The organism is Flavobacterium gawalongense (assembly GCF_007097265.1).
Taxonomy (GTDB): Bacteria; Bacteroidota; Bacteroidia; order Flavobacteriales; family Flavobacteriaceae; genus Flavobacterium; species Flavobacterium gawalongense.
On record NZ_VJZP01000027.1, the window covers coordinates 1 to 57,567 of the forward strand.

Annotated in this window: 51 protein-coding genes; 30 read left to right on the forward strand and 21 right to left on the reverse strand. The window is 33.3% G+C overall.

Annotation, left to right across the window (positions count from 1 at the left end):
- Nucleotides 1–82: 82 nt before the first annotated feature.
- Both FNW38_RS13215 and FNW38_RS17790 read right to left on the reverse strand, forming a co-directional pair.
- Complete coding sequence (locus FNW38_RS13215; protein ID WP_143388254.1) at nt 83–787, reverse strand: YoaK family protein; 705 nt, start codon at nt 785–787, stop codon at nt 83–85.
- Nucleotides 788–867: 80 nt separating this feature from the next.
- Nucleotides 868–1,119, reverse strand: coding sequence for a hypothetical protein (locus tag FNW38_RS17790; RefSeq protein ID WP_235890205.1), 252 nt, complete (start codon nt 1,117–1,119; stop codon nt 868–870).
- Between FNW38_RS17790 and FNW38_RS13220 the strand changes: the two genes are divergently transcribed.
- The gene (locus FNW38_RS13220) at nt 1,090–1,881 is read left to right on the forward strand and encodes a zinc dependent phospholipase C family protein (RefSeq protein WP_235890204.1); all 792 of its coding nucleotides are present in this window, start codon (nt 1,090–1,092) and stop codon (nt 1,879–1,881) included. The genes FNW38_RS17790 and FNW38_RS13220 overlap by 30 nt on opposite strands.
- A 57-nt stretch (nt 1,882–1,938) precedes the next feature.
- On the opposite strand, the gene FNW38_RS13225 is transcribed toward FNW38_RS13220, so the two are convergent.
- On the reverse strand, nt 1,939–4,038 hold the full coding sequence (locus tag FNW38_RS13225) for an LTA synthase family protein (RefSeq protein ID WP_143388255.1): 2,100 nt from the start codon (nt 4,036–4,038) through the stop codon (nt 1,939–1,941).
- 163 nt (nt 4,039–4,201) lie between these two features.
- On the opposite strand from FNW38_RS13225, the gene FNW38_RS13230 reads away from it, so the two are divergent.
- The 23 genes from FNW38_RS13230 (at nt 4,202) to FNW38_RS13340 (ending at nt 31,590) form a co-directional block, all read left to right on the forward strand.
- Nucleotides 4,202–4,663, forward strand: coding sequence for a thioredoxin family protein (locus FNW38_RS13230; protein WP_143388256.1), 462 nt, complete (start codon nt 4,202–4,204; stop codon nt 4,661–4,663).
- 317 nt (nt 4,664–4,980) lie between these two features.
- A complete protein-coding gene (locus FNW38_RS13235) occupies nt 4,981–5,649 on the forward strand; it encodes a response regulator transcription factor (RefSeq protein ID WP_143388257.1) in 669 nt (222 codons plus the stop codon).
- Nucleotides 5,650–5,652: 3 nt separating this feature from the next.
- Nucleotides 5,653–7,032, forward strand: coding sequence for a HAMP domain-containing sensor histidine kinase (locus tag FNW38_RS13240; RefSeq protein ID WP_143388258.1), 1,380 nt, complete (start codon nt 5,653–5,655; stop codon nt 7,030–7,032).
- Between the two features lie 199 nt (nt 7,033–7,231).
- Complete coding sequence (locus tag FNW38_RS13245; RefSeq protein ID WP_143388259.1) at nt 7,232–7,621, forward strand: hypothetical protein; 390 nt, start codon at nt 7,232–7,234, stop codon at nt 7,619–7,621.
- A 97-nt stretch (nt 7,622–7,718) separates the two neighbouring features.
- Entirely contained in the window at nt 7,719–12,059 is a 4,341-nt protein-coding gene (locus FNW38_RS13250; protein WP_144064947.1) for a CusA/CzcA family heavy metal efflux RND transporter, read from the forward strand.
- A 12-nt stretch (nt 12,060–12,071) separates the two neighbouring features.
- A complete protein-coding gene (locus tag FNW38_RS13255) occupies nt 12,072–13,916 on the forward strand; it encodes a heavy metal translocating P-type ATPase (protein ID WP_143388261.1) in 1,845 nt (614 codons plus the stop codon).
- 106 nt (nt 13,917–14,022) lie between these two features.
- Nucleotides 14,023–15,150, forward strand: a complete 1,128-nt coding sequence (locus FNW38_RS13260; protein ID WP_143388262.1) for an efflux RND transporter periplasmic adaptor subunit — start codon at nt 14,023–14,025, stop codon at nt 15,148–15,150.
- 71 nt (nt 15,151–15,221) lie between these two features.
- Nucleotides 15,222–15,431 (forward strand): chromate transporter, encoded by a 210-nt coding sequence (locus FNW38_RS17795; RefSeq protein ID WP_235890203.1) that lies wholly within the window; start codon nt 15,222–15,224, stop codon nt 15,429–15,431.
- 11 nt (nt 15,432–15,442) lie between these two features.
- On the forward strand, nt 15,443–16,171 hold the full coding sequence (locus FNW38_RS13270; protein ID WP_143388263.1) for a superoxide dismutase: 729 nt from the start codon (nt 15,443–15,445) through the stop codon (nt 16,169–16,171).
- Nucleotides 16,172–16,283: 112 nt separating this feature from the next.
- Nucleotides 16,284–17,402, forward strand: coding sequence for a VIT1/CCC1 transporter family protein (locus FNW38_RS13275; protein ID WP_143388264.1), 1,119 nt, complete (start codon nt 16,284–16,286; stop codon nt 17,400–17,402).
- Nucleotides 17,403–17,441: 39 nt separating this feature from the next.
- Nucleotides 17,442–17,972: a hypothetical protein gene (locus FNW38_RS13280; RefSeq protein WP_235890202.1), complete on the forward strand. Its 531-nt coding sequence runs from the start codon at nt 17,442–17,444 to the stop codon at nt 17,970–17,972.
- A gap of 425 nt (nt 17,973–18,397) precedes the next feature.
- A complete protein-coding gene (gene hisG / locus FNW38_RS13285) occupies nt 18,398–19,255 on the forward strand; it encodes an ATP phosphoribosyltransferase (protein WP_143388265.1) in 858 nt (285 codons plus the stop codon).
- Between the two features lie 102 nt (nt 19,256–19,357).
- Nucleotides 19,358–20,650 carry a histidinol dehydrogenase gene (gene hisD, locus FNW38_RS13290; RefSeq protein ID WP_143388266.1) on the forward strand — a complete coding sequence of 431 codons (1,293 nt, stop codon included), beginning with the start codon at nt 19,358–19,360 and terminating at the stop codon, nt 20,648–20,650.
- A complete protein-coding gene (hisC, locus tag FNW38_RS13295) occupies nt 20,640–21,695 on the forward strand; it encodes a histidinol-phosphate transaminase (protein WP_143388267.1) in 1,056 nt (351 codons plus the stop codon). The genes hisD and hisC overlap by 11 nt, the downstream gene beginning before the upstream one ends.
- Nucleotides 21,696–21,711: 16 nt before the next feature.
- A complete protein-coding gene (hisB, locus tag FNW38_RS13300; protein ID WP_143388268.1) occupies nt 21,712–22,848 on the forward strand; it encodes a bifunctional histidinol-phosphatase/imidazoleglycerol-phosphate dehydratase HisB in 1,137 nt (378 codons plus the stop codon).
- Between the two features lie 99 nt (nt 22,849–22,947).
- A complete protein-coding gene (hisH, locus tag FNW38_RS13305) occupies nt 22,948–23,535 on the forward strand; it encodes an imidazole glycerol phosphate synthase subunit HisH (RefSeq protein WP_143388269.1) in 588 nt (195 codons plus the stop codon).
- A 113-nt stretch (nt 23,536–23,648) separates the two neighbouring features.
- Nucleotides 23,649–24,371 carry a 1-(5-phosphoribosyl)-5-[(5-phosphoribosylamino)methylideneamino]imidazole-4-carboxamide isomerase gene (hisA, locus tag FNW38_RS13310; RefSeq protein ID WP_143388270.1) on the forward strand — a complete coding sequence of 241 codons (723 nt, stop codon included), beginning with the start codon at nt 23,649–23,651 and terminating at the stop codon, nt 24,369–24,371.
- Nucleotides 24,372–24,417: 46 nt separating this feature from the next.
- Nucleotides 24,418–25,173, forward strand: coding sequence for an imidazole glycerol phosphate synthase subunit HisF (gene hisF, locus FNW38_RS13315; RefSeq protein WP_143388271.1), 756 nt, complete (start codon nt 24,418–24,420; stop codon nt 25,171–25,173).
- 97 nt (nt 25,174–25,270) lie between these two features.
- Nucleotides 25,271–25,870, forward strand: coding sequence for a bifunctional phosphoribosyl-AMP cyclohydrolase/phosphoribosyl-ATP diphosphatase HisIE (gene hisIE / locus FNW38_RS13320; protein WP_143388272.1), 600 nt, complete (start codon nt 25,271–25,273; stop codon nt 25,868–25,870).
- Nucleotides 25,871–26,010: 140 nt separating this feature from the next.
- Complete coding sequence (locus FNW38_RS13325; RefSeq protein ID WP_143388273.1) at nt 26,011–27,141, forward strand: alpha/beta hydrolase; 1,131 nt, start codon at nt 26,011–26,013, stop codon at nt 27,139–27,141.
- Nucleotides 27,142–27,235: 94 nt separating this feature from the next.
- Nucleotides 27,236–28,663 carry a leucyl aminopeptidase family protein gene (locus FNW38_RS13330; protein WP_143388274.1) on the forward strand — a complete coding sequence of 476 codons (1,428 nt, stop codon included), beginning with the start codon at nt 27,236–27,238 and terminating at the stop codon, nt 28,661–28,663.
- Between the two features lie 3 nt (nt 28,664–28,666).
- Nucleotides 28,667–29,881, forward strand: coding sequence for an ATP-grasp domain-containing protein (locus FNW38_RS13335; protein ID WP_143388275.1), 1,215 nt, complete (start codon nt 28,667–28,669; stop codon nt 29,879–29,881).
- A gap of 53 nt (nt 29,882–29,934) precedes the next feature.
- On the forward strand, nt 29,935–31,590 hold the full coding sequence (locus FNW38_RS13340) for a M1 family metallopeptidase (RefSeq protein ID WP_143388276.1): 1,656 nt from the start codon (nt 29,935–29,937) through the stop codon (nt 31,588–31,590).
- A 51-nt stretch (nt 31,591–31,641) separates the two neighbouring features.
- On the opposite strand, the gene FNW38_RS13345 is transcribed toward FNW38_RS13340, so the two are convergent.
- Nucleotides 31,642–32,478: an AraC family transcriptional regulator gene (locus tag FNW38_RS13345; RefSeq protein ID WP_143388277.1), complete on the reverse strand. Its 837-nt coding sequence runs from the start codon at nt 32,476–32,478 to the stop codon at nt 31,642–31,644.
- 155 nt (nt 32,479–32,633) lie between these two features.
- On the opposite strand from FNW38_RS13345, the gene FNW38_RS13350 reads away from it, so the two are divergent.
- Nucleotides 32,634–33,629, forward strand: coding sequence for a phytanoyl-CoA dioxygenase family protein (locus tag FNW38_RS13350; RefSeq protein ID WP_143388278.1), 996 nt, complete (start codon nt 32,634–32,636; stop codon nt 33,627–33,629).
- A 55-nt stretch (nt 33,630–33,684) separates the two neighbouring features.
- Here FNW38_RS13350 and FNW38_RS13355 read toward each other — a convergent pair whose 3' ends face one another.
- The 15 genes from FNW38_RS13355 to FNW38_RS13425 form a co-directional block, all read right to left on the reverse strand.
- A complete protein-coding gene (locus tag FNW38_RS13355; protein ID WP_143388279.1) occupies nt 33,685–34,560 on the reverse strand; it encodes a sugar phosphate isomerase/epimerase family protein in 876 nt (291 codons plus the stop codon).
- A 20-nt stretch (nt 34,561–34,580) separates the two neighbouring features.
- On the reverse strand, nt 34,581–35,474 hold the full coding sequence (locus FNW38_RS13360; protein WP_143388280.1) for a hydroxypyruvate isomerase family protein: 894 nt from the start codon (nt 35,472–35,474) through the stop codon (nt 34,581–34,583).
- Between the two features lie 10 nt (nt 35,475–35,484).
- On the reverse strand, nt 35,485–36,735 hold the full coding sequence (locus FNW38_RS13365; protein ID WP_143388281.1) for a nucleoside permease: 1,251 nt from the start codon (nt 36,733–36,735) through the stop codon (nt 35,485–35,487).
- A 77-nt stretch (nt 36,736–36,812) separates the two neighbouring features.
- The gene (locus FNW38_RS13370; RefSeq protein WP_143388282.1) at nt 36,813–37,496 is read right to left on the reverse strand and encodes a 3-keto-disaccharide hydrolase; all 684 of its coding nucleotides are present in this window, start codon (nt 37,494–37,496) and stop codon (nt 36,813–36,815) included.
- A 16-nt stretch (nt 37,497–37,512) separates the two neighbouring features.
- Nucleotides 37,513–38,973, reverse strand: a complete 1,461-nt coding sequence (locus FNW38_RS13375) for a Gfo/Idh/MocA family protein (protein WP_143388283.1) — start codon at nt 38,971–38,973, stop codon at nt 37,513–37,515.
- Between the two features lie 96 nt (nt 38,974–39,069).
- Nucleotides 39,070–40,122 carry a sugar phosphate isomerase/epimerase family protein gene (locus FNW38_RS13380; protein WP_143388284.1) on the reverse strand — a complete coding sequence of 351 codons (1,053 nt, stop codon included), beginning with the start codon at nt 40,120–40,122 and terminating at the stop codon, nt 39,070–39,072.
- Nucleotides 40,123–40,157: 35 nt separating this feature from the next.
- Nucleotides 40,158–41,324, reverse strand: coding sequence for a Gfo/Idh/MocA family protein (locus tag FNW38_RS13385; protein ID WP_143388285.1), 1,167 nt, complete (start codon nt 41,322–41,324; stop codon nt 40,158–40,160).
- Nucleotides 41,325–41,333: 9 nt separating this feature from the next.
- A complete protein-coding gene (locus tag FNW38_RS13390) occupies nt 41,334–43,037 on the reverse strand; it encodes a GMC oxidoreductase (protein ID WP_143388286.1) in 1,704 nt (567 codons plus the stop codon).
- Between the two features lie 112 nt (nt 43,038–43,149).
- A complete protein-coding gene (locus FNW38_RS13395; protein ID WP_143388287.1) occupies nt 43,150–43,710 on the reverse strand; it encodes a gluconate 2-dehydrogenase subunit 3 family protein in 561 nt (186 codons plus the stop codon).
- 514 nt (nt 43,711–44,224) lie between these two features.
- Nucleotides 44,225–45,415, reverse strand: a complete 1,191-nt coding sequence (locus FNW38_RS13400) for a hypothetical protein (protein WP_143388288.1) — start codon at nt 45,413–45,415, stop codon at nt 44,225–44,227.
- Nucleotides 45,416–45,430: 15 nt separating this feature from the next.
- Entirely contained in the window at nt 45,431–46,261 is an 831-nt protein-coding gene (locus FNW38_RS13405; RefSeq protein ID WP_143388289.1) for a type 1 glutamine amidotransferase, read from the reverse strand.
- 41 nt (nt 46,262–46,302) lie between these two features.
- Nucleotides 46,303–47,409, reverse strand: a complete 1,107-nt coding sequence (locus tag FNW38_RS13410) for a carboxylate-amine ligase (RefSeq protein ID WP_035672581.1) — start codon at nt 47,407–47,409, stop codon at nt 46,303–46,305.
- A gap of 168 nt (nt 47,410–47,577) precedes the next feature.
- Complete coding sequence (locus FNW38_RS13415; protein WP_143388290.1) at nt 47,578–48,525, reverse strand: ATP-grasp domain-containing protein; 948 nt, start codon at nt 48,523–48,525, stop codon at nt 47,578–47,580.
- Between the two features lie 57 nt (nt 48,526–48,582).
- Entirely contained in the window at nt 48,583–49,296 is a 714-nt protein-coding gene (locus FNW38_RS13420; RefSeq protein ID WP_143388291.1) for an esterase family protein, read from the reverse strand.
- Between the two features lie 231 nt (nt 49,297–49,527).
- On the reverse strand, nt 49,528–49,932 hold the full coding sequence (locus FNW38_RS13425) for a glyoxalase (protein WP_143388292.1): 405 nt from the start codon (nt 49,930–49,932) through the stop codon (nt 49,528–49,530).
- 70 nt (nt 49,933–50,002) lie between these two features.
- On the opposite strand from FNW38_RS13425, the gene FNW38_RS13430 reads away from it, so the two are divergent.
- On the forward strand, nt 50,003–50,386 hold the full coding sequence (locus tag FNW38_RS13430; RefSeq protein ID WP_143388293.1) for an acyl-CoA thioesterase: 384 nt from the start codon (nt 50,003–50,005) through the stop codon (nt 50,384–50,386).
- Nucleotides 50,387–50,686: 300 nt separating this feature from the next.
- Here the strand turns inward: FNW38_RS13430 and FNW38_RS13435 are convergent, their stop codons facing one another.
- Both FNW38_RS13435 and FNW38_RS13440 read right to left on the reverse strand, forming a co-directional pair.
- Nucleotides 50,687–51,943, reverse strand: coding sequence for a mechanosensitive ion channel family protein (locus FNW38_RS13435; protein ID WP_143388294.1), 1,257 nt, complete (start codon nt 51,941–51,943; stop codon nt 50,687–50,689).
- Entirely contained in the window at nt 51,936–52,220 is a 285-nt protein-coding gene (locus tag FNW38_RS13440) for a DUF3817 domain-containing protein (protein WP_143388295.1), read from the reverse strand. The genes FNW38_RS13435 and FNW38_RS13440 overlap by 8 nt, the downstream gene beginning before the upstream one ends.
- A 146-nt stretch (nt 52,221–52,366) precedes the next feature.
- Here FNW38_RS13440 and FNW38_RS13445 point away from each other — a divergent pair, with 146 nt between their 5' ends.
- The 4 genes from FNW38_RS13445 (at nt 52,367) to FNW38_RS13460 (ending at nt 57,434) form a co-directional block, all read left to right on the forward strand.
- Nucleotides 52,367–52,891, forward strand: coding sequence for a DUF6155 family protein (locus tag FNW38_RS13445; protein WP_143388296.1), 525 nt, complete (start codon nt 52,367–52,369; stop codon nt 52,889–52,891).
- A gap of 111 nt (nt 52,892–53,002) precedes the next feature.
- Nucleotides 53,003–54,547 carry a DEAD/DEAH box helicase gene (locus FNW38_RS13450; protein WP_144064946.1) on the forward strand — a complete coding sequence of 515 codons (1,545 nt, stop codon included), beginning with the start codon at nt 53,003–53,005 and terminating at the stop codon, nt 54,545–54,547.
- Between the two features lie 175 nt (nt 54,548–54,722).
- On the forward strand, nt 54,723–56,060 hold the full coding sequence (locus FNW38_RS13455) for a DEAD/DEAH box helicase (RefSeq protein WP_144064945.1): 1,338 nt from the start codon (nt 54,723–54,725) through the stop codon (nt 56,058–56,060).
- Nucleotides 56,061–56,156: 96 nt separating this feature from the next.
- Complete coding sequence (locus FNW38_RS13460) at nt 56,157–57,434, forward strand: NAD(P)/FAD-dependent oxidoreductase (RefSeq protein WP_143388299.1); 1,278 nt, start codon at nt 56,157–56,159, stop codon at nt 57,432–57,434.
- Nucleotides 57,435–57,567 lie beyond the last annotated feature (133 nt).

A 57,567-nucleotide genomic window follows, 5' to 3' on the forward strand; every position in this document is an offset into this window, starting at 1 on the left:
TGTGCAAAATCCGTTCAATCCGTGTTATCTGTGTGCCATATTTTATCCTTTGGAACATATTGCGGACTGTCATAAAATACTATTAATGATGGAATTTTTTTCTCTTGATAGCATAATAAGTGAGCCTCATATAATCATAAAAAAGAGCAACAAACAGAAAAAAGGAAGCAATTAAAAGTGTTTTTAATTCAATTTCCCGATATATAAATCCTCCTAAAACACAGCCAATAAAAAAGAAAGAAATAATTGAAAAGCGTAAATAAATACTCGTTTTCAATTTTTTAACTTCCTCATCTCTTTTATAAAAAAACAATTGAGATAATTCTATTCCTAAATCGGTAAACAGACCGGTAAGATGGGTTGTTCGGACTGTTGCCTGTGATATTTTTGTTACCAATGAATTTTGAATCCCCATAGCAAAGAGCATAAAAAAGGCAATCATTTTACCTCCAAAAATGCCAACGCCAGTTAAAACTAAAATCTCTAAAGAAATTGGTACAACATGGGATAAATCGGGATGTTTTCCTGATACTAATTCCGATAAAAAATTAGAAGTAAAGGCACCAATCAGAAAGAAAATTGTAAAAATAAAAAAGGTTATTGCTGCGGAATAGTTATTGAGCATCAATTCTTCGGCAAAATAGGCAAAGTGTCCCGTAACATTGGTTGTCAAAGTTTTTACAGCCAAAACTCCTGTAATATTAACAATTCCAGCCACGAAAGAAAGTAAAGTTGCTAAACGCAGATTGTGAATAAAAGTTCTATTTTTTCCTTTGTGACGAAACATTTTTATTTAATTTTTTTAAATTAACATAATCTTAAATTAGATTTCTTTGAATTATATTTAAAAAAAATACATTTGCAGTTCTAATAAATAAATATAATGAAAATTTTTAAAATTAGACCTACACTTATTGGGTTATCTACAATTGGAATTGCTTTTTTGCTGTTGTCATGGGGCATTATTGGACATGAACGAATCAATAGGGCGGCAGTAATGGCACTTCCTAAACCATTACAGGCTTTTTTTACAATCATATTGATTTCATCACACAAGAATCTACTGTTCCAGATTTGAGAAGAAATGTTTTGAACGACAAAGCTGAAGGTCCACGCCATTATTTTGACATGGAAAATTTTGGTACTGTCGAAAGTTTTCCTAAAACTATGGACGAAGCGAAGTTAAAGTATGATGAGAAATTTTTGACTAAAAACGGAATATTACCTTGGTACATTCAGGATATGATGGCAAAATTAACCAAGGCTTTCAAAGATAAAAGAAAAAACGAAATATTATTCATTGCAGGTGATTTAGGTCATTACATTGCAGATGCACACATGCCTTTGCATACTTCAGACAATCATGATGGACAAAATACCAATCAAAAAGGAATTCATTCTTTGTGGGAAAGCCGTTTGCCTGAATTGTTTGTTAAGAACTATAAATTAAATGTTGAAGAAGGAAAATATATTGAGAATGTAGCCAACGCAACTTGGGATATTATTTTTGATACGCACAGTTTAGTAGAACCGTTATTAGCTGCTGATAAAAAACTAAGAATTGCAACCGCTGAAAATAAAATGTATGTTGTAGACGATGCAGGAAATATTGTAAAAAACAAATACAATGGAATGCTATATTCGGATGAATACGCAGGTAAATTCCACACGGAATTGAACGGAATGGTTGAAAAACAAATGAAAAAAGCGATTATCGCAATGGCAAGTTTTTGGTACACGGCTTGGGTAAATGCAGGTAAACCGGATTTGAGTAATCTGGATGCTAATGAACTTACAAAGCGCAATAATAAGAGTTTGAAAAAGGATTTAAGAACTTTTGAAAAAGGAAATCTTTTTGGTTTAATAAATGAAAAAGAATAACCAACAAATTCCTAATTAAAAAACGGGTGGGATATGAATCTTGCCCGTTTTTTTACGCTAATTAATTTTCTGGTATTTCTTTTTCTTCAACATATCCGAAGCGGTTTGGTAATACGAAATGGTTTGATTTACTAAATCGGTTCTTTCTTTTATCAGAGGATTTTGGTTGTAATAAATTTGAAAATTTGGTGCTATTTTTTGGTTTGATTTTAATGTCAATTGAAATTGTTTCACTTGCTGTTTTGGTGAAATAATAGTTAGAACATTGTCTTTTATCAATCCTAAATCTTGATACGTTGCAATTAATGCTCTCGGTTTATAGTCTGTTTTTAAAACATCCTGACCATAGAATTTACTTTGATAATTGAAATTCAACAATCCAAATAACGTGGGCATAATATCTATTTGAGACATCAAATTAGTAAAATGTTGTGGTTGAACATAACCGGGACTGTAAATCATTGCCGGTATTCTATATTTATCGACTGGAAGCTCCATTTTTCCTGCACTCGAAGCACAATGATCCGCCAGAATTACAAAAACGGTATTAGCAAACCAAGGTTGTTTGCTCGCCATTTCAAAGAATTTTTTCATGGCAAAATCAGTATATTTTACTCCTCCATCACGAGATTTTGCATCTCCGGGAATATCAATTTTATTATTAGGATACGTAAATGGCCTGTGATTGCTAACTGTCATAATATGATTAAAAAACGGTTTGTTTTCCTTTGCTTCGTCATCCATTACCTTGATTGCTTTACTGTACATATCCTCATCGCAAACGCCCCATACATTCGAAAAAGTGATTTCTTCAGGAGTGAATGCTTTTTTATCTACAATTCCATAACCGTTTCCTGTAAAAAAATCTTCCATATTGTCAAAAAAGGCATCACCTCCGTAAAGATATTTTACAGTATACCCTTTCTGTTTGAAGATGTTTCCAGTCGAAAATTTGTTTTTATTATCTTCTCTTTTAACCACACTTTCCCCCGCAGTTGGAGGGAAACATAAAGTAACGGCTTCAAGACCACGAACGGTTCGATTCCCAACAGCGTAAAGATTAGTAAATAATAAACTTTTTGTTGCTAAACTATCTAGGAAGGGAGTGAGGTTTTGCTCGTTTCCATACATCTTCATAAAATCAGCACTATAACTTTCGATCGTTATTAATACTACATTCTTATGGTTTTCAGTTGCATCACTTTGAATTTGTCTTAAAGAAGTTTCTCCTGAAATTCCAGGAATTTGCTCTTGTAATAAGGTATAAGCTTCTTTTTCTGGAAGTGTTTTGTAGAATTTAAAATAGTCCAATTCACTATTTTTAAATGCTAAAAAGAACTTATAAATCCCATTAGCTTCTAATTCGTTGGTAAAAATATTCGGAGAGTTTTCCTGAGCAGATAAAAATGGTATTGCCACTAACGAGAGTCCAAAGAGAGCAAAATAAATTCCAGAAAGCTGTACTTTTTGTACAAACGTTGGAATGCTGTCAATGTAATTTTTTGAACGTCTTATAATCAAATAAGTTATTAAACCTGCTACAATAAACAATACTGTAAATATTGGAATAACAGGATACGATTGCATGATATTGCCGATTACTTCATTGGTGTAAACCAAATAATTTACGGCTATAAAATTGTATTTTACGCCAAATTCATTCCAAAAAAAGTATTCACTAATTCCATTTTGCAAAATCAAAACGACATATAAGAAAATGACAAAAGTGAACAACCAGAATCTAATCTGACTTCGGTATTTTGGCAGAAAAAGTAATAACCCAAATAAAATAGTTTTTATAGCGATAAAAATTATTCCAATTGCGGGTAATGCTCCGCCATATTCATTAAGAATGGTATTGCCAAATGACACATACAGCAACAAGGTAACTAACAACCCAAAAAAGAGGTAACCATAAGGTTTTAAGTATTTTGAATTGGATATGAAAATAAGGTATAGCCATAAAAAACCGCTGACCAATACAAAAATGAAAAAATCAGAGATTAATCCAAATCCAAATATTTTAACAATATCAATAAAATCAAATGAACTTTGGGTTATGGGATGAAATAATAATACTATTCTTAAAACGATGCTTACAATAATATAAAAAAGCATAAGATTGTAAAATGGAGAAATTTTTCTTAACAATTGCATAACGGTATATTTACATACAAATGTAAGTCCTATTTATTATAGTTTTTTTAAGACTTACTTAATATTTTATCAAAATTAATATTCGCTTAAAATCTTTTACAAAGTGAGGAGTTTAATTATAAATGAATAATTTTACTTCGTAATTTACAAATACAGAATGCAAATGAAAAAATCGTTATTGCTACTGTTTCTTTTGATAGGAACGTTAGGTTATTCCCAAAACTGGAAAGTCAATTTTGAAGAAGCTAAAGCAGAAGCTGCAAAAGAAAACAAAAACATACTTTTGGTCTTTTCTGGCTCAGATTGGTGTGCACCATGTATGAAATTAGAAAAAGTAGTATGGAAATCAGAAGATTTTCAAATGGAAGCCGAAAAAAAATGGGTTTTATACAAAGCCGATTTTCCTAAGAAAAAAGCAAACCAATTATCCCCTGAATTATCGGAAAGCAATAAAAAACTGGCTGAAAAATACAATAAAAACGGAAGCTTCCCATTAGTCGTTCTTTTAGACAAAACAGGGAAAGTTATTGGGATAACCGGTTTTAAAAACGTTAGTGCTTCAGATTATATCAAACTTATTCATTCTTTGGAGGTATTGGTCAAGGATATATTGCCGATAAAGTAAAGAATTATTGGCGTCCAAAGGATGTAAATCAGGAATTGTGAATGTTTCTGGAGATATTTCTGGGGAAAACGACCTGATGGTTCCCAATGTATCGCTATTGCACTCAAACTGCATCCAAGTATTATGCACCTTACGAAACCCATTTATGAACAGAAGAATTTTACACTTGGCGTAAATTACACGGATATTTTTAAGGGTGCAAAAATCTGGAAATTCGGTTTAAAAAATATTGATTTGAGATTTTATCACCACAAAAGAAGTGATAATTTAACTGCAAATATTGCTACCATTGGTTTTAAATTTATATGCAATAAATAATGAAAATTCTAATAGTTGAAGACGAAATAGGAATCGCTAATTTTCTAAAACAAGGTTTAGAAGAGGAAGGCTATGACGTTTTGGTTGCTAACGATGGAAAAACTGGTTATGATTTGGCTTTAAGCCAAAAAGTAAATGTGATTCTTCTGGATTGGATTTTACCTCAAATGACAGGGATTGAAGTTTGTAAATCGATCCGAAAAACAGATTCAAAAACTCCAATTATATTTCTTACTGCAAAAGATACTGTTCAAGAAACTATTGAAGGACTGAAAGCCGGAGCCAATGATTATATCAAAAAACCATTCAGTTTTGATGAATTGGTGGAACGCATTAAAATTCATTTCAGAAATGAAAATGAAAACGATGAAATGAGTCTTGGAAACATTAAAATCATTAAGTCGAAACACCAAATTCTTGTTGACAATCAAGAAATCGCATTTACGCAAAGGGAATTTGAACTTTTGGGATACCTCATAAAAAACAAAGGGAAAGTATGCACCCGAAACCAAATCATAGAAGATGTTTGGGACATCCATTTTGAATATGACACTGGTGTAATTGATGTTTTTATGAACGCCATCCGAAAAAAACTCAATCTCAATAAGGATGAAGAACTTATCAAAACCATTCGAGGTGTTGGTTATATTGCTAATGATTTAAATTAAAATATGTTTTCATTTTCATACAAAAATAGAATCGCTTTCAATTACATCCTCAGTACGGGATTATTGATTTCAGTGGTCTTTTTTGTCATTTATCAAATTATTGATTTCAGTGTGAACACACACATCAATGATGATATTCAAATGGAAGTGGAGAAACATCTTGAAGAAATTGAAATTGACAGAAACAATACGTATTTAATTCAGGTGGATCAATGGCGAGCCAGAGAACATAATACAGTAAATGTAAATCCTGTTTTCGTACAGTTTTTTGACATTAATGACAAACTGATTGATAAGTCCCCGAATCTTAAAGGGCTTCAACTCAAATTGTATGTTTATAAATTAGACAATAAATTCATTGATACGTATTTAAACAATAAGCCAATACGACAAATACAAGTCCCTCTTTTTGACAATAAAAAAGTTGTTGGGCATCTTTTTGTAGCCATGTCCCTTGACGATGCTACGATGATTTTGACCAATTTAAGAAATACTCTTTTCATTGCGTTTCCGTTAATTTTAATAGTATTATTTCTCATAGCACGATTAATTGCCGGAAGAAGCATTAAACCGGTAACCATGATTACCGAAACTTCGAGCAGAATTACAAAAGACAATCTTAAAGATCGAATTGAATTACCTCATAATAAGGACGAATTGTATGTGCTTTCAAAAACAATAAACGATTTATTGGACCGAATTGAAAGCGCCGTAGAACGCGAAAAACAATTTACATCGGACGCTTCCCATGAACTGAGAACACCTCTTACTGTACTAAAAGGAACACTTGAAGTATTGATTAGAAAACCCAGAAGTCAATCGGAATATGAAGAAAAAATAAACTATAGTATCTCGGAAGTAAACCGATTGAATAATTTAGTCGATCAATTGCTGTTATTGGCTCGATTCGAAAATCAAAAACAAAGTCTAAAAATTGAAAAAGTCTATTTGAATGCTCTAATACTAGACACCTTAACACTGTATTCAGAAAAGATTAACAATGAAAAAATTAATATAAAATATTCTTTTTCAACTGATTATTTCATTAAATCAGATAATTATCTAGTTTCTATTATCATTAGTAATATCATTTCCAATGCTATAAAGTATTCTTATGAAAATGGAGAAATTTCAATTTTACTTTCAAAAGAGAACAATAAAACCATTTGTTCCATATCCGATAATGGAATTGGTATTGCTAAAGACGATTTAGATAAAATTTTTAATCCATTCTATCGCTCCAATCCAACAAATCATCCTGAGATTAAGGGTTCCGGTTTAGGTTTATCTATAGTAAAAAGAATAACACAGTTGCTTCATATTGGATTTGAAATTCATAGCGAAATCAATCAGGGAACAACCGTTATTTTAAGAATTTCTTAAGTTAATACTTAAATTTATGCTTTACATTTATACTTTCTTTAACAGCATTTGCACAATGATAAATTAATGGATTAAATATTTCACAAGAGGTTATTCGCTTATTTAATCTCCTTTAAAACAAGGAATTTAATTAACTAAAACTTAAGTAAGTATGGTATTTCATTTAAAATAAAATCTAAAAAGTACTTATATTTGTTTAGTGAAATTTTTAAAAAACATAATAGCTTTAATTATTTGCCTACAACTAACGGTTCCTTTTGTTGTTGAGGATAGTTTACGTTTACCTATTTTGGTTTCACATTTTATTCAACACACTTATAATCACAAAGATGTAACTCTCATCCATTTTTTGACAGATCATTATTTTGACAAACATCATGATGAGAAGCAAGATGACCATGGAGATTTACCTTTTCATAGTCATTCGGATTTTTCTTCTAATCAAAATTTAGCAATAAATTTTGAAATAAAATTATTCAAATTTATTCCTAACTACTATTTTAAAGAACCACAAAAAATAGCTTTCTTGCAAAACTATTTTTCTTCAAGTGTTCTATTATCTATTTGGAGACCACCAAAATATTGTTAATTATTTTAATGTTTTTTTACAATTCATCTTCGTATATACATTGATGACGATTTGTATTACAGCATATTCTTAGAAAAATAATTAATAATTATAAATTATGTTGAATAAAATAATTGAATTTTCAATCAAAAATAAACTTATCGTTGGTCTTTTCATTGTCGCTCTTGTAGCATATGGGAGTTACCAATTTACCAAATTACCAATCGATGCAGTTCCTGATATTACGAATAATCAGGTACAAGTAATCACTTCCGCACCATCACTGGGCGCAACTGATATAGAACGACTGATTACTTTTCCAATTGAACAAGCCAACAGTAATATTCCCGGGCTGAAAGAAATTCGTAGTTTTTCTCGTTTCGGTTTATCTGTAGTAACTATTGTTTTTGATGATGCAATTGATGTCTATTGGGCCAGACAACAAGTAACAGAACGATTAAGTGCTGTTAAAGACCAAATTCCAAGAGGTATTGGAGATCCATTTCTTGCACCCGTAACTACAGGTTTGGGCGAAATTTACCAATATGCTGTTCGAACAAAACCCGGTTATGAAAAAAAGTATGATGTAACTGAGTTGAGAACCATTCAGGATTGGATTGTTCGCCGTCAATTATTAAGTGTTGAAGGAGTGGCGGAAGTAAGTAGTTTTGGTGGAAAATTGAAGCAATTTGAAATTGCCATTGACCCAAATAAATTACAATCTTATAATATTACGATTACTGATGTTTTTACTGCTTTAGAAAAAAATAATCAAAATACAGGCGGTGCTTATATCGAAAAAGGACCTAAAGTTTTATACATCCGAAGCGAAGGATTAATTAATACTATCGAAAATATAAAAGATATTTCCATTACAAACACCAATAGCGGAAGTCCTTTATTTATTCGTGATGTGGCCGATGTTCGAATTGGGAGTGCTATTCGTTACGGAGCAATGACTTTTAATAAAAAAGGAGTTCAATCTGGCGAAGTTTCGGGTGCAATAGTGATGATGCTAAAAGGTGCCAACAGCAATGTGGTTATCAAGAAAATTAAAGAACGTATTGAGCAAATACAAAAAACATTACCTGAAGGCGTTATTGTAGAACCATTTTTAGACCGAACAAAAATGGTGAATAATTCTATTTCAACAGTAGAAAAAAACTTATTAGAAGGGGCGCTAATTGTGCTTTTTGTTCTTATTTTCTTTTTAGGAAATGTAAGGGCTGGATTAATCGTAGCATCAGTTATTCCAATGGCGATGCTGATAGCAGTCATATTGATGAATTTATTTGGCGTTAGCGGAAATTTAATGAGTTTAGGAGCATTGGATTTTGGATTAATTGTAGATGGAGCCGTTATTATTGTTGAAGCCTGTTTGTTTAGTTTACACAGTAGGAAAACGTCTCAAATATCACAACAAGAAATGGACAATACCGTATTAAAAACGTCAATAAAAATGCGTAATGTATCTGTTTTTGGGGAGTTAATTATATTGATAGTGTACATTCCTATTTTTACTTTGCGCGGTATTGAAGGCAAAATGTTTCTGCCAATGGCACAAACTATTGCATTTGCATTATTTGGTGCTTTCATACTGTCGTTAACTTATGTTCCCATGATGACCGCTTTGTTTTTGAATAAAAACATATCCCACAAAAAAACTTTTTCAGATAGAATGATGGAGAAACTAGAAAATTTTTATCAACCACTTTTAAACAAAGCACTCGAAATTCCGCGAGCAATTATCGGAACAACTTTGGGTTTATTTGTTTTAGCGCTGATTACGCTTTCGTTTATGGGTGGCGAATTTATGCCCTCATTGGAAGAAGGTGATTTTGCAGTAGAAACAAGGGTTTTGCCAGGAAGTAATCTACAAACTTCTATGACTGCCATTTCACAAGGTGCAAAAATAATATTAGAAAAATTTCCCGAAGTCGAAAAAATTGTAGGTAAAACAGGAAGCAGCGAAGTGCCAACTGATCCGATGCCTATTGATGCCAGCGATATGATGATTATTTTAAAGGACAAAAGCGAATGGACTTCTGCCAAAACTTTTGATGAATTATCAGAAAAAATGGCAAAGGAATTAGAAGCTGTTCCAGGTGTTTCTTACGGTTTTCAATATCCGGTACAAATGCGTTTTAATGAATTAATGACTGGTGCAAGACAAGATGTAGTCTGTAAAATATTTGGAGAAAATTTAGACACACTGGCTTTGTACGCCAATAAATTGGGCAAAATTGTAAATACAGTGGAAGGAACTTCCGACCTTTATGTAGAAACCGTCACCGGAATGCCTCAAGTAGTAATTGACTATAACAGAGCATCAATTGCACAATACGGATTGAATATTCAGGATATCAATCGAATAGTAAACACCGCATTTGCAGGACAAAGCACTGGGGTTGTTTACGAAGGTGAAAAACGATTTGATTTAGTCGTTCGTTTAACAGGCGAAAAACGTCAGGATTTGGCGGATGTTCAAAATTTATTAATACCAACGTCCACTGGTTCGCAAATTCCTTTATCTCAATTGGCCAAAGTTGAAATTACCGAAGGCCCAAATCAAATACAAAGAGAAGATGCCAAACGTAGAATTGTAGTTGGTTTTAATGTTCGTGGTCGTGATGTGCAAAGTATTGTGAAAGAATTGCAAGGTAAAGTTGAAACCCAAATCAAATTTCCTGCGGGTTACTATCCAACGTATGGTGGTGCTTTTGAAAACTTAAACGAAGCCAAAAACCGTTTGATGATTGCTGTTCCGGTTTCATTATTATTAATATTCATTTTGCTCTATTTTGCATTTAATTCAGTAAAACAAGGACTATTGATTTATTCTGCAATTCCACTTTCGGCAATTGGAGGTATTTTCTTTTTAGCATTGCGGGGAATGCCTTTTAGCATCAGTGCCGGAGTTGGTTTTATTGCTTTATTTGGTGTAGCCGTTCTGAATGGCTTAGTATTAATTGCTGAATTTAACAGCATTCGAAAATCGGGTGAAGCCGATTTAAAAGCGATTGTTTTGCAAGGAACTAAAATACGTTTACGCCCTGTTTTAATGACTGCATTTGTAGCATCATTAGGATTTTTACCCATGGCATTAAGCAACGGTTCAGGTGCCGAAGTACAAAAACCATTGGCAACAGTTGTTATTGGTGGATTGTTGATTGCCACATTTTTGACCTTATTTGTTTTACCAATTTTATACATTATGTTCGAAAAAGGAATTAAATTAAAACTCAAAAAGATAAAATCAATTACAACAATCATTGTATTGGGACTATTTTTTTCTTTTCAAAATGCAAATGCTCAGGAAAAAATTTCAATTGAGAAAGCTATTCAAACGGCTATTTCAAATAATATCAAAATTAAAAACGAAAAACTAAATTCAGAATATTTACAAAAAATGACCAAGACAGGATATGACATTCCCAATACTGGAATTATTGGCGAGTTTGGTCAGTTTAACAGTAATGTGAATGATGTGAAAATTGGTATTTCACAAAGCATAAAATTTCCAACGGTTTACAAAAGGAAGAAACAACTTTTAATAGAAGAAGCCAAAAAAGGCCAATGGAACGAAGCATTGCAGAGAAAGGAATTGACCAGACAGGTAACAACCGTGTTTTACGAAATGATGTATCTAAAAGAAAAGGAAAGGTTGTTGCTAAAAAGCGATAGTATTTATTCCGAATTTTTAAGGAAATCAACGCTTCGTTTTGACAAAGGCGAAAGCAATATATTAGAAAAAACAACCGCTGAAAACCAATCTGGGCAAATAAAAATTCAACTTCTGGAATTACAAAGTGATTATAAAATAATACAATCGCAATTCAAGTATTTACTTAATTCTGATAAAGACTTTATCCCAGTTTCAGATAAATTCAAAATGGATTTTATCGAAAATTCAGATAAAAGTGCTATTGGCAATCAACCCAGTATAAAATTATTTGAGCAAGAAGTAAATAGCAGCAAAGCGGAAATTTCACTTGAAAAATCTAAAAAATTACCGGAATTAATCGGTGGTGTTTATTACCAGACTTTCAAAACAAACACTACATTTCAAGACAGTTATAATGGTGTTTACGGACAATTTGGAGTGGCAATTCCGTTATTCAATGCGGCAATAAATAATAAGAAAAAAGCATTAGAGATAAACACCCAAATTGCCGAAAATAATTTAAATAATGAAAAACTAAAACTGGAAAGCAAGAATCAGGAATTAGTCCAAGAATATAAAAAACACAAAGAAACTATCGCCTATTACGAAAGTCAAGCCTTGAAAAATGTTGATTTGGTAACCAAAGCTGCTAATGATAAATTTATCAATGGTGACATCAATTATCTGGAATGGGTAATGCTTATTAATCAAAGCACTGAAATTCAAAGTTATTATATTGAGGCCGTTAGAAAATTGAATATAAGTGTGATTGAAATCAATGCATTAACTAATTAAAATAGTTTAATTATGAATTATACGCAAACCTTTTTTTCGCGACAGTTCCTTTGGGAAATTGTACGGATAATAATAGTGGGAATAGCCTGTTTATTGTTTTATTTCGATGTTATTCCATTACCTATTTTGATAGCCGCAATGGCTTTCGGTCTTTATTCATTAGTAAAAACTGCGGTACTGGATATCATAAAAGAAAGAAAGATAGGTACCGAATTGTTTATAACCATAGCGGTAATTATTTCAGTTGTTGGTAAGGAATATTTGGCTGGTGCTGTTGTACTGATGATCATCCTTATTGCAGAATATATCGCAAGTGCAAGTACCGAAAAAGCGAGAGCATCTATAAAAGAGTTGATTGGTTCAGTTCCAAAGACTGCGATAGTAAAAAAGAACAGCTCTGAATTAATAGTGCAAATAAGCGATTTAAAAATCGGTGATATTGTTCTGGTAAAAGCCGGAGAAAAAATCCCTGTTGATGGTAAAGTGATTGGCGGATCAGGTTCTGTGAACCAGGCCCCCATAACCGGCGAAAGTGTACCTCAGGAAAAAACAGCGGGAAGTGAAGCATTTGCCGGAACCATACTGGAATTAGGTGCGCTCGATATAGAAATGGCAAAAGCAGGATTAGACACCGTTTTTTCGCGTATTATAGCCTTGGTGGAAGAGGCAGAAAGCCAGCAAGCACCTATTGAAAAATTTACTGATAAAGTAGCGGCGTGGCTTATTCCGGTGGTATTTATTTTTGTTGGTACCGTTTACTTTTTTACCCGGGATGTCAAACTGGTGATTGCATTGCTGATTTTTACTTCTCCTGCCGAATTAGGTTTGGCAACACCGCTTGTGACCATTGCTGCAATTGCACGTGCTGCGAGAGAAGGTATTTTGATAAAAGGAGGTTTGTTTTTAGAAGAGCTTGCTAAAGTAACTACCATTGTTTTTGATAAAACAGGCACATTAACCGTTGGAAGTCCTATAGTGAATACCGTTGATATAATAGATCCTGCTTATAGTGAAAACCAATTGGTTCAATTCGCTGCTACTGTAGACCGACGTTCCAGCCATCCATTAGCAAAAGCAATCTTAAGCTATGCGGATCAATTAAAACTTACCTATGGCGAGCCTGAAAATTTCGAGGTGGTAAAAGGACGGGGTGTTTCCGCAAAAATAGATGGCAAATCGGTTTTATTAGGGAACAAGCTCTTTATGGAAGAAAGTAAAGTACCTGTGTCGAAATCCTCAGAAAGTATTACCGATACTGCTATTTATCTTTCAGTTGATAATAAATTGGCGGGTATCTTTTATATATCCGATGCGATACGTGAAGGTGCAAAAGAAATGATTGAAGGTTTAAGAAAAAGTGGAATTCAAAACATAATTATGCTTACCGGTGATAATCCTGAAACTGCCAAGCACGTTGCCAATCAGATAGGAATTACCGATTTTAGAGCCAATTTATTGCCCGAAGACAAAATCAATATCATAAAAGAATTGCAAAAAGACGGTTCTAAGATTGCAATGGTGGGCGACGGCATTAATGATGCGCCTGCTTTAGTCCAGGCAAATATAGGTATAGCAATGGGTGCTATGGGAACCGAAGCAGCAATGGAAGCGGCTGATATCGTCCTGATGCAGGATAATTTGGAAAAAATCGCCAAGGCTCGTGCTATTAGTAAAAGAGCCTATCGTACCATTCGTGAAAATATTTTTGTAGGGGTTGGTGTTGTTCATGTGATTGGAATTACCCTTGTCTTGCTTAAAATAATTGGACCGATTGAAGCAGCAGCTATTCATTTGCTTCCTGACACTTTAGTCTTTATTAATTCCATAAAACTCCTTCGCGTTAAGATTGATGCCTAACCGATTATCAATTGCAATGAGATTTTAAATAACAAACACTATCTTAATATTCAAAATAAATAAAATGAAATCGCAGAGTCACAAACACCAAAATAAAAATACAATCATGAGTAAAAATACAATCATTACAATAATGGCAATAGTATTCCTTTCTTCGTGTGGAGATAAGAAAACAGAAAACGAAACAGAAGCCACTCCAACTATCGAAAACACGACAACACTTACCGATGTACAAATTAAAAATGCAGGTATTGAAACGGGGAAAATTGAGCAAAAAAAAATTTCATCTACATTAAAATTAAATGGCAAAATAGATGTGCCTCCTCAAAATTTAATTTCCATTAGTGTGCCAATGGGAGGTTATTTAAAATATACCAAACTTTTAGAAGGAATGCATGTAACCAAAGGACAAGTTTTGTGCGTTGTAGAAGATCAACGATACATTCAACTGCAAGAAGATTATCTTTTGGCGAAAGCAAAAATAGGATACGCAAAAGCCGAATTCGAAAGACAAAAAGAACTCAACCAAAGCAAAGCCAGTAGCGACAAAGTGTATCAACAAGCACAATCCGAATACAATTCACTTTTAATAATGGTGCAATCCTATGGTGAAAAATTAAAATTTGCAGGGATAAATCCAAATAATGTTTCGACAAAAAACATTTCAAAAAGCATCAATATTTATTCACCTATAAATGGTTATGTTTCAAAAGTAAATGTGAATATTGGTAAGTATGTAAACCCAAGCGACATTTTATTCGAGATTGTAAATCCTTCGGATATTCATTTGGCATTGACCGTTTTTGAAAAAGACATCAATAAATTAGCTATTGGCCAATCTTTATTGGCATACACTAACACCAATCCAGAAAAAAAATATCCTTGCGAAATTATTTTAATTGGTAAAGATTTTACAGAAAATCGAAGTACAGAAATGCACTGTCATTTTACAAAATACGATAAAGCACTTTTACCGGGAATGTACATGAATGCCGAAATCGAATTAAACAGTAAGCAATCTAATGTCTTGCCATCAAATGCCATAGTAAATTATGAAAACAAGAATTATGTTTTCGTAGCAAAAGGAAGTAAGCTCTTTGAAATGAAAGAAGTTACAACTGGAACATCCGAAAACGGGTTTACCGAAATTATTTCAAATGATGATTTAAAAGATGCTACAATCGTTATTAAAGGTGCTTATGCACTTTTAATGAAAATGAAGAATATGGAGTAATAAAAAAATGTAAATTAGTTCTAACGTTAAAACCAATTGAAAATAAGAGTTAAACTTTGTAAATAAACATAATGCAAAATTATACTTTAAAAGAATTTGTACTTTATTTCCTAAAATTAGGGACAATTGGTTTTGGTGGTCCTGTTGCATTAGTTGGTTATACACATAAAAATTTAGTTGAAAATTACAAATGGATTTCTGAAGCAGGCAGAGTTGATTTTTGGACAAAAGCCAATGTACAATCTTATTTTGATGGTTTAACAATTAAACCAATAAACTAAAATATTTTACAATGAACAGAAAAGAGTTTTTGAAATCGAGTACTTTATTTGGAGTAGCTTCACTAATACTTCCTACTACTAATGCGTTTGCTAAAAATTTAGCTGACAATCCTATTGATAAATTAGTAGATGCAAATGGTAATTACATTCAGCAGATTTTACCATATAGCGAAAGCTTTTTAGAGCCTTATATGGATACAGAAACCTTGCATTTGCATTATACTTTTCACCATGGAAGTGCGGTAAAAGGCGCAAACAAAGATTTGCAAATGATAAAAAAAGCATTGGACGATAACAATTTGGAGACCATTGATTTTTGGACAAAAAAACTATCCTATCATTTTTCATCACATATCTTGCATTCCATTTTTTGGACAAATCTTACTAATAAAAGCACCTTGCCACAAGGCGATTTACTAAAACGAATTGAAAAAAGTTTTGGTAGTTACGACAGGTTGAAAGTTTTAATTGCTGCCACTTCAAAAAATGTAGATGGCAATGGTTGGGGTATTTTAGCGTATCAGCCTTACAGCGATAGTTTAGTGATCTTGCAATGCGAAAACCACGAAAAACTAACACAATGGGGAGCAATTCCATTATTGGTTATTGATGTTTGGGAACACGCCTATTATTTAAAATACAAAAATAAGCGAACTGATTTTGTAGATGCACTATTCAATATCATCAATTGGGATAACGTGGCGATGCGATTGAACGATGCCTTAAAGCTGACCCGATAATAAATTGGATTAGCATTAGCATCAAATAAAAAATGCTACTTTAGTTGAAATAATAAATGATTCTTCAAAAATTCTTGTAAAAGGCATTTTTGATATCGTAAATTAGATAAATATGGATTTAAACAAACTAAAAGATCAATTACAGACTGAAGTAGATACTTCCTTTTTGTATGATAGCATTGCCGCAATTCAATCGGATGATAATCTTACAAGAGTCTTACGAGGTTTATCGGAAATAGAAAAAGGACATGCTAAACACATGCTGGATAAAGTATTAACGACTGAAAAGGATTATAAAATGCCTTTGCCTTCAGGAAGAGCTAAATTTCAACTGAAATTGGGTAAAATTTTTGGCTACAATTCTATTATCAGCAGTCTTTCGAGTATAGAAAAACAATTTGCTGTAAATGCAATAAAAAACAAAATTGAAAGCGGGGAGAAGCCAACTGGTTTTGAACACAATCATCTTAAAATTATTGAAGCCGTAAATAATAATGCAGCACTGAATGTTTCAGGTGGTTTTTTATCTAAATTTGAAAGTAGACACAAGACTGTTGGAGGTAATGCATTACGAGCAGCTGTTTTAGGCTCTAATGACGGATTAGTTTCTAATATGAGTTTGGTAATGGGAGTTGCCGGCGCTGCAGTTTCTAATAATACAATATTATTAACCGGTATTGCAGGACTTTTGGCTGGAGCAATTTCAATGGCTTTGGGCGAATGGCTTTCGGTGCAAAGTTCCAGAGAATTAAACCAACGCCAAATTGACTTGGAAACAGAAGAACTGGAAGCTTCGCCCGAAGAAGAAAAAAAAGAGCTTGTATTGTTGTATCAGGCTAAAGGAATGAATATTGAAGAAGCTAAAAAATTAGCTGAAAAAGCATTTGAAAATCCTCAAACGGCAATAGATGCAATCATTACTGAGGAATTAGGTATTGATAAAGAAGAATTAGGAGGTTCAGCATGGGAAGCTGCCACTGCATCATTTGTTCTTTTTTCCATTGGAGCAATTATTCCGTTATATCCTTTTATATTTTTAGACGGAAAAAACGCAATTTTATTGAGTCTTGGAAGCAGTGTTATTGGTCTTTTTGGAATAGGGGCCGCAATAACCTTATTAACAGGAAAAAGTGTTGTGTTCTCTGGACTTAGACAAGTATCTTTCGGATTGGTTGCTGCTGCGGTAACCTATGGAATTGGCTCTTTAATTGGTGTTTCATTGGCTGGATAATCGTAAACCTTAACTTTTAAACCTTAAACAAATTATATTATGAATGACGCACATTTACACATGGTGGTAAACCATTTTCCAATTATCGGGACGATTTTAGGACTTGGAATTTTAATAACTGGAATAATTTTAAAGAACAATTCGGTAAAAAATACCGCTTATGTTTTATTCATTGTTGCGGCTGTTTTTGCCGCATTTAGTATAGGAACTGGTGAAGGAGCTGAGAAAATGGTTGAAGATATGCCTAATATCGGCAAAAGAATAATTCATGAACACGAAGAAATAGCAGAAAAGCTAGCAATTGTATTGTATTTACTTGGAGCCATTTCACTTTTAGGTATAGTTTTAAATATAAAAAATCATTCTAAAGCTAAATTTATATCTTTTGTAGCAGTTATTGTAGCAATTATAGGTGTTTATTTAACAACTTTAGTGGGTACTTCCGGAGGTGAAATTCGTCACACAGAAATAAGAGAAGACAGCGCTGATTCAACTATTAAAAACAGTGTTGATTCAGAAAAAGGAGCTCCTGTTTCAAAAAATTCAGAGCCAAAAGAATACGACAGATAGTATTAATTTAACCCGTTGGGTGAATTAGTTTTTAATACTAATTTTCTAGTTCTCGATACATTTTTTGTTCCGTTTTACTGCACAAAATCCCGAAGCGTCGGGACGAACTGACGTTTTGAATAATTACACCCGACGGGTTAATTTAACAATAAGGTATCTTTAAGTTAAATTAAAAATTGGATTATAAATGTTTTATCTCTTATATTTGCAAAAGAATTTAAGATCAATACAATTACACAAAACATGTTAACAAATAAATTACATCATCACCATTTTCATTATTGCTCTCAAGCGATGTGTTAATGTTATGTGTGTAAATCATCATAATCTAAAAACCCGTTTGAGTACATCAAGCGGGTTTTTTATTGCCTAATATTTGTACTCAATCATAATATTCTAAACAAAAACAAAAACTAAACAAAAAAATGAGTACACTAAAAATTGCAATTCAAAAATCAGGACGTTTAAACGAAGACAGTATCCAAATTCTAAAAGATTGTGGAATTTCCATAAACAATGGGAATGACCAACTTAAAGCGGAAGCAACCAATTTTCCATTAGAGGTTTTATACCTTAGAAACTCAGATATTCCTCAATATTTAATTGATGGAGTTGTAGATGTTGCCATTGTAGGAGACAATCTTTTGGTAGAGAAAGGAAAAAATATTAAAATTGCTCAAAAACTGGGTTTTTCAAAATGCAAAGTTTCTGTTGCTGTTCCAAAAACATTTGAATATACATCAATCAAAGACTTAGATGGTTTGCGTATTGCCACTTCTTATCCCAATACGGTTAACGAATACTTTAATTCATTTGGATTGACAGTGGATATTCACCAAATTTCCGGATCTGTAGAAATTGCACCAAATATAGGTTTAGCAGATGCTATAGTAGATATTGTTTCAAGTGGAAGTACTTTATTTAAAAATAATCTTAAAGAAGTAGAGGTAATTTTGAAAAGTGAGGCTGTTTTGGCCGTTTCTCCAAAAGTTACTCCAGAAATTCAAAAAATAATTGACATCCTTCGGTTTAGAATTGAATCGGTTTTGAGAGCCAGAAAATCAAAATATATTTTGATGAATGTTCCTAACGATAAAATAGAAGCGATAGGTAACATATTACCGGTATTAAAAAGCCTTACCGTTTTGCCGTTGGCAGAAGAAGGTTGGAGCAGCGTACACTCAGTAATAGATAAAGATACTTTTTGGGATGTTATCGATCAATTGAAAGAAGCTGGAGCCGAAGGTATTTTGGTTTGCCCAATTGAGAAAATGGTTTTGTAAAGCTTTAGGCCATAAGCTAAAAGCTATAAGCCAAGACTGAAAGTAAATATTAATTCTGAAATAGCCTAAAGCATATAACTTAAGGCTTAAAGTATAAATAAAATGAATAAAATATACAATCCAAAACCAGAAACTTGGTCTTCCATTTTAGAGAGACCTACTAAGACTGTTGATGATATTGAAGCAACAGTAAAAGAAATTTTCAAGGAAGTACAAAAGAAAGGTGATATTGCTGTTGCAAAATATACTTCACTTTTTGACGGTGCATCAATCGAAAAATTAGAGGTTTCTAAAGCTGAAATTGACGAGGCTATTGCATCTATTTCTTCTGAATTAAAAGAGGCTATTCAACTAGCAAAGACAAATATAAAACGATTTCATTCTGCTCAAAAAACTGAAAGAGTAGTAGTAGAAACTATTGAAGGAGTAAATTGTTGGCAGGAAAAAAGACCAATCCAAAAAATTGGGTTATACATTCCTGGAGGAACTGCTCCATTATTTTCTACTGTTTTAATGCTTGCTGTTCCTGCAAAAATTGCAGGTTGTAACGAGATTGTTTTGTGTTCACCTCCGGATAAAAACGGAACTATAAATCCAGCTATCTTATATGCTGCAAATTTGTGTGGTGTAACCAAAATTTTAAAAGTAGGAGGTATTCAGGCTATTGCCGGAATGACTTTTGGAACGGAAACGATTCCTAAAGTGTATAAAATTTTCGGTCCCGGAAATCAATTTGTAACCGTGGCTAAACAATTGGCAACACAATTTGGCGTAGCAATTGACATGCCTGCCGGACCATCGGAATTATTGATTGTGGCTGATGATACTGCAGTTCCCGCTTTTGTAGCATCTGATTTATTATCTCAAGCAGAACATGGAGCAGACAGTCAAGTTATTTTGGTTTCAACCTCAAAGAAATTAATTGATGCTGTTGAAAATGAAATACAAATACAAATGGATGTACTTCCAAGAAAAACCATTGCTGAAAAAGCCATTGCCAATTCTAAATTGATTTATGTTGAAAATGATACTATTGCATTAGAATTAATCAATGAATATGGACCGGAACATTTTATCATTTGTTCTCAATACGATGATTTTTACAGTAATGGAATTCATAATGCAGGTTCTGTTTTTATAGGGAATTATACTCCCGAAAGTGCTGGTGATTACGCGTCAGGAACCAATCATACCTTGCCTACAAACGGTTATGCAAAGAATTATAGCGGTGTAAATCTGGATAGTTTTACTAAAGCAATGACTTTTCAAAAGATAACTGAAATAGGAATACAAAATATAGGTAAAGCCATAGAAATCATGGCCGAAACAGAAGGTTTACAAGCACACAAAAATGCTGTTACATTACGATTAAAAGCGATTGAAGATGGAAAATAATTTCGATATAAATAATTTAGTTAGAGAAAACGTAAAGCAATTGAAACCCTATTCTTCGGCACGCGATGAATTTGAGGATTTTGATACTGCAGATATGATTTTTTTGGATGCCAATGAAAATCCGTTTGAAAATGGGGTAAATCGGTACCCAGATCCACAACAAATGAGTGTAAAAGGAATTTTGGCAAAACAAAGAAATGTCAAAACGAATCAAATTTTACTTGGAAATGGAAGTGATGAAGTATTGGATTTATTATTCAGAGCTTTTTGTGAACCAAAAACGGACAATGTAATCACTTTGCCTCCAACATATGGAATGTATGGCGTTTTGGCTAATATCAATGCAGTTGAAAATAAAGAAATTTTACTTTCAGAAGATTTTCAACCGCAAATTGAGAAAATCATGGAAGCTGTTGATGAAAACACTAAAATCATCTTTTTGTGTTCACCAAATAATCCAACTGGAAATTCATTTTCAGATGAAAGCGTGGCCTATTTGTTGAAAAACTTCAATGGTTTGGTTGTAATTGATGAAGCGTATATCGATTTTTCAAAAAAGGAAAGTTGGATTAATAAACTAGAAGAATATCCAAATTTGGTCATTACCCAAACACTATCTAAAGCGTATGGTTTGGCAGGAATTAGATTAGGAATTTGTTATGCATCTGCAGCAGTAATTTCGGTTTTGAATAAAATAAAACCACCTTATAATGTGAATGAATTGACTCAAAAAAGAGCTTTGGACAGATTAGATGATTCAGAAAAAATAAAATCTGAAATTGAATCGATAATAGCGCAAAGAGAAAAGTTACTTAAAATATTACTTAATGTAAAATTCACCAAAAAAATCTATCCTACAGAAGCCAATTTTATTTTGATAAAAGTTGATGATGCCAATAAAAGGTATGATGAATTGATTGCAAAAGGAATCGTAATTAGAAACCGAACAACCCAACCTTTATGCGATAATTGTTTGCGTTTAACAGTTGGAACCGAATTGGAAAATAAAAAATTAATAGCAGCATTGCAAAGCCTAAACGCTTAGTTTAAATAATTATATAATGAAAAAAATACTTTTTATAGATCGTGATGGAACAATGGTTTTGGAACCAAATGATTATCAATTAGACAGTTTCGAAAAATTAGAATTTTATCCAAAAGCCTTTCAATATCTTGGAAAAATTGCTTTGGAACTTGATTTTGAACTCGTAATGGTTACGAATCAAGATGGTTTGGGAACTGATTCTCATCCGGAAATTAACTTTTGGCCAGTTCATAATTTAATTATGAAAGCTTTTGAAAATGAAGGAGTTGTTTTCAAAGAAGTATTAATTGACAAAACATTTCCGCACGAAAATGCACCAACTCGCAAACCTGCAATCGGAATGTTGGCAAAATACATTGATAATCCGGATTATGATTTAGAAAATTCATTCGTAATAGGAGACAGAATAACTGATGTGGAATTGGCAAAAAACTTGGGTTCAAAAGCGATTTTTATCAACACGGACGAAGCTTTGGGAAGTGCCGAAATTGCTTCAAAAAGAGAAGAACTTGACTCGGTTGTTGCTTTACAAACTACAGATTGGAAAGTAATTTATGAGTTTTTGAAATTAGAAGAGCGTTCTGCTTCAATAGAAAGAAAAACCAACGAAACGGATATTTATATTAATTTAAACCTTGACGGAACCGGAAAAAGCAAAATTGAAACAGGAATTGCCTTTTTTGACCACATGTTGGACCAAATTGCGCGTCACGGACAAATGGATTTAGAAATCCTTGTAAAAGGAGATTTAGAAGTGGACGAACATCATACGATTGAAGATACAGCAATTGCGCTTGGTGAAGTTTTTGCAAAAGCATTAGGAAATAAATTAGGTATCGAACGTTACGGTTTTTGTTTACCAATGGATGATTGTTTAGCGCAAGTGGCTATTGATTTTGGAGGTAGAAACTGGTTGGTTTGGGAAACCGAATTTAAACGTGAAATGGTAGGAAAAATGCCGACGGAGATGTTTTATCATTTCTTCAAATCTTTCTCGGATGGTGCCAAAGCCAACATCAACATCAAAGCGGAAGGAACGAATGAGCATCACAAGATAGAAGCCATTTTTAAAGCTTTTGCGAAAGCAATAAAAGTAGCCGTAAAACGTGATACGGAGAAAATGATCTTGCCAAGCACGAAGGGAATGCTTTAGTTTAAGGTGTAAGTTTTAAGTATGAGTTATTACGTTTAATAATAAAATCAAAATGCTTAAAACTTCATCCTTACAACTTAATATTTAATACTTATAAAAGTGAAAATAGTAATCATAAATTACGGAGCAGGAAACATTCAAAGCATTATGTTTGCAATAGAAAGATTGGGATTCAAAGCGGTTTTGAGTAACAATCCTGAGGAAATTAAGGCAGCCGATAAAGTTATTTTCCCAGGTGTTGGTGAAGCAAGTTATGCTATGCGAATGCTTCAGGAAAGTGGATTGGAGACTTTGATTCCAACCTTGAAACAACCTGTTTTGGGCATTTGTTTAGGCATGCAATTGATGTGCAACAAATCGGAGGAAGGAAATACAAAAGGCTTGGGGATTTTTGATGTTGATGTGATCAAATTTACGCCAAAAGTAAAAGTGCCACAAATGGGCTGGAACCAGATATATAATTTGAAATCGCCTTTATTTGAAGGGATTAATGAAAACGAATACATGTATTTGGTACACAGTTTTTATGCTCCTCTTTGTGCCGAAACGATTGCGACAACAAATTATGAAGTAGAATACGCCTCAGCTTTGCAAAAGGATAATTTCTACGGAACACAATTTCACCCTGAGAAAAGTGGCGATATTGGAGAACAAATTTTGGCTAATTTTTTAAAATTAAATGATTGAAAAATTCAAAGATTGAAAAATTAAAAAACTGAAGACATCTATTTTTTGTTTAATATAATTTTAGTAAATCTTTTAATATTTCAATTTTTAAATCTTTAATAATAATAAAAAAAATGAGAATAATACCTGCAATAGATATCATAGACGGAAAATGTGTTCGCTTATCAAAAGGCGATTACAATACCAAAATTATATATAATGAAAATCCGCTTGAAGTGGCGAAATCATTTGAAGCACACGGAATAGAATATTTACACTTGGTTGATTTAGACGGTGCAAAGTCAAGCCAAATTGTTAATTATAAAATACTGGAGCAAATTGCTACACAAACCAAATTGAAGATTGATTTTGGTGGTGGATTAAAATCGGATTCCGATTTAAAAATCGCTTTTGAAAGTGGTGCCAACCAAATTACCGGCGGAAGTATTGCCGTTAAAAACAGAAAGTTATTCGAAAAATGGATTGCAGAATATGGTTCTGATAAAATCATTTTAGGAGCCGATGCCAATAACGAAAAAGTAGCAGTTTCGGGTTGGTTAGAAGATTCAAATGAAGACTTAATTCCTTTCATACAAGACTACCAAAGCAAAGGAATTCAGTATGTAATTTGTACCGATATTGCTAAAGACGGTATGCTTGAAGGACCTTCTTTTGATTTATACGCTAAAATTTTGGCGCAAGCCAGCGGCATAAAATTGATTGCTTCAGGAGGAATTTCTACTTTTGATGAATTACCAAAACTAGCCGAATTGGGTTGTGAAGGAACCATAATCGGAAAAGCAATTTACGAAGGACGAATTTCGTTGAAACAATTGGAAAAATATATCATAATGTAGATTGTAAAGACGCACCGCAGTGCGTCTCTACATAAAAATAAATAAAATGCTTACAAAAAGAATTATTCCCTGTCTCGACATAAAAAACGGAAGAACCGTAAAAGGAGTTAATTTTGTGGACTTGCGTGATGCTGGAGATCCAGTAGAATTAGCCAAAATATATTCGGATGAAGGTGCTGATGAATTGGTTTTCTTGGATATTTCGGCAACGGAAGAAAGAAGAAAAACCTTGGTTGATTTGGTACGTAAAGTCGCTTCGACAATTAATATTCCGTTTACCGTTGGTGGTGGAATTTCATCTGTTACTGATGTAGAAGTATTATTGCAAAACGGAGCAGATAAAGTTTCAATTAATTCATCAGCTGTGAAAAATCCGCAGTTGATAAATGATTTGGCACAAAAATTTGGAAGTCAATGCGTCGTTGTTGCGATTGATGCCAAACAGATTGATGGACAATGGATTGTTCATTTAGTGGGAGGAAAAGTACCTACAGAATTGAATTTATTTGATTGGGCCAAAGAAGTAGAGCAAAGAGGTGCAGGCGAAATCTTGTTTACCTCTATGGACAATGACGGAACTAAGAATGGATTTGCAAATGAGGCTTTGGCAAAACTTTCGGAGTTAGTTAATATTCCTATAATCGCTTCTGGTGGTGCGGGAAACATACAACATTTTGTAGATACTTTTCTGGAAGGAAAAGCAGATGCAGCATTGGCCGCAAGTGTATTTCATTTTAAAGAAATTGAAATCAAAACATTAAAAAAAGAGCTTAAAAACAACAATATAGAAGTGCGTATTTAAGTAATAAGTTTTAAGTATGAATTATTAAGTTTGAATTGCTTAATATTTACCACTTAATATTTACGACTTAATATTTACGACTTAATACTTAAAAAAAATGAACATAGATTTCTCAAAAAATACAGACGGATTAATTCCTGCCATAATTCAAGATAGCGAAACCAAAACGGTTTTGATGTTGGGTTTCATGAATGCCGAAGCGTATCAAAAAACAGTTGATACTAAAAAAGTAACATTTTATAGCCGTACGAAACAAAGACTTTGGACAAAAGGTGAGGAAAGTGGCAATTTTTTGAATTTGATTGACATCAAAAACGATTGTGATAATGATACGTTATTGATTCAGGTAAAACCGGAAGGACCTACGTGTCACAAAGGAACAGATACGTGTTGGGCTGACGAAAATAAACCAGATTATGGATTTATTTCAAATTTAGAGGACACAATCCAACTTCGAAGAGAAAATGCGGATTCTGAAAAAAGTTATGTAGCTTCGTTGTTTAAATTAGGGATGAACAAAATTGCCCAGAAAGTAGGCGAGGAAGCGATTGAAGTAGTTATTGAAGCCAAAGATGATAACGATGATTTGTTTTTGAGCGAAAGTGCCGATTTGCTTTTTCATTACCTTATTTTATTGCAAGCCAAAGGATTTAAGCTAAACGATGTTGTTGAAGTTTTAAAAAGTCGCCAAAAGTAAAATACATCAAATAATTTTTTACAAATACAAACCCAATAGGAAATTCATTTGCTATTGGGTTTTCTTTTTTCTTTTATTTCAAATCGCAATCGACTATATTTACTATTTATTTTTAAAATACAAGTACAACAATGCAAGTGATGAATTCAGATAATACCACATTTACCGAAGAATTAAATAATCCGATACTAAATACAGGGCTACATATAATCCTTACAACCGACGAAGATGATGCGAGACCGGTTTATATTTCAGGAAATTTTAATAATTGGCGTACTCAGGAGAAAGAATTTATGATGGAGAAAATTGGTATTGGTTTGTATCATTACAAATTTTCACATGATTTTGATTATCCTAAAGAGCTTTTGTATAAATTTACGAAAGGGGATTGGAGTGAAGTAGAAATTGACAGCCGTGGAAATCGTACTGAAAACCGTTCAACACACGATCATACTGGCATTCAAAAAGAATATGTAGCCAGATGGAGAAAAAACTGGTTGCCGTTTAAGCAATCTTTTTTGCCACAAGTTCAGTTAATTTCAGATGAATTTATAATTCCGCAACTCAACAAAACCAGAAAGATTTGGGCTTTGTTGCCTCATGATTATGATAATTCAAATGAAAGTTATCCGGTGATGTATTTGCAGGATGCCCAAAATTTATTCAATGAAGCAGCAGAATTTGGGAATTGGGAAATTGATAAAAAGCTGGCAGTTATGTCAGAGTATAAAATTGGAAAAATTATAATAATCGCAATAGAACACGCCGAAGAAGACCGTGTAAAAGAATACAATGTTGGGAAAACAGTATTGGGAAAAGGTCAAGGCAAAAAATACATCCGTTTTGTAACGGATACGCTAAAACCGTTTGTAGACAGTAATTTTCGAACCAAAAAAGAACGGGAATTTACTGGAATAGGAGGAAGCTCTATGGGGGGATTGATTAGTATTTTTAGTGGATTGAGAAACCCCGAAGTTTATGGGAAATTAATGATTTTTTCGCCATCGCTTTGGGTAGTTCCAGAACTAAAAATCAATTCTGAAAAAGCCGATACAGCCGACACAAAAATTTATTTATATGCTGGTGGAGATGAAAGTGAAACAATGATTGAACATATAAAAAAGTTTCAGAATGATTTGATTTCAAGCGAATTTGTAAAAGACAAATCGAAGATTAATTTAAGTATCAATAGACAAGGGAAACATAGCGAAACGTATTGGAGCGATGAATTTCCTAAAGCAATAGAATGGTTATTTTTTAATACAAAATAATCGTAGAGACTCGATTTATCGGTCTTTTAGAATCGTTATCATGCAATTAGACGCGATAAATCGCGTGTGTACAACCGAAAAATTAAAAGAACAAATGAAAACAAATACAGTAATAAACTTAGATAATTTTTCAGGAACAATTTTAATTCCGGTTTTTGAAACCTATTCAAAAAGTATCGTTCCAATTGCATTTAATGGGCTGGAAATTACTTCTAAAGTTTTTTTCGGTAAAAAAGACACGCACTATTTAGCCGAAAAAAATGACAATACGTATGTTTTTATTGGCTTAGGTAAAACGATAGATTATAAATCGGTGCAAACTATTTTTCGTCGTATTTCATCTAAAGAAAAAGATAATTTTAGTTCGAATATAGCTTTAGTTATACCCGAACAATTCACTCAGGATCAGGTTGAAGCTATGATTTCAGGTTTGCTTTTAGGAACATATGATTTAGGTCATTTTAAATCGGAAAAAAATATACATCCGTTTTTGAATCCAGATTTCACTTTGAGTTTAGTTACTGAAAAGGATTATTTGGCTATAGCCAAAAAAGGAATTAAAATCGCCAAAGCGCAGCTAGCAATCCATAATTTAGTCGATTTACCTCCAAATACTGTTAATCCAAAATACTTAGCAAATTGGGCCAAAGAAACGGGTGAAAAATATGGATTTGATGTAGAAGTTCTCGGTTATGAAGCTTCAAAAATAGTAGGTCTTGGTGCATTTTTAGCGGTAGGAAAAGGAAGTGAAAATGAGCCTCAATTTATCATTATGAATTACACTCCAAAAGAGAAACATATAAAACATGTTGGATTGGTAGGTAAAGGTATCACCTTTGATACTGGTGGATTAAACATAAAAACGGCAGGAATGGTTCACATGAAATGTGATATGGCTGGCGGTGGCGCAGTATTAGGAGCGATGCAACTTATAGCCGATTTACAATTGCCAGTAAAAGTCACTGCTATTGTTCCTTGTGCGGAAAACTCTGTTGACAGCAAGTCCTTTTTGCCTAGTGATGTGATTCACAGTTACAGCGGACATTCAATAGAAATCATCGATACGGATGCTGAAGGCCGACTCGTTTTAGCCGATGGATTATCCTATTTAATTAAAAATTTCAAACCGGAATATATCGTTGACATTGCAACACTTACAGGAAGCAGCGTTGGTACTTTTGGCTATGAATGTGGTGCTTTGTTTACCAATAATGAGGAAATGGCTAAGAAATTACAAGAAAACGGAGATGCAATTGGAGAGCGTTTGTGGCCTTTACCGCTTTGGGATGTTTATAAATCAGACATTGAAAGCGATATTGCCGATGTGAAAAATTATAGCGGAAAACCAGTTGCCGGAGCAATAAGCGCAGCCAAATTTTTAGAATATTTTACCCAAGAACACAAAGCTTGGGCGCATCTTGACGTTGCAGGCGTAGCATTTGGCGATGATGAATTTGCTAAAAGTAAACATGCTACAGCCTATGGAGTTCATTTATTAACTAAATTCATAGAAAATTTATAACGTATGGAAAACTCTAAAACCTTCCTTTGTATTTCAAATTATTTTAAGGGTGCCGATTTTTTAATTAATTTAAAAAAATCAGGCAACAAAGTCTATTTAGTGACGAGCGAAAAACTGAGAGACAAACCATGGCCACATCAATATATTGATGAGATTTTTTATATGGAAGGGCAAGATGTCGATTGGAATTTAGAGCATTTATTATTAGGTGTTGGCAATTTCATGAAGTCCACGAGAATTGATGCCATTGTAGCTTTGGATGATTATGATGTAGAAAAAGCAACTTATCTAAGGGAAAATCTAAGAATTGACGGAATGGGACAAACTACAGGACGTTATTTTAGAGATAAACTCGCCATGCGTATGAGAGCGAAGAGTTGCGGGATTCCAATTCCTGCTTTTTGTTCCTTATTTAATGATCATGACATCAATACTTTTGCAGATACAATTCCAGCTCCATGGGTTTTGAAACCACGCTCTGAAGCTTCGGCAACAGGGATTATAAAAGTATATGACAAAGAGAGTTTATGGATCCATATTAATGAAATGGGGAATAATAGATTCAAATATTTATTGGAACAATTCAAACCTGGCGATGTCTATCATTGTGATAGTTTGATTTCGGATAGTAAAGTAATCTTTAGTTTGACTTCAAAATATTTAGCCACGCCAATGGAAATTTCACAAGGTGGTGGCGTTTTTCGTAGTGCCAATATCCCTTATAATGCTGAAGATGATAAAGCCATCAAAAAGATAAATGAACAAGTATTGAAAGGCTTTGGATTGAAACATGGTGCAGCACATACTGAATTCATAAAATGCAAGGAAGATGGACAAATCTATTTTCTGGAAACGTCATCCCGAGTAGGAGGAGCGCATCTGGCAGAAATGGTTGCCGAAGCTTCCAACATTAATTTATGGAAGGAATGGGCAGCAATTGAAGATGCCTTGGCAAAAGAAACTAAATATACTTTACCAAAAGTAAAAAAAGAATATGCCGGAATTGTTCTGACTCTGTCGAAATTCCAACATCCTGATTTATCATCGTTTTCAGATCCGGAAGTTTGTTTCAGAGTTCCACTAGAATATCATGCTGGGCTGATTGTGAAATCGGATAAACAAGAAAGAGTTTTGGAACTATTAGAAGATTATGGCAATCGTTTAGCTACTGATTTTACTGCCGTTGTTCCACAAAATTCTGTTTCTAAATTGCATTAATGTTTATTCATTTATAAAAATTAATTTATAATTTATTTCAAAGTTTCTAATTCATGAAAAGAAATTTCAGTTTTATTTTTATCTCGTTTTTTATTTTTAATAGTGCGAATGCACTAGGACTACTGGGACAGAAAGAAGAAATTTTCACCAGACAGGATTCTTTACGAGGCAGCATCACTAAAGAAAGAGCATGGTGGGATGTAAAACACTACCATCTTGACATTAAAGTAAATCCTGCAAACAACACAATTACAGGCTCTAACACAATAAAATATCAAGTTTTACAGGAATACGATAGTATGCAAATTGACTTGCAAAATCCTATGGAGATTTATAAAGTCATTCAGGATGGTAAAGTTTTAAAATACAAAAGAGAAGGGAATACTTTTTTTATTGAATTGGTTGCTTCTCAGAAACCAGGAAATATAAAAGAACTCACAGTATTTTATGGTGGTAAACCTAAAGTAGCTGTTAATCCACCTTGGGATGGAGGAATTACTTGGAAAAAAGATAACAATGGAAATTCTTTTATCGCCTCTTCTTGTCAAGGATTGGGGGCTAGTGTTTGGTGGCCAAACAAAGACCACATGTATGACGAAGTGGATAATATGCTCATCAGTGTGAATGTTCCAAAAAATTTGATGGATGTATCCAATGGTCGTTTGTTAAGTGTAAAACAATTGAAAGATGGAACAAAAACCTATAATTGGTATGTGGCAAATCCTATCAATAACTACGGTGTAAATATAAACATAGGAGATTACGTTTTTTTTTCGGAGAAATACAAAGGAGAAAAAGGGGATTTGGATTGCAATTATTATGTATTGAGAGAGAATTTGGCCAAAGCCAAGATTCAATTCAAAGATGTGCCGCGAATGTTGAAAGCATTTGAACACTGGTTTGGACCGTACCCTTTTTATGAAGACAGTTACAAATTAGTTGAAGCACCGTATTTAGGAATGGAACACCAAAGTAGTGTGACGTACGGTAATGGCTACCAAAATGGGTATCGTGGCAGTGATTTAAGTGGGACAGGATGGGGATTGAAATTTGATTTTATCATTATTCACGAATCTGGGCATGAGTGGTTTGCGAACAATATTACTTATAAAGATATTGCTGATATGTGGATTCACGAGAGTTTTACAAATTATTCTGAAAGTCTTTTTTTAGAATATTTTTATGGCAAAGAAGCTGGATACACTTATGTAAGAGGAATTAGAAAAAATATTGCTAATGACAAACCCATAATAGGCAAATATGATGTAAACAATGAAGGCTCAAGTGATATGTATTATAAAGGGGCAAATATGCTACACACTTTGCGCCAAATTGTAAATGATGATGAGAAATGGAGAACTATTTTAAGAGGTTTGAACAGTACTTTTTATCATCAAACAGTTACTACGAAACAAATTGAAGATTACTTAAGTCAACAAGTTGGAATAGATTTATCAACCGTTTTCAATCAATATTTAAGAGACACTCGAATTCCAACTTTAGAGTATTTTTTCAAAGATAACCAACTAGGCTATCGTTGGACAAATTGTGTTCCAGGTTTCAATATGCCTGTAAAAATAACTTTGAATGGAAAAGAAGAATTGCTGAAACCAGAAACCGAATGGAATACTATTCCAGCAAAAACTGAAAATCCAAAACTAGAAATAGACAAGAATTTTTATGTTGCCAGTTTTAATGTAACGGAGTAAAAAATGGATAAAGGTTGTGCTTCTCCAAATAAAACAGGGAACACAACCTTTTTACCTTTTCTTAAACTGAATTGGATTTTCACCCACTACTTTTTTGAATATTCTATTAAAGTAGGATAGGCTTTCAAAACCACATTCATAGCAGGTTTCAGTTACATTTTTATCACTTTTCAAAAGTATTTTAGCCTGTTCAATTCGATATTGATTTAAAAATTCAGTAAACGTTAATCGTGTCATTTTCTTAAAATAACGACAAAAAGCAGCTTTTGATAAATGAGTCAGCTTTGCAATTTCTTCAATGGAAACAGCCCTTTGATAGTTATTTTCTATAAATTTATAGACTACTTTTAGTCGTAATTGCTCCTTATTATTATATAGGTTTTCAAATGGTTTATCATGTAAAAGAGTCATTTCATTTGATGTTGCTAAAATTTGAAATAATGAGAGCACTTCTATAAATTGTTCGAAATGAGATAAATGGTGAATTTTCTGAAGTCTTTTACCAATTTTGTCTTTTATATCTCCATGAAAACAAACTACCTTTTTTGAGTTTTCAAATAATTTATAAATAGAAGCTAATTCAGGCGTTGTAATAAAATCATTTTTGAAAAAATCTTCTTTTATCTGTAAAACAACTTTTTCATATTCGGTTTTTATACCATAATCAAAATTCAAATGTGGAATATTGGAACCTATAAAAACCAAATCACTTCCTTCAAAATCGCCCACATGATTTCCCACACGGCGTGTTCCATTTGGCGCAACAATGAAAGTCAATTCAAATTCGGGATGAAAATGCCAATAATAAAAATCATTCAATTTTGGATTTACTAATATTCTAAATGAACTTCCAGCTAATCTTTTTATATCCTCAAAAACTATTTTCATACCGTTATCTATTCTATATTGTTCAAAAATATACATATACTTGTTTAAAAGTACTAAATAAATCAATATTGTACAAATAGCAGTAAATTTTGTGAAAGTATTTAGTATTCTCTTTTTCTAATTTTGAAATAGTAATAACACTAAATATCCGAACAATGGAAAAGAATGATAAATCAATGACACCAACAATGGTTCCTACAATGACGCAAAATAATGCCCATAAAGATATCCCAGGGAATCCATCAACAGCAAAATCCAGTACATCAAAATTAAATGATCGTTCCAATGGTAAACCTTTGCGGTTGCTTACAGAGGAAGATTGGAAATTTTGGATTGAGAATGGATACATTGTAATAAAAAATGCTGTGCCAAAAGAAAATGCTAAAAAAATGGGTGATTTTTTATGGGAATTTGAAGAAAAAAAACAAAATGATCCTGAAACTTGGTACGCTCCGCCGAGAGCCGAAATGCAAATGAAAGAGCTTACTAATAGTGGCATGGTTGAAGTATACAATCATCAATACCAATGGGATAACCGACAAATGCAAAAAGTGTATGATGCGTTTGTTGACATTTGGGGAACCGAAAAATTATGGGTAACTATTGATAGAGCCAATCTCAATTTGCCAATTAGACCCGGTTATGATTTCAAAGGATTCATACATTGGGATTATGACCCTGAAACAAAACCTCAAAATGTACAAGGAGTTCTTGCATTGGCAGATCAAACTGATGAAAATATGGGAGGTTTTCAATGTATTCCTGATTTATATCGAAATTATGACACTTGGAAATTAACGCAGCCCGAAGATAGAAATCGTTTCAAACCGGATGTTACAGGACTGGAAGATAAATTTGTAAAAGTAAAAATGGAAGCGGGTGATTTATTAATTTTCAATAGTACTCAACCTCATGGCATACGTCCAAATATAACAAAAGATAAAGTGAGAATGGCGCAATACATTTCTATGATGCCAGCTGAAGAGGATAATGAAGAATTACGTCAATGGCGTATCAATTCTTGGCAAAACCGAATAGCACCGGAAGGATATGCATTTCCTGGAGATCCTCGTAATTGGGAACAAACTAAATATGAAACAGCCAAACTGAGTGAATTGGGCGAAAAATTATTAGGAGTGACAAAATGGTAATAAAAAAGGGATACTTAGTATCCCTTTTTTTATATAACTATATTTCTTTAGAATATTATATTAAGTTATTTTTAATGTAATTGTAACTTATGGCTGCGGATTCTATTGGATTGGGTTTGTAATTACTCTCATGTTCTAAAAAGAAACGTTTCATTCCAGAAAGTTCAGCTTCAGCAAAAATAGCTTTAAAATCTATCGAACCAGTTCCAATTTCTGCATTAAAACTTGGATTAATTTTATCCATATCTTTCACATGCCACATTTTGAAACGTCCTGGATGATCTTTGAATAATTGTAATGGATTATTTCCAGAACGAACTACCCAATACAAATCCATTTCAAAATCCACTAAGTTTTTATCTGTATTATTTAATAAAATCTCATAACCCGTAGTAGACTCAAATTTTTCAAATTCAAAATCATGATTGTGATACGCTAATTTTAAACCCGAAGCTTTGCAAATTTCAGCTGCTTGATTTATTTTTAACGCTAATTTTTTATAATCATCAATACTTTTTCCTCTTAAGTTTTGTAATATATAAGGTACTGTAACGTATTCACTTCCTAAAATATTAGCAGTCTCAATATAAGACTTAAGAGATTCTGTTGAACCGTTTTCTATATATCCATTGAAATCAAAATGATTACTGGTAGCCTTTAAACCATTATCACACAGCATCGATTTAAAATCCTTTACAGAAGTACCAAAAAAACCATTCTTTGGGGAATATCCAAAAGTTTCTACTTCATTAAATCCTACTTTTCCAACTTGTGCTAATACGCCTTTGACATCTTTGGGTAAAGTGTCTCTTAGTGTCCATAATTGAATTCCAATTGGTCTCTTTTTTGTAGTAAATGCAAATGAAGGAGCAATAGCTAATGCTCCCAATGCCAAACCGCTATTTATTAAAAAATCTCTTCTTTTTATCATCAGTTATTTTTTTTAAATTATTAAATATCACATATTGCAATAGCCTGTTTTAAGGAGGCTAGTTTGTTTGGATTTTTAGGAATAAATTCTTGACCTACGAATCCTTTATAACCTGTTTTGGCAATCGCTTTCATTATTGCCGGGTAATTTAATTCCTGTGTTTCGTCTATTTCATTTCTACCTGGAACACCTGCAGTATGAAAATGTGCAATATAATGGTGATTTTCATTTATATTTCTAATAATGTCACCTTCATCAATTTGCATGTGGTATATATCATAAAGCAACTTGAAATTTTCAGAATTCAAACGTTTTGCTAGTTCGACTCCCCATTGTGTTCTATCACATTGGTAATCTTTGTGATCAATTTTACTATTTAAGAGTTCCATTACCAGCGTTACATTATGTTTTTCAGCCAATGGAATTAGTTTTTGCAAACCAATTATGCAATTATTCCAGCCTTCTTCATCCGTTTTACCTCTTCGGCTCCCGCTAAAACAAATTAGATTTTTATAACCTGCTTTTGCCACAAGCGGAATCATTTCCGTATAATTTTTTATGAGTGTCTCATGAAATTGGGTATCATTAAAACCATCAACCAAATTTATTTCCGCTCCGTTGCACATAGTAGAAACAAGATCATATTTCTTCAATGTTGGCCAATCTTTAGGACCAACTAAATCAATACCTGTGATTCCTATTTTTTTTACTTCGATGCAAAGAGTTTCTAGATCAAAATCGTTAAAACACCATCGAGCAACAGAGTGATTTATATTTCCTTTTAGCATACCTAATTGTGTTTCTGTTTCGTTTTTTGGCATAGCCAAAGCAGAAAACCCAGATGGAATCCCTAAAGCCGCTGTTCCGGCGAGAATTCCTTTTATTGCAGATCTTCTATTTAAGTTAGTACTCATTTTTTTGTTTTTAAATTGCTGAAACTTCTTCTTTTTCAATTTCAGTTTTACTTTTATCATTAAATAAAAGAGCAAAAAGTAAAAATACCCCGAATGCAATACCTGCTGGGATGATCCATACCATTTCCCAGTTTACAGTTTTTTCATTAATTCTGTAATTATCAGTAATCCAACCTGCAATAGCAAAACCAATTAACATTCCTACACCATAAGTAGCTAGTGTAATCAAACCTTGTGCAGCACTTTTATATTTTTCTCCTGCTTTTGAGTTGGTGTATATTTGACCCGATACAAAAAAGAAATCATAGCATATACCGTGTAACGCAATACCAATAATAAGCATAAAGCTCAAATCACTTCCGTTACCATAAGCAAACAATACATAACGAATAGCCCAAGCCAACATACCTACCAGAATAGTTTTCTTAAATCCAAAACGAGTAAAAAACACGGGAATTAGTAATAAGAATAATGCTTCCGATATTTGACCAATAGCCATTTTTCCTGTTGGATTTTCAACTCCCGCTTCTGTTAAAAATGGATGTGCATTTTGATAATAGAAGGCTAGGGGAATGCAAATAAGAATCGATGATATAAAAAAGACAGCGAAATTTTTATCTTTCAAAAGTTTTAAAGCATCAAGACCAATAATATCACCAATTTTAATTTTTTCAGTTGCAGCAACTTTAGGTGGTGTTTTAGGTAATGAAAAACTAAACAAACCTAAAATTAAAGCAGCAATTCCTGCCAAAAGAAACGTATTCTTTAGTAATCCCTGCGTAACACCTTCTGCAGAATCCCAATGAAATAAAAAGCTTATGGATAATCCCGCTAAAATCCAACCAATAGTTCCCCAAACTCTAATATTTGCAAATTCTTTTTCAGGATCATTCATTTGATTGAAAGAAACTGAATTCACAAGTGCCAATGTTGGCATATATAAAATCATATACCCTAAAACATAAGAATAAAAAATGCTAACATCATCCGAAACATACATTTGATACATCAAAAATGCTCCAATAAGATGAAGAATACCTAAAATTTTCTCGGCATTAAAATAGCGGTCTGCAATCAAACCAATAATAAAAGGAGCAATTATGGCACCCCAAGATTGTGTTGAAAAAACAGAAGCTGCTTCTGAACCTGAAGCATGCAAATTGCTTTTTAGAAAAGTTCCTAATGTTACAAACCATGCGCCCCAGATAAAAAATTCTAGGAACATCATTACAGATAATTTAATTCGGATTTTGGTATTCATTGGTTATAGGTTAGTTAATATAAATGGTTTAATAGTTTTTATTTTTAAATTAATTCGGAAGAAATAATCTCGTCGAATTACAATTCTTTAATGACAATATTTCTGTACCAAACAGTATCGCCATGATCCTGTAAGGCTATTTTTCCTGTTTTGAATGTTGCAAAATCTTTCCAGGCTTTGAATTTACTTCCTGCAACAAGTGCTTTCCAGTTGTCATCCCAAAGTGTCGTTTTTACAACTATAATACCATTCAAAATAAAAGTTAATTCGCCATTATCACTGATTATTTCAGCTGTATTCCATTCGCCAACAGCTTTTACGGGCTCAATATCGCTTTTTATTAAATCATATAAATTTCCTGCTCTGTGTTTGGTTATTTTTCCGTCAGGATGTCCGTCATTATCCAAAACCTGCATTTCCAAACCTGTTTCATAAGTGTTTTTGTATTTTTTAGGATCTTCATGAATATAGAAAATAATTCCACTATTAGATCTTGGTGCTACTTTCCAATCTATTTTTAAATGAAAATTAGAATATTCTTTATCAGTCACAATATCGCCACCTTGACCGTTTTCTTTTGCGGTTGGATCAAAATATAAGGTTCCGTCTTCAATTTTCCATGCTGCGCCTACAGTAGTTTTTCCGTATGTATGCCATCCCTCGGTAGTTTTACCATCAAATAGTGGTTTAAATTCTTTTTGGGCATTTGCTATATGTACCATCGCAATGAGAATTAATAAGGTTACAATATTTTTTATCATTATTTAATGTAATTAATTATAAAGTTAAATTTTTCCAACCTTGGCGGTATTCGCGTTTTACAAATTGATTTACGTCATCAAAATTGGTGATTTTCATATTGTCATTATCCCAAAGTAATTTTACTGATCGACCTGGATATTTAGTTTTTCCGATTACTTCTTTTTTAATATCATACCCTCTTATGGCCAAATTTGCCATTAATAATGCCTCGGTCAATGGACCGGCAATTTCAAAAGGAGAACTTAATTCATGTTTTCCATGTCCGGCAATAGAAGCTTCAACCCATTGTTTATAATGACCATTAGATCCGTCACTTACTCTCGCGTATTTTTGTGCCACATTGATGTTTTCATTTCTGCTAAGAGGGAGTAAACGAGGATTTAAACCGTAAGTATCACACACCATTTTTCCTTTTGTGCCAATAAATAAAGTGCCATTTCCTCCATCTCCAAAAATTTCGTTTGCCCCTAATTCTAAAGGTCTTTCAGGTTGAATACCCCCATCCATCCAATGTAAAGTCACATCACCATTGGTTTTATTTGTTTTGGGAAAGGTTAAAGTTACATGACTAGAAGGCGGACAACTTTCAGGGAAATAACCGCGTTTAAATTCGTCAACATATACAGACCCAACACTACATTGTACATCTTTAGCATATTTTAAGTTCAATACACTAAAAGGAGCCTCTATGAGGTGACAACCCATATCTCCTAGTGCACCTGTGCCATAATCCCACCATCCACGCCAGTTGAAAGGTACCAATTTATCTACATAATCTCTTTGAGGAGCTGTTCCCAACCATAAATCCCAATCTAATTCTGCAGGAATTTCTGCTTTTGTAGTAGGCCAGGGGATACCTTGAGGCCAAACTGGGCGATCTGTCCAAGTATAAACAGTATGTACATCTCCAATTAAATCGGCTTCATACCATTCTTTCATTATTCGGGTTCCATCGTTTGAAGCACCTTGATTTCCCATTTGGGTGACTACCTTGTATTTCTTTGCAGCCTGAGTTAAAATACGGGCTTCATAAATATCATGCGTTAATGGTTTTTGAACATAAACATGCTTGCCCAATTGCATCGCAGCCAAAGTCTGTATAGCATGATTGTGGTCTGGAGTTGCTACTGAAACTGCATCAAATTTTTTGTGTTCTTTGTCAAACATTTCTCGCCAGTCTTTGTAATATTTGGCTTTAGGAAATGCAGTTACACTTTTTGCAGCTCTTATATCATCAACATCACATAAAAAACCAATATTTGCTTTTCCACTCTTATCAAACATGGCAATATCAGATTGTCCTTTACCACCCACACCAATACTGGCAATTATTAAACGATCACTGGGAGCGACAAAACCCCTTCCTAGAACATGTCTGGGAACAATCATAAATGCAGCAGCAGCCAAAGCACTTGTTTTTATAAAATCACGACGATTCGTTATGATTTTATTTTCTTTATCGTCTTCTTTTTTCATACTCATTATAAGATCTTTATTGATGAAATACAGAAATTTGCTATTGGTGCTCTAGATTTTACTAATGTCTAAGTTGAGTGAGGTCTTGGATTGTTTTTATAATCCAAGATTCTTCATATTAAAAGCTTTATTTGTTTCTACGGCTGCAAAATCATCAAAAGCTTTGTCTGTTACTTTTATGATATGATTTTTTATAAATTCAGCTCCTTCACGGGCTCCATCTTCTTGATTTTTAATACAACATTCCCATTCCATAACGGCCCAACCTTTATAATCGTATTGTGCTAATTTGCTGAAAATAGTTTTAAAATCAATTTGACCATCGCCTGGTGAACGATAGCGTCCTGCACGATTTGCCCAACTTTGGTAGCCTCCAAAAGTACCTTGTTTTCCTGTTGGGTTAAATTCGGCATCCTTAACATGGAAAGCTTTTATTCGTTCATGATAAAAATCGATATATTGAATGTAATCTAATTGTTGTAAAACAAAATGCGAGGGATCGTACAGAATACAAGCTCTGGAGTGATTATTTACAGCTTTTAAGAACATTTCATAGGTTTCACCGTCAAATAAATCTTCTCCGGGATGAATTTCGTAACAAAGATCAACACCATTTTGATCGAATTCATTTAAGATGGGTAACCAACGTTTGGCTAATTCCGCAAAGCCATCTTCAACCAAACCTGGTGGTCGCTGAGGCCACGGATGGAAATATTGCCATAGTAAAGAACCGCTGAAAGTTGCATGCGCATTTAAACCTAAATTATTAGATGCTTTCGCAGCATATTTCAACTGTTGAACAGCCCATTCTTGTCTTGCTTTTGAATTTCCATGCACGTTTTTGGGTGCAAAAGCATCAAAAAAATCATCATAGGCAGGATGAACCGCTACTAATTGGCCTTGTAAATGTGTTGATAATTCCGTGATTTCTAATCCGTATGATGCAATTGTGCCTTTTAATTCATCGGCATATGTTTTGCTTTCTGCTGCTTTTTGTAAATCGATGAATCGAGTATCTAATGTTGGCATTTGAATACCTTTAAAACCTAAATCAGCCGCCCATTTGCAAATTCCATCCAAGGAGTTAAAAGGAGCTTCATCGCCAATAAACTGAGCTAAAAATACTGCAGGACCTTGTATTGTTGTCATTTATTTATTTTAATTTTTTTATGAATTACCTTTTACTACAAAACGTAAGGAGTCCATTTTTTATCTGAATGTGCTGAAGTTACTACGTTATCAATAAACGCCATTCCTCTTAATCCATCTTCAATAGAAGGGAAGTCTAACATTTCAGGAGTAGGTTCTTTACCTTCTAATTTACAACCAAGTGTTAATGCAAAATTGCGATAGATATTAGCGAATGCTTCTAAATACCCTTCCGGATGTCCTCCCGGAGTCCTGCAATTATGCGTGGCAAATGATGATAAATGTCCACCATAATTACTACCGGCTCTTAAAATTTGTGTTGGTTCATCTAACCATCTTACAAGTAAAGTATTGGGGTCATGTTGCAGCCATTCGACACCCCCTTTTTCACCATATACTCTAATTTTTAAAGCATTTTCCTCACCAGCAGCAACTTGCGATGCCATTAAAACACCTTTAGCCCCATTATCAAATTTCAGCATTACTGCTCCATCATCATCCATTACACGTCCTTCAACTAATGTATTTAATTCCGCACAAACATCTGTAATGTTAGCTCCAGTAATATATTCCGCTAAATGAGCTGCATGAGTTCCAATGTCTCCCATTACGGAACTTTTTCCTGCCTTTGTTGGGTCTGTTCTCCAAGCCGCTTGTGCATTTCCTTCTCTTTCTGATAATTTACTCAACCATCCTTGTGGATATTCTACCCAGACTTTTCGAATCTTTCCCAGTTTTCCCTCTCTCACCATAGCTTTCGCTTGCTTTACCATTGGGTAGCCAGAATACGTATGTGTCAAACAAAGTATTAATCCTGTTTCGTCTAATTTTTCTTTTAATAACTTCGCTTCCTCTAATGAAAAAGTGATTGGTTTTTCGATTACAACATTAAAACCATAATCCAAAGCCATCATGGCTGGTGCAAAATGCGCAAAATTTGGGGTAACAATAGTAACAAAATCGATTCGTTCGCCAGCAGGTAAAGCTGCTTCAGCTTTAATCATTTCTTCATAGGTCAAATAAGTTCTTGATTCAGGAAGAAACAAGGCTTTCCCCGATGCTATCGCTGTTTCTGGTTTTATACTCAATGCACCACAACTTAATTCTATTAGTCCATCCATATTGGCGGCTAAGCGGTGAATGGCACCTATAAAAGCATCTTGGCCACCACCAATCATACCCATTTTTAATTTTCTAATCATCTTTTTATACTAAATATTTCCTTTATTTAATTCTTTTACAGCATAATCACATGCACGTGCCGTCAATGCCATAAAGGTCAATGATGGGTTCTGACAAGCAATTGAAGGCATACAAGAACCATCTGTAACAAATACATTATTTACTTCATGCATTTGATTCCATTTATTTAAAACTGAAGTTTTAGGATCATTACCCATTCTGGCAGTTCCCATTTCGTGAATTGCCATTCCAGGATAACAGTCATTATCATACGTTTGTACATTTTTAATTCCTGACGCTTCAAGCATTTCTGCAGCATCATTCATCATGTCAATACGCATTTTTTTCTCATTTTCTTTGTATTCGCAATCAATCGCTAAAACCGGTTGACCCCATTTGTCTTTTTTGTCATGGTTGATATACACTTTATTTTCATAGTAAGGCAACATCTCACCAAAACCACCTAAGCCCATGTTCCATGTATCGGCTGGAAGACTCATTTTATCTTTAAAATCACCACCAAAAGCTAATTCAGCAACTTCTTCATGCCAAGGATTTCTACTGGCACCTCCTTGATAACCAAAACCTCTTAAATAATCTCTTTTATCACCGCTGACATTTTGATATCTCGGAATATAAATACCATTTGCTCTTCGTCCATAAGTGTATTTATCTTCAAAGCCTTCTGCACTTCCTGAAGCACCACAACGGAAATGATGATCCATCAAATTATGTCCCAATTGACCACTAGCATTACCTAATCCTTCCGGATGTGCTTCTGAAGTTGAATTTAATAAAATAAATGTTGAGCCTAAAGTAGAGCCATTTACAAAAACAATTTTAGCATAAAACTCCATTGTTTCATTTGTTTCAGCATCAATCACCATAACCCCTTTAGCTTTTTTGGTATCTTTATCATAAATGATATGATTGACAATAGAGTAGGGTCTTACAGTTAATCGTTTAGTTGCCATAGCAGCAGGAAGGGTAGCCGATTGTGTACTGAAATAAGCTCCAAACGGGCAGCCACGGCTGCATAAATTTCTATATTGACAACTCCCACGACCATTATGAGGGACCGTTAAGTTTGCGGTACGCCCAATAGTAAGAATTCGTGTTCTGTTATAATGCTTTTCCATTCTTTCCTTAACTGACTTCTCCACACAGTTCAAATCCATTGGTGGTAAAAAAACACCGTCTGGCAAAAGAGGCCAGTTTTCTGCCTGTCCGCTTATTCCGGCAAATTTCTCAGCGTAATCATACCATGGAGCGATATCTTTATAGCGAATAGGCCAATCGTTACCATGACCGTCTTTAGCATTATCTTCAAAATTATGGTCACTAAAACGGTAACTTTGGCGCCCCCACATTAAAGACTTTCCACCTACATGAAATCCTCTGTACCAGTCAAAACGTTTGTCTTCCGTATACGGACATTCCAAATCATTTACCCACCATTTTTCGGTTGCTTCATTATAAGGATAATCTCTTGTTTGAACTGGGTGCGTTCTTTTTTGTTCTTCTGTAAGTTTACCGGCATGTTTAAACTCCCAAGGGTTTTTCATCGCGGATTCATAATCTTTGATATGTTCTATGTTCATTCCTCGTTCTAACATCAAAACTTTTAGTCCTTTTTCAGTCAGTTCTTTTGCGGCCCAACCACCACTTATTCCTGAACCTACAACAATCGCGTCATAAGTATTTTCTTCTTTTAAATTTGAATTTATATTCATTCTAGGTGCGTTCTATTTGGTTAATTTGAAGATAATATTTCGAAAAAATTAATGCGATAAAATCCTAAACTAATTTATTAAAAAAAGGATTTTATTTCGCCAATTGATTTCTTTAAGTAGCCCAAGCTTTTTGTCCAGGTTTGTAATCAGCATTGCCGTCGTATCTACCAGGAACCGGAAGGTATTCACGCGCCTGTGTACAACCAATTTCTGATGAGAAATACCCTAAAATAGTCAAATCTCTGGCGAGAATAAAAAAGGAAGGCTTTTTAATATCGACAAGTGATTCGGTTCTTAGTTCTTCCATTATTTTAACACGTAGCTCGGGAGACAATGCGGTAAAATTCTTATTATATTGTTCTTGACATTTTTCCTCCATTTCTTTCATTCCCGTTGCAAAAGTCTGTTGCAAATCGGCAGGATAGCATTCTTTAATCATCATAGGAATAAAAGCTCCCAAACCAGCCGCTTTAGCTCCAGGTGCTGCTTTTGTAGTTGGAATGATAATATCCGCAAATTCAGCTAAAAGTTCTTCGTCGGTAGCAGAAAATGATACATTACTATTTTCATTGTCAGGAATTATAATGTCTTTAATTAAAATTCCAACTGTTGTTGCTGAGATGACACCTCCTAGCACCAACGCCAAGTTTTTGATTGCTCTACGTCTATCCATTTACTAAAATTATTAAAAGTATTAATGATTATTGAATATTATGCATTTATTATAACAATGCAATAATAAATAAAAATAAGATAGATTCTCTTTTTTAATGTTAAATTATTGATAGAATTCAATAATTTGCAAATTATTAAGGGAATCACTTTTAAAAATTCATTAAACACGATCTGTTATCAATTAAAACAAGAAAAAAAATAGAATTTGAGATTAACAGTAAAATAAAAAATACTTTTAAGAGTCATTTTAATATTAATTTAACATGTTTTATACTACAAATTAAAATTAAATTTTCATTTCACACCATGTCAATGCGTTAAAATGACATTTTATAAAAAACTAATCATAAAAAATGTTTTAAATATTGGAAATAATATCAATGCAATTTATTGCAAAAAGATGTTTCTACAATAAGTAATGAAATTTAAAAATTCAATGGTTTGAAATCAAAAAAGATTGTATTGATAGAAATAAACATGAAGTGACATTCTATTCTATAAAAAACCACTATCTACCTTTCAAATAATCCAAGTGTCCCGCCAACCCAATCCATATCTTTATTGAATTTTACGCCAATCATTTCACCGCGACTCAATCGGACTAAGTTACAAAGTAGAGTAGGAGCGGCATCATCTTTTTTCCAAACACAAAGCACACGAACTTCTGCTTTTACTTTTCCATCAGGAGATTGTACAATAGGAATATAGTTTACCTTTTTTTGGAGGATATAAAGTTCTTTTTCAATTACCGCTTCAATATCTTCTTTTTTTACATGGAAAATAACACCCGTTCCTGAAAAAGAAAATAAAGGTTTCAAAACATAATTTTCTAAATCCTCTGGAATTTCGGTTAATTCACTCAATAATGTAGTTTCTATAAAATACTTCCCTTTTAAGAAAGGCAAAATAAATTTACTTATTCTGAAAAACCAATTAGGATGCCCTGCCCATTCTACATCAAGTTCATCTGAGAAATGGAAATTTAATTTTAAATCGGTTCGCAAATCTAATTCATCAAAAATAACCCGATTATAGATTCGTTTTACTAAAATTTCATCGCCTTTTTCGTTTTTATAAAATAATTGTTTGCCTTTTTTTATGAGTTCAGTAACGCAAACTATCGGAATACCAATATCTCTTCGGCAATAATAAAAATCTATTTTTGTATTTTGTTTTTCTGGTTCAATTTCAAGAAGAATAACATTTTCTTTGGGATGATTATTACAAATCGCTTCTTCAAGAATATTGAGATATTCTTGTGGTTCAATGTTATTGATGAATGGTGTTAATTCGCTGAGAAAAGGATACTGATTCTTAAACTTTTCATACAAATTAACTTGATAATTATATAAAGAGGGAAATCCTTGCACTTCAATTAGTTTAGGAATAATCACTCCGTCTTCTTCGCAAATTCCAAAATCAATAGCTAAAAAAGTGGTGTGTTCATCTTCATTTGGAACGTTATAATTTAGTTCTAATGATTTATTTGTAAGCGATTTAAAGTCTTCTTTTTGAATTAAAGCTATAACCTCATTACTACCTTCAATCAATTGTGATTTTAGTTCATTGGAAATAAAAAGTGGAGTTTCACCTAATCGAAAAGTAGGTATGTAATTAAAATCGGAAGCAATATCATCTTTAAGTTTTTGATATTTTTTTTCTGTAAATTGAGCATTAAATAACTCCCGATATTTTGAAATCATTTGGAATGGATTGTATTAATTAGAAAGCATTTTCTTTGTTTTCATCAAGTCATTAATCGCTATTCGAAGGAAATTTGGAATCAAAGTTTCATTAGTTCTGTATATTTTGTCATCATCCAATAAATCTTCGAGCATATTCCTAAACTTTCTTTTCCCTTTCATATTTCTGATTTTTTCTTTTGCTTCTTTATTTCTCAAATGAGAGACAAAGCTTATCGGATCAGCTTCCGGGTGAAATTGAGTACCAACAAAATAGTCCGTAAAACGAACAGCCATGATAGCACGTTCATATTGTATATGATCTCTTATTTTCTCTAAAGAAATAATTTTGGCTCCTTTTTTAGCAAAAATACTCAGCTTTGGCTGAATAACTTGATAATCCCTGGAGTCGATAGCATAAAAAGGATCCGCTAATCCTTCGAAAAGAGGATCAGTGAGCCCTTCTTTAGTTTTATGAATAGTCATAACGCCAAAAGAAGTATCGTTTCTTTTCGTAACAGTCGCTAATCCAAAATGCAGGCAAGCCATTTGAAAAGAGTGACAAATAAACAATACATGTTTTTTAATTGCATTTTCATTATTCCATTTGTTCAATGAATCGATAAATTCATAATATTTTACATCCCAATTCCCATCTCCAATTAATGGATTCCCGGGTCCTCCAGTTGAAATATAAATATCAAACTTGTTAATATCCGGCAATTCACACTTTACCCGAACATCAAATATTTCGAAACTCACAACCGGACTAAACCTATTGACAACATCAATGATACAACGCATCCCTTGATTAGGTTCACCGTTATACATATCTAAAAGGGCTATTTTTATAATTTTACTGGACATAAACTATTTTTAAAAAACAATGTACAAAGGTAATTTATATTTTATAATCCCTTGGTAAATTCACCAGTTATAAAGTCTACGACTCTGCAAAGATCTCCCGTTTCTTCAAAAACAGCTAATTGTTTATCTGCTCCAGTTCCGTTTTTCAAAATTTTATGCACGTAATTAATATCCTCGCGACTTCCTAATTCATCTACAACATCATCAATGAAATCAAGTAATTCCAGGATAAGCATCTTAGTTTCCACTTCCTTTTGCAATCCAAAATCAATCATATTATTATCAATTCCATAGCGAGCTGCGCGAAATTTATTCTCTTTTATCAAAGCCAATCGATAGATGTTAAAACTGGTATTATTCATGTTCAATTTGTAGAGTTTGGCTACAATTGCCTGAATAATTGCAACAATACAAATTGTCTCATCAACCGTTAAACACATGTCACAAATCCTGAATTCGATAGTATTGTAAAAGGGATGTAAACGTAAATCCCACCAAATTTTCTTTGGATTATCGATACAATTGGTCTTTACCAAAGTCTCTAAATAATTCTCATACGATCCCACCGAATCAAAATATTCCGGCAATCCCGTTCTTGGGAATTTATCAAAAACTTTCGTTCTAAAGGATTTATATCCTGTTTGTCTGCCTTCCCAAAAAGGGGAATTCGTAGAAAGCGCAAAAATATGAGGCAAGAAATACGTTGCCTGATTCATTAATTGCAACCCAATTTCACGGTTTTCTATCCCCACATGACAATGCATTCCAAAAATTAAATTCGAACGTGCCGCATCCTGCAATTCATTTACAATATCGTGATAACGGGGATCATCAGTAATAGGCTGGTCCTGCCATTTCGAAAAGGGATGCGTTCCGGCGCCACCCACAATCAAATCTTGTTTATCGGCTAATTCAACGATTTTGGAACGCAAAAATTTTATTTCGTTTTTAGCATCATTGACACTATTACAAATATTTGTCCCCACTTCAACTACTGATTGGTGCATTTCGGCCTTCACCTGTTCATTTAAAATTATTTTGGCACCATCTACAATTTTAGACAAATGCGACCGCAAATCCCTTGTTACAGGATCAATAATTTGATATTCTTCTTCTACACCAAGTGTAAAAACTGGTAATTTTTTCATTATTTTTTTTTTAGGAGCTATTTCCCGCTTTTCGTTTCAATCTTTCTATTCCTGAAAAAAATCAGGAATAGAAAGGATTTTCTCTACAAACGAAGTTCACTGAACTCCGATGAAAATGAAAATTAAGTGAAGTAATCGGGGCTAGGCAATTCCGTTTATCTATAATTTTTATTTTACAGCTACGGCGTCTTTAATAAAAGTTCCCCAAGTAAGATTGATTTTACCTGGCTTTTGTTTTTTTGCGGCAGCGATAGCCATTTTTGCAGCTTCTTCAACCACCCATTCAAAATTTTCAGCACCCACCGAAGTCAATTCAGCGTCAGGAGCGGGATTTCCAAAATCTATCGCATAAGGAATTCCATCACGAACGGCAAACTCCACCGTATTAAAGTCATACCCTAAACCTTTGCAAAGTCTTAAAGTATAATCTTTTATAGTCGCTAATAGCTTTTTATCAACCGGCGGTCCATCAATTACATAACGCAAATGATGTGGATTTCTTGGTTCGTATTGCATAATTCTGACTGCTTTACAGCCCAAACAATACACTCTGAAATATTCTGTAAAGACAATTTCTTCTTGTAACATCATCACTAATTGCCCAGTTTCCTGATGTTTATCCCAAAATTCTTCTTTGTTTTCCAATCGGTAAACGTTTTTCCAACCACCTCCGGCATACGGTTTCATATAAGCCGGAAATCCAATATAATCAAAGATTCCTTCCCAATCCATTGGGTATTTTAGATTTCGGAATGATTTTCCGGTGGTATCCGTAGGATGTTCAGCAGAAGGAAGAATTACCGTATTCGGAAGTGGAACTCCAAGCGTATCTGCCAAAGCATTATTGAAAAACTTATCATCTGCACTCCACCAAAAAGGATTGTTAATAACGTTAGTTCCTGTTAAGGCAGCATTTTTTAAATAAGCACGATAAAAAGGAACATCTTGTGAAATTCGGTCAATAATTACAGCGTATTCGCCATCTTGATTTTGAACTACTTTATCAATAGCAACTGCTTCAGCAATGATTCCTTTTTCGTTTTTTGAATTTACGCGATCTATAAATGCTTGTGGAAAGGTGTCTTCCATTCCAAATAAAATTCCTATTTTTTTCATCTTGATACGTTTATAAATTACTTAATTTCATTTTGTTCCCCCTCTGGGGGCTAGGGGCTAAAAAAATTTAATTCTTGATAAATAATGTGGAAACATTTCTTGCCAAACAGGCCAATCGTGTTTTCGCTCCTGACGAATATCCAGCCAGTGATGTATATTTCTGTCACTTAAAACTTTGCTTAATTTTAGATTCGCATCAAAACAAATATCCCAATTTGAAGTTCCAAGAACGATATCCATATTCCACAATTCATGATCATCGAGTCCGTATAAATAATCTTCAGGACTGTTGTAAAACACATCATCATTATGAAAACCATCCAAAAAACTCTTAATGTTGAAAGCGCCACTCATGGAGAACATATGACTTACATAACCAGGATGACGAAAAGCGAAATTAGCGGCATGATACCCGCCAAAACTGCAACCCGCAACAACAACTTTTCCGGAAGAGGTATTGTTTTTTACTTTTTCAACGATTTCATGACAAATCATTTTGTCATATCTAACATGATTTTCTATGCGATGTACAGGATGAATTTGTTTATTGTAAAAACTGTCTTTGTCGATACTGTCAGGACAAAATATTTGGATTAAACCTTGTTCAATATACCATTTTGCGGAATCAATCAAACCCATATCTTTATTTTCATGGAAACTCCCCATAGAAGTAGGAAATAAGACGACAGGATATCCTGCATGTCCAAAAACCAGCATTTCAATATCCCTGCCCAGATTTGGTGAATGCCATTTGAAATATTCTTCCTTCATAACTTTATTTTTAACAATTATAATGAAAAAATCCGAGCAAATAGCATAAATAATTTTACTTAACCAATATTTATTATAAAAAACATTGCGATTATTAAATCGTAATTAAATTGTAATATTTATATCAATAAGCGTCTATTTTTTCAATTATACACAACAAAACAAGTTGATTTAACATATCGTCATTTTTAAAAAAAGTATTTGAATTAACTAAAAAAAATCCAAATCAGACTATATACTTTGATTAATTTCAAACAATTGGACTTGACTTTTTAATCTTTCAATAAGCATACTCATCATTCTTTTGTTGATACTGGAAGAATTTTTTATGTACTCAGCATATTCATCGGCTGTAAATAACGCGATTATCATTCCTTTTAAAGCATTTCTAAACTTGATGTCTTTTTGAATTGCATTTTCTATAACCGATAATTTTTTTTCGACACTATGACTATAAAAATCCGCTTTGTTTTTTGCAACATAATTAATAAATGAAGCAATAAATAAATCGTTTTGTAATTTCAAAATTGGCCTAAGCACTTCATTTTGAAATGATTCCTCCGATGAGGATTGTGTTGTTACGGAGCCTATGGTTTGTCCTCGGAATTCTTTTAAGAAAGTATCTCTTTGATTCATCTTTTTTTTTCTTAAAAATAAAGAAAATAGCCATAAGAAAAGTTTATTTTTGCAGATATAAAGAAAAATTATGAGATTTCACACTAGAAAATGGGTAAAACCGGAAGATTTAAACCCAAACGGAACCTTATTTGGAGGTAAATTATTAGCTTGGATTGATGAGGAATTGGCTTTGTACACTATCATTCAATTAGAAAATGCAAGAATTGTCACTAAGCATATGTCTGAAATCAATTTTAGAAGTTCCGCAAAACAAGGTGATATTATAGAAATTGGTATTGATGTTGTCAAATTTGGAAATTCTTCGCTTACGCTAAAATGTGAAGCCAGAAACATGATGACACGAGAAACCATTATCACAATTGACCATACTACAATGGTAAGTTTGGGCGCTGATGGAAAACCAAAAGCACATGGGAAAACTGAAATTGAATTTGTTAAGGATCGTTTGTAATTAAAGTAGATTTTTGCTTCTAATTTGAAAATTAGTTAGGAGTGGATTTAAATTCCTTTATTTTTATTTATATGACAGTCCGCAATATGTTCCAAAGGATAAAATAGGACACACAGATAACATGGATTGAACGGATTTTGCACAGTTTTAAATAACTGTCTTGATTCACCAAATAAAAAAATCCGTGTAAATCGGCATAATCTGTACAATCTGTGAGCTAAATATTTATGCTTTATAAATGTATAAACGACGAAAATTGTATTCGAAATGATTTTAGTCCGCATTACGGATAGTCATAATTTATTTATTTATTACACTTTCATTGATTCCTTCAAAAATTTCCAAATCAAAATATTTTACTGAAGCAATAATATGATCAAAAATATCAGACATGATGTATTCATAATTTTCAAATCTTTTGTCATGCGAAAAAGCATAAACTTCTAGAGGAACACCATTGGAAGTGGATTGCAATTGGCGACAGAGTGTAATCATATCTTTATTTAATCCCGGATAATGATGAAGATATTGGGTAATATATTTTCTAAACAAGCCTAAATTAGTCAAATTCCGACCATTGATAGCCAGTGATTTATCGATTTTATTACTCGAATTAAAAGTGTCAATTTCTAATTTTCTGGTATCAATATAATCCGAAATCAGTTGGATTTTTTTTAATTCGTTTAATTCTTCTTCTTCTAAAAACCGAATACTGCTTGTTTTAATAAGAATGTGTCTTTTTATACGTCGCCCATCAGAATTAAGCATGCCGCGCCAGTTTTGAAAAGAATCAGAACTCAAACTGTATGTAGGGATAGTGGTGGTGGTATTATCGAAATTTCGAACTTTTACTGTAGCGAGATTTATTTCGATTACATCTCCATCTGCTCCATATCGATCCATTGTAATCCAATCACCTATACGGACCATATCGTTTATAGCGACTTGAACACTAGCAACAAAGCCTAAAATAGTATCTCTGAAAATTAAAATAACAATAGCAGAAACCGCCCCCAAAATAGTTAGAAGGTCTTTTGTTTTAATGCCAAATATTTCAGAAATAATGACAACGACTCCAACCATCCAAAACACGATCATGATAATTTGAATAAAACTATCAATAGGCTTATCACTGTATCTTGGTATTTGTTTAAAATAATCACGTAACGCATTGAATATTGTGCGAATAATCCACAAAACTAGTAACACTATATAGACTCCTACTGCTGGTCTAAAAATATCTTCCCAATATTCAAATCGCTCTAAAATTATGGGTACCGACTTATAAATAAATAAAAACGGAATTAAATAGGCGATGTATTTCGCTGTTTTATTGGTAACCAGTAAATCATCAAATTTAGTTTTGGTTTTTTTCGCAACAATAGCCATAGCGGTTACCAGTACCAGACGAAATATTACATAAATAACATACGCCAGTACACACAGCACGATACTATTTATAATCAAACTCAGATAAGAAGCAAAGCTACTTCCCAAACCCCATTTTCGGAAGACAGGATATAGAAAAGTGAATATTTTTTCTATGAATTTATACATTCTTCAAGTATTTCTTTTCGATGTAAAAAGTACCAAAAGGAATTATTGATGCAAGACCGATAATCCCAAATTTTTTAAAGTCCCAATTTTCTTTAAATTTCAATAGTACTGCCAATATAATGTAGGTAATAAACAACAGTCCGTGAGCCATTCCTATTGGAAATAAAAGTGTTTTGTAAAGAACTAAATTTGTAGGTTTTACAATAAGCATATTTGAAAATAAAACCAAATAGGAAATTCCTTCGAGAATAGCAACAATCTTAAAAAATCTAAGCATAAAAATTAAATTAGTGTATAAAAGTAAAAAAATAGGTTTTGAAAAACTGATTTGCCTATTTATTTATGCCAAAATTAAGGATTATCATTGATTAAGGATGTATTCATTCCTAAAGTAATTTACTTTTGTATTCTTAAACTTTGATAATGAGCAAACGTGATTTAAAAAAATATTTGGCTGAACTTAATAAAGAACAACTCGAAGAACAGATTATCGAATTGTACGAGAAATTCAGTCCCGTAAAAGTCTATTATAATTTTGTTTTTAATCCAAAGGAAGAAACACTTTTGCAGGAATGCAAACTCAAAATTTCAAATGAATATTATCCTTTAAAAAAGGCAGGAAGACGCAGCAAACCAAAAATGAGGCGTTCTGTTGCTCAAAAATACATCAAGCATTTCACGCTTTTGGGAGTAGATCCCTTTATAATTGCAGATGTGATGCTTTATAATATTGAAATTGCACAAACATTCTCATCGGAACATATTATAAAACAAGACTTATTTTTCAAAAGCATGTTCAATTCTTTTGAACAAGCAGTCATTTTCTTGATTGCCAATGGAATTCTTAATGATTTCAAAACAAGAATATTAGCCATTTATAACGAAACTATTAGGCAAAAATGGTACAATGAACCCGAATTCAATGCAGTTATAGAACGATTTGAATAGTAAAGGATGCTGCATAATTCAATTTTATTTAATCAATCGGTTTTTTTTTAATTAAAATTGACAATTAAACTGTTTTTTAGGCGTATTTTTGCAAAAATCCAACAATAACTAATGTCCCAAAACACTTTAGAAATAGAAATCGAAGACAAAAAAGAACTTTATGCATATCAAAAAGGCGACATTGACGCCATATTTGAGCGCATAGATAATGCACCGCCACAACATCATTTGTTATACCAATTGCCTACTGGTGGAGGGAAAACAGTAGTGTTTTCAGAAATCGTACGTCGTTATTTATCACAACATGATAAAAAGGTGGTTGTTTTAACACACCGAATTGAGTTATGTAAGCAAACTTCAAAAATGTTGAAGGGTTTTGACGTGAAAAACAAAATCATCAACAGTAAAGTAAAAGAACTTCCGGATCAAAACGATTATTCTTGTTTTGTAGCCATGGTGGAAACTTTGAAAAACCGAATCAATGATGAAAAATTACATTTAGATAATGTAGGGTTGGTAATCATCGATGAGGCGCATTACAATTCGTTCAGAAAATTATTAAGCTCATTCAAAAATGCCTTTATATTAGGAGTTACAGCAACGCCTTTAAGTTCGAATATTAAATTACCAATGCATGAAAGCTACGATGAATTAATCGTAGGGGACACCATTAGTTCTTTGATTGCAAATGGCTTTTTGGCCAAAGCAATTACCTATAGTTATGATGTAGGTTTGACCTCATTAAAAGTAGGCATCAATGGTGATTACACTGTTAAATCATCGGATGATTTATACACCAATATGGCCATGCAGGAAAAATTATTGCATGCCTATACCGAAAAATCTTTGGGCAAGAAAACCTTGATTTTCAACAATGGTATCAATACCTCTTTATATGTATATGAAACTTTTAGAGAAGCCGGTTATGCGATTCGGCACTTGGACAATACCAGTAATAACGAGGAAAGAAAAGATATTTTACATTGGTTTAAACATACACCTGATGCTATTTTAACATCCGTTGGGATTCTTACCACCGGTTTTGATGAACCCACTGTAGAAACTATAATTTTAAACAGAGCGACGAAATCGTTGACATTATATTACCAAATGATTGGTCGTGGTTCTAGAAAACTGCCTAATAAAGACACTTTTAGCGTTATAGATTTAGGAAATAATGCAGCACGATTTGGACTGTGGAGTGAGCCGGTAAACTGGCAACACATCTTTAAATCACCTGAGTTTTACCTGGAAAATTTGCGTGATGATACGGAAATTGAATTGTATTTCAAATACAACATGCCACCTGATGTACGCGCAAAATTCAGCAAAACAGAAGTAGTAACTTTTGATGTCGATGAAGAACATAAACTCATCATTAAACAAAATTTACGCTCAAAAGAAGTGCTTGAAAAATCGTTGGACCAGCATGCAGCCATGTGTGTTGATAATTCGGAGACTTTGCAAGAAGCTAAAGCATTAGGAAAACTGTTAGATGACGATATCGATTGTCGCATCAAACGTTATTCAAAATGTTTGAGTCAATGCAGTAAAAATTACCGCGAGTGGCTTGTTGACGATTACAAATTAAAACTGGTATTGTTAACCGGGAAAAAATATCGTGAGAAAATCATGAACGAACCTGATGAAGAATAAAATTTCTTTTTTAAGGAGCTAATCCCGCTGTACACTATATCGTTGTGGCACCCCGAAGCTTCGGTCCCGAAACTTCGGGACGCCACAACAGGATGTCTCCCGAAACTTCGGGATCATCGGGGCTAAAAATTACGTTTACAAAACAACTTTTTTATAAAATTATAAAATCCAAAAAATGCCAAAACAATTCTCTGATTTAGGAATTTCAGCACCCATACTAAAAGCGATTACCGAATTGAAAATTGTTGTACCAACAGAAATTCAGCTAAAAACAATTCCGTTACTATTATCAAATACAACGGATTTAGTAGGACTTGCCAAAACGGGTACTGGAAAAACTGCGGCATTTGGATTGCCAATTTTACAATTAATAGATACCAATTCCCCTGTTGTACAAGCAGTAATTCTTGCGCCAACACGAGAACTGGGACAACAAATATTCAAGAATTTAGAATCTTTTGCTAAATTCCTACCTGAAGTTTCTATTGCAACAACTTGCGGAGGAATTCCAATCAAACCACAAATAGAACGCCTTTCATTGCCTACACATATTGTAGTGGCAACGCCTGGACGTTTAATCGATTTGATTCAGCGCAAAGCCATAAACTTAAAAGAAACCAAATTCCTCGTGCTCGATGAAGCCGATGAAATGGTTACAATATTGAAAGAAGGCTTAGAAGAAATCATTGCCGAATTACCTAAAAATCATAATACTTTTTTATTCTCGGCGACCATGCCCGGAACCATAAAACAGCTGATTCAGAACTACTTAAATAAAAACGTGGTTCAAGTTAGTGCAAATATGGAAACGATAGGGAATCAAGGTATTGATCACGAATATATTGTAGTGAATCCAATTGAGAAGCTCGATGTTTTGATGCATTTCTTAAATACTAAAGAAGGAGAACGCGGAATTATCTTTTGTAAAACTAAAGCTGCTGTCAATAAATTAGCCAAAAATCTTGCCATCAATAGATTTTCATCAGGAGCATTACATGGTAGTTTATCACAAGGAATTCGGGACAGAATCATGGAGCAATTCCGTGAAGGGCATATCAATATATTAGTCGCAACAGATTTAGCAGCAAGAGGAATCGATGTAAAGGAAATCTCTTATGTTGTTAATTATCATTTGCCGGATGTTTATGAAACTTACGTTCACCGTAGCGGAAGAACAGCAAGAGCAGGAGCAAAAGGGCTTTCTTTAACGGTTTTACAGCCAGAGGAAGTAATAGAAATTGCTGATTTCGAAAAAGAGTTGGGAATAAAATTCACTCAATTTAAAAAACCAACTGTTGCCAGCATCGAAGAAAACAACACTTTGTTATGGGCAAAACAAATTTTCAAGACAAAACCCAATCACGAAGTTGACCCAGAATTGAAGACCAAAATAAAAACAGTTTTTCATCATTTGACTAAAGATGAATTAATTGAAAAATTATTGGCAAATTATTTGTTGCAAAACAAAAATGAACCTTTAGAAAAACCAGTTAAAAAACTAAAAAAGAACTAAAATTTTAAATTTTTTTAATAATTGCTATTTTAATAACATCCCTAAATAGTGCATATTTATGGATGTTTTTTTAATTTTGCACTATAAATATACGATATGGAAGTTATAATAATAGGAGGAGGATTCGCAGGGTTGAATCTTGCTAAAGAACTAGTAAATGAAAAAGGAATTAATGTAACGCTCGTTGACAAAAACAATTATAATTTCTTTCCTCCACTTATTTATCAGGTTGCTACCGCTTTTTTAGAACCCTCAAGTATCAGTTACCCTTTTCGAAAATTTTTTTCGGGGAAAAAAAATCTACAATTCCGTCTCGGAAACTTACTAAAAGTAAATCCTTCCGAAAACAAAATTATTCTCAATAATGGGGAATTAAAATACGATTACTTGGTTTTTGCAACAGGTGCTGAAACCAGTTATTTTGGAATGGAAAACGTAAAGAAAAATGCGATTCCAATGAAAACGCTGAATGATGCCATTGTAATGCGTAATACATTGTTGAAAAATTTAGAAAAAGCAGCCATTTGCAAAGACATTCGCGAACGCAGAAAGCTTTTAACCATTGTAGTTGCTGGTGGTGGTCCTACAGGAGTTGAAGTTTCGGGAATGTTTGCTGAGATGAGAAAAAACATTTTACTAAAAGAATATCCGGAATTAAGTACTACAGCAAGTAATATTTATCTGGTTGATGGGTCTAATGTCTTATTATCTCCAATGAGTAAAGCTTCACAGGAAGATACTCTGGAAGCGCTAACAAAATTAGGCGTTGTAGTAAAATTAAATACTACAGTGGTGGATTATATTGATGATACGGTATATTTTGGAAATGGCGAAACGATTCAAACCAAAAATTTAATATGGGCTGCAGGAGTTTCGGCAAAAGTTTTCGAAGGAATTCCAGCTGAAAGTTATGGTCGCGGAAAAAGAATGGCCACTGATGCTTTTAATAAAGTTAATGGTATTGAAAATATCTTCGCTATAGGAGATACTTGCATTCAACTTACAGATACAGATTTTCCTAATGGACATCCACAAGTGGCACAAGTTGCCATTCAACAAGGAATAAATTTGGCTAATAACTTTAAGCTAATGAACCAAAACAAGCCATTAAAACCCTTTAAGTATAACGACAAAGGATCTATGGCTATTATTGGAAAAAATAAGGCTGTAGTTGATTTACCTAAACCAAAAATGCATTTTAAAGGATTTTTTGCCTGGGTGATATGGCTATTTATCCACCTCATTTCATTGATAACGTATCGCAACAGGATAAAAACATTCTTCAATTGGATGATCGCTTATTTTGCAAAAGATCAATCTTTACGTATGATTATCAGACCTGATAAAAAAGTAAAATCAGAAAAACAAGAATAAATTAAACCCATAATTAACCCGTTGGGTGCAATTATTCAAAACGTCAGTTCGAGTGTTTTTTGTGGAGTAAAACGGAACAAAAAATGTATCGAGAACCGTTTTTAATAATAATTTTCTAGTTCTCGATATAATT

Coding starts and splice junctions, on each gene's coding strand:
- FNW38_RS13250 (WP_144064947.1), top strand. CDS start 7,719: ATGTTGAATAAAATAATTGAATTTTCAATCAAAAATAAACTTATCGTT.
- FNW38_RS13235 (WP_143388257.1), top strand. CDS start 4,981: ATGAAAATTCTAATAGTTGAAGACGAAATAGGAATCGCTAATTTTCTA.
- FNW38_RS13420 (WP_143388291.1), bottom strand. CDS start 49,296: ATGAAGGAAGAATATTTCAAATGGCATTCACCAAATCTGGGCAGGGAT.
- FNW38_RS13215 (WP_143388254.1), bottom strand. CDS start 787: ATGTTTCGTCACAAAGGAAAAAATAGAACTTTTATTCACAATCTGCGT.
- FNW38_RS13330 (WP_143388274.1), top strand. CDS start 27,236: ATGAAAACAAATACAGTAATAAACTTAGATAATTTTTCAGGAACAATT.
- FNW38_RS13405 (WP_143388289.1), bottom strand. CDS start 46,261: ATGTCCAGTAAAATTATAAAAATAGCCCTTTTAGATATGTATAACGGT.
- hisIE (WP_143388272.1), top strand. CDS start 25,271: ATGAACATAGATTTCTCAAAAAATACAGACGGATTAATTCCTGCCATA.
- FNW38_RS13415 (WP_143388290.1), bottom strand. CDS start 48,525: ATGAAAAAAATAGGAATTTTATTTGGAATGGAAGACACCTTTCCACAA.
- FNW38_RS13365 (WP_143388281.1), bottom strand. CDS start 36,735: ATGAATACCAAAATCCGAATTAAATTATCTGTAATGATGTTCCTAGAA.
- FNW38_RS13440 (WP_143388295.1), bottom strand. CDS start 52,220: ATGCTTAGATTTTTTAAGATTGTTGCTATTCTCGAAGGAATTTCCTAT.
- FNW38_RS13270 (WP_143388263.1), top strand. CDS start 15,443: ATGAACAGAAAAGAGTTTTTGAAATCGAGTACTTTATTTGGAGTAGCT.
- FNW38_RS13385 (WP_143388285.1), bottom strand. CDS start 41,324: ATGATTAGAAAATTAAAAATGGGTATGATTGGTGGTGGCCAAGATGCT.
- FNW38_RS13390 (WP_143388286.1), bottom strand. CDS start 43,037: ATGAATATAAATTCAAATTTAAAAGAAGAAAATACTTATGACGCGATT.
- FNW38_RS13445 (WP_143388296.1), top strand. CDS start 52,367: ATGAGCAAACGTGATTTAAAAAAATATTTGGCTGAACTTAATAAAGAA.
- FNW38_RS13275 (WP_143388264.1), top strand. CDS start 16,284: ATGGATTTAAACAAACTAAAAGATCAATTACAGACTGAAGTAGATACT.
- FNW38_RS13425 (WP_143388292.1), bottom strand. CDS start 49,932: ATGAATCAAAGAGATACTTTCTTAAAAGAATTCCGAGGACAAACCATA.
- hisC (WP_143388267.1), top strand. CDS start 20,640: ATGGAAAATAATTTCGATATAAATAATTTAGTTAGAGAAAACGTAAAG.
- FNW38_RS17790 (WP_235890205.1), bottom strand. CDS start 1,119: ATGGCGTGGACCTTCAGCTTTGTCGTTCAAAACATTTCTTCTCAAATC.
- FNW38_RS13230 (WP_143388256.1), top strand. CDS start 4,202: ATGAAAAAATCGTTATTGCTACTGTTTCTTTTGATAGGAACGTTAGGT.
- FNW38_RS13395 (WP_143388287.1), bottom strand. CDS start 43,710: ATGGATAGACGTAGAGCAATCAAAAACTTGGCGTTGGTGCTAGGAGGT.
- FNW38_RS13435 (WP_143388294.1), bottom strand. CDS start 51,943: ATGTATAAATTCATAGAAAAAATATTCACTTTTCTATATCCTGTCTTC.
- FNW38_RS13370 (WP_143388282.1), bottom strand. CDS start 37,496: ATGATAAAAAATATTGTAACCTTATTAATTCTCATTGCGATGGTACAT.
- FNW38_RS13280 (WP_235890202.1), top strand. CDS start 17,442: ATGAATGACGCACATTTACACATGGTGGTAAACCATTTTCCAATTATC.
- FNW38_RS13380 (WP_143388284.1), bottom strand. CDS start 40,122: ATGACAACAATACAAGGTCCTGCAGTATTTTTAGCTCAGTTTATTGGC.
- FNW38_RS13400 (WP_143388288.1), bottom strand. CDS start 45,415: ATGATTTCAAAATATCGGGAGTTATTTAATGCTCAATTTACAGAAAAA.
- hisG (WP_143388265.1), top strand. CDS start 18,398: ATGAGTACACTAAAAATTGCAATTCAAAAATCAGGACGTTTAAACGAA.
- hisB (WP_143388268.1), top strand. CDS start 21,712: ATGAAAAAAATACTTTTTATAGATCGTGATGGAACAATGGTTTTGGAA.
- FNW38_RS13355 (WP_143388279.1), bottom strand. CDS start 34,560: ATGATAAAAAGAAGAGATTTTTTAATAAATAGCGGTTTGGCATTGGGA.
- FNW38_RS13225 (WP_143388255.1), bottom strand. CDS start 4,038: ATGCAATTGTTAAGAAAAATTTCTCCATTTTACAATCTTATGCTTTTT.
- FNW38_RS13430 (WP_143388293.1), top strand. CDS start 50,003: ATGAGATTTCACACTAGAAAATGGGTAAAACCGGAAGATTTAAACCCA.
- FNW38_RS13450 (WP_144064946.1), top strand. CDS start 53,003: ATGTCCCAAAACACTTTAGAAATAGAAATCGAAGACAAAAAAGAACTT.
- FNW38_RS13325 (WP_143388273.1), top strand. CDS start 26,011: ATGAATTCAGATAATACCACATTTACCGAAGAATTAAATAATCCGATA.
- FNW38_RS13350 (WP_143388278.1), top strand. CDS start 32,634: ATGGAAAAGAATGATAAATCAATGACACCAACAATGGTTCCTACAATG.
- FNW38_RS13345 (WP_143388277.1), bottom strand. CDS start 32,478: ATGAAAATAGTTTTTGAGGATATAAAAAGATTAGCTGGAAGTTCATTT.
- FNW38_RS13360 (WP_143388280.1), bottom strand. CDS start 35,474: ATGAGTACTAACTTAAATAGAAGATCTGCAATAAAAGGAATTCTCGCC.
- FNW38_RS13460 (WP_143388299.1), top strand. CDS start 56,157: ATGGAAGTTATAATAATAGGAGGAGGATTCGCAGGGTTGAATCTTGCT.
- FNW38_RS13240 (WP_143388258.1), top strand. CDS start 5,653: ATGTTTTCATTTTCATACAAAAATAGAATCGCTTTCAATTACATCCTC.
- FNW38_RS13375 (WP_143388283.1), bottom strand. CDS start 38,973: ATGAAAAAAGAAGACGATAAAGAAAATAAAATCATAACGAATCGTCGT.
- FNW38_RS13335 (WP_143388275.1), top strand. CDS start 28,667: ATGGAAAACTCTAAAACCTTCCTTTGTATTTCAAATTATTTTAAGGGT.
- FNW38_RS13340 (WP_143388276.1), top strand. CDS start 29,935: ATGAAAAGAAATTTCAGTTTTATTTTTATCTCGTTTTTTATTTTTAAT.
- FNW38_RS13255 (WP_143388261.1), top strand. CDS start 12,072: ATGAATTATACGCAAACCTTTTTTTCGCGACAGTTCCTTTGGGAAATT.
- hisD (WP_143388266.1), top strand. CDS start 19,358: ATGAATAAAATATACAATCCAAAACCAGAAACTTGGTCTTCCATTTTA.
- FNW38_RS13455 (WP_144064945.1), top strand. CDS start 54,723: ATGCCAAAACAATTCTCTGATTTAGGAATTTCAGCACCCATACTAAAA.
- hisF (WP_143388271.1), top strand. CDS start 24,418: ATGCTTACAAAAAGAATTATTCCCTGTCTCGACATAAAAAACGGAAGA.
- FNW38_RS17795 (WP_235890203.1), top strand. CDS start 15,222: ATGCAAAATTATACTTTAAAAGAATTTGTACTTTATTTCCTAAAATTA.
- FNW38_RS13410 (WP_035672581.1), bottom strand. CDS start 47,409: ATGAAAAAATTACCAGTTTTTACACTTGGTGTAGAAGAAGAATATCAA.
- hisA (WP_143388270.1), top strand. CDS start 23,649: ATGAGAATAATACCTGCAATAGATATCATAGACGGAAAATGTGTTCGC.
- FNW38_RS13260 (WP_143388262.1), top strand. CDS start 14,023: ATGAGTAAAAATACAATCATTACAATAATGGCAATAGTATTCCTTTCT.